Source organism: Streptomyces sp. SID13031, from assembly GCF_010548305.1.
Lineage (GTDB): Bacteria > Actinomycetota > Actinomycetes > Propionibacteriales > Kribbellaceae > Kribbella.
Genome location: NZ_JAAGLV010000003.1, coordinates 395,665 through 451,880 on the forward strand (window position 1 = coordinate 395,665; position 56,216 = coordinate 451,880).

Consider the following 56,216-nt stretch of genomic DNA (forward strand, 5'->3'; position numbering starts at 1 on the left):
CCTGGCCCAAGCGCCATACGGCGCGCCGACAGTGTCAGCAACCACGGGCGGGCAGGGGTCGCGCCACAACACCGCGCCAACATGTTCCAGGCGTGCAGACCGGCGGCCGTCCGACAGCACGCCTTGCCAGGATCCATCATGCCGGGCGACAAGCCGAATCCTTTGCGGGAACGCCGCGAGGTCGAAGCGCATCACCGCAACGTCCCGCTGAGCGAACTCCTCGACCAGCAGGTCGGCCGCCGGATCGAGATCCTGAGCGACGACCAGAACACGAGGCTCCTGAGCCATTCTCAGCCGACCAGCAGGTAGGGATCGGCGGTGTCGTCAGGCTTGCTGTCCCAGTTCGTCCCCGTGCAACTCTGCGGCAGCCGTTGCTCGCACAGCAGCGTCCCATCGGTCATCACGTTGACCTGCCGCTCCACGTCATACCGGAATGACCCACCCTCCAACGTGACCTGATAAGGCCTGAACTGCACTCGTGCACCGAACGGAACCTGCGTAGTAGTCATCTGCACTCTCCTTGCTTGTGAACGGACCTGCGACCAGACGTCGGACCGACCGCGTGCACAATCGCCCCACCGCACTCCCGAATAGTTGCCACACGGGCTTCAGGAGCAGGACCGAGATGCTCGAAGCTCGGTACTACGACGCCGACCGGGTCATGCCTGGTGATTGCCTCTAGCAATGACTCGAAGGCGCCGTTGCCCTGTAGTTCTCGGTAGGTCACGCCAAGGAGGTACCCCTCACACTGCGCCCAAGATGCCAACTGACCGGTGAGCGCGGTCTCGAGCCGCCCCGACACTCCATCGACCCGAACGAACCCGAGAACGAGCGGCCGCACGGGGAACACGCTCATCTGACAACTCCCATCGATCCATCGAGTGACTCATTTTGACTCACTCTCGTTCGAGAATGCTCTACGTGGCTAAACGAAGTCAAATCGTCACAGATGGTTGACTCCTGCCATCAGACTCTGCGACCGTTGAGGCCTTGACTCATTTTGACTAATTGGAGGCGAGATGCGACTCACCCACAAAGCCGGCACCTGCAGCAACGGCCCGTGCCCCAACGTTTTCGACACCGATGACGGCTCGCTGGTGGCGATCCAGGGGGCAGAGCTGATCGACACCGATGCATTGGCTCAGTTGAGTCAGATGCCCGCGCACGAGACCGTCGTACTGGTACCGCGTGAACTGCTGCTCGAGTATGCGCGAAAGGTGCAGGCCGAGGTCACAGCGTGAACTTCGAGGAATTCGATTCGCACTTCGACCGCTTCGAGACCGAGGTGTTCCGGCTCGAGACCCTGCAGAGCTATGCGGTGGAGGACGAGGACCCCGGGCTCAAGGCGTTTCGCGAAGGGACGGCCCGGCCCGAGCGTTCGGTACGTACGGAGCCGTGGCTGGCCCGGATCGCCACGACGACAGTCGCCGGCAAGGACTGGCAGCGGATCCACGTCGTAGACCACCCGCTGTCGGAGTACCTGCGGTACGAGCTGGAGAGTTATGTCGAGTCGCAGGCGGCCGGCGAGGGGATCGGCATCGCGGATCGGGCTGCCGATCCCGCGTTGTCCGGGCTCGGTGAGGACTTCTGGCTGTTCGACGCCGACTCGCCGACGGCGTACGCAGTACTTATGCACTATGACGACGACGGTCATTTCGTAGGCTTCGATCACACCGTCGACTCCGCCGTACTGGAGCGGTGCCGCCACGAACGGGACATCGTCAATCAGCACGCGGTTGGCCTGAACATCTACCTAGCTTCCGGAAGGGCGGTTGCCGGCCCAGCGTGAGTGCCTCAGCAGGATCACCCAGAACTCCACGACAGCATCTCGGCGCCGAGTTGCGTCGGCTGCGCGTCATGGCCGGCGTCAGCGGGCGGCAGCTCGCCGTACGGGCCGGAATGAGTCAGTCCAGGGTCAGCCGCATCGAGCGAGGCGATGCACTTGCCTCTCTCCCTGAATTGACTCGGTGGCTCGAGCAGTCCGCGGCGATCGACCGTCTGGAAGAGCTGACCGCTGGCACTGAAGCAGCACTGAACGAGACGGACGGCTGGCACGAGTTCATGCAGGCGGCCAGCTTCGCCGAGATGCAGCAACAGACCCACGAACGCGAGCTGACCGTCAGGACTCAACTGACCTTCCTGCCCACGATGGCGCCGGGGTTGCTACAGACAGCCGAGTACGCGCGACTCGTGTTCGCAGCGTCGGACTTGACCGGGGATCAGGACTACGCGGCCGCGGTGCAGCGCCGGCTCGACCGGCAGCAGATTCTGTACGACCAGGAGCACACCTTCGAGTTCATCGTCACCGAAGCGGCTCTGCGGTGGCGTCCCGGGCCCCACGACATGCTGGTCGCCCAACTCGACCGCATCGCCAGCCTCGCCACCTTGAGCAACGTGACCATCGGGGTCATCCCGATCGACACCGAAGTGTCCGCCATCCCTTGGCACGGCTTCACCCTCAACGAAGACGTCGACGAGGGTGCGCCGTTCGTTCAAGTCGAGACCATCCACGCCTACCTGACTGTCTCTCGCCCGCAGGATGTCGAGCTGTACCGCCGTCAGTACGCTGCACTGCGGGAGTCGGCCTTGCTCGGCCCGGAGTTCTCCGAGTTCCTCGCAGTACTGCGAACTGAGGCGGCGGCGAACTCGTAAGCAGTTCCGAACTAAGCGAAGGCGGCTGGGTGGGGTTGGACGGAGCCGACCCGGATGCCGCCGCCGTAGAGGGGGGAGTGTTGTTGCTGGTCGAGGATTTCGTGGGTCATGCCTAATCTTTGGAGAGTTGCGGCCATAACGACCGCGCGGGCGCGGGGGGTGCCGTCGTCGATTTTCACGGCTAGGCCCCGGCCGTCTGCCAGGCCTACTGCGTAGACGGATTCGGCGCCGGCCTTGCAGAAGAGGCCCGGGATGGCGCGCATGAGGGCTGACTCGTCTCGGCGGCTGCCGCTGGCGTAGTCGGGGTGTTCGCGGAAGGCGTTGGCTACCCGGCCTTCGAGGGTGTCGGAGGCGGCGGAGGCGAAGAGGCCGAAGGAGCGGGCGAGGCCGGCCAGGGTGATGGCGAGGATGGGAGCGCCGCAGCCGTCTACCGCGACGTACGAGACCTTCTCTGCAGCCGAGTCCTCTACGGCGGTACGAATCGCCTTCTGCAGCGGGTGTTCCGGGGAGCGGTAGTCGTCGTGACCCCAGACGCCGTCGGGGCTTTTCGCTCGCGCGTCGTCATGGAAGGGCCAGTTGCTGGCCACGCAGGTGGCGAGCATGGCGGCGTGTTTGCCGGAGCAGTTCATCGTGATCGGGTCGAGGCCGTGGCCGGCCCGGACCCACTCGTCGCGGGCCTGGTCGTCGATCGGGTACGCCGGGGGCGTGCGCAGCGCCGACTCGTCGAGACCGGCACCGGCCAGGATCCGGCGTACGCCATCCAGGTGGAACGCTTCGCCGGAGTGCGACGCACCGGCGAGTGCGAGCAACTCGCCGTCCAGGTCGAGGCCGTTGCGGAGCATGCCGAGCGCCTGCATCGGCTTGTTCGACGAGCGGGGGAACATCGGCTGGTCGATCACACCGGCCGACCACTCGACGGAACCATCGGGCGCGGTCACCACGACGGAGCCACGGTGGTGGCCCTCGACGAATCCGCTGCGGACGACATCGGCCAGGATCACAGGTTCGGTCACGGCTGAAACTGTACGGCTCTCAGGTCAGGAGCAAAAACCCTAGTAGCGGATGATTCGGCTCACAATGTTCACAGCCGGGCGCGGACGTGCAGGCCGACCTCGGGGTCGACGAGCAGCTCCTGGGTGGCCGTGACCGTCGGCTGGTCCTCGGCGACGACCTCGAGGACGGCCTCGGGGTCGACGTTGCGCTTGATCAGTGCCAGCGCGATCGGCCCGTACTCGTGGTGCCGCGCCGCCGACCCGATGAAGCCGACCTGCTTGTCCCCCACCCGTACGGCGTACCCGTGCTCGGGCAGGTGATCCACCGAGCCGTCCAGATGCAACCGGACGAGCCGGCGCGGCGGCCGGCCGAGGTTGTGCACCCGCGCGACCGTCTCCTGGCCGCGGTAGCAACCCTTGTCCAGGTGAACGCCGACGCCGAGCCAGCCGAGCTCGTTGGGGATCGCGCGCTCGTCCATGTCCAGCCCGAGCCGCGGTGCACCCGCCTCGATCCGCAGAGCCTCGTACGCCCAGACGCCCGCGGCAGGGCCTTCAAGCGCACTGAGTTCTTGTCTGGGGAGGAAGACTTCATGTCCGCCCATTGAGTCCGCACCGGTACGAGTCAGACCTTCCGCAGGTGCTGTGCCCGGGCGCCAGACGATGGCGTAGTCGGCGGTCACGTCGGTGATCTCCACCCGCGACATGAAGACCATCTTCTGGAGCCACTCGACCAGGGCGGCAGCGGCGCCTGGCTCGGTGTGCAGCCAGAACGTCTCGCCGTCGTCGATGCCGTACATGGCGTGCTCGACGTGGCCGGTCGGTGACAGCAGCAGCGCCGTGGTCGACGTGCCCGGCCGTAGCCCCTCGAAGTACTGGGAGGTGATGGCGTGCAGCCAGGTGAGCCGGTCCGGTCCGCTGATGGTGACCACGTCGCGGTGCGAGAGGTCGACGAAGCCCTTGCCGGCGACCAGGGCCCGCTGTTCGCGCAGGTCAGAGCCATAGTGAGCGGCGACCCCGGCATCCAGTCCACCGGCCTCGACCGCGCCCGGGAGGTCCAGCAGAGGACTACGCGTCAGTGACATGTCACCAGAGTACGTCCCCGGGCACGCTCTAGAGCGGTCCGCTGCCCGGAGACAGCGGACCGCTGCCTGACTCAGACCACGTACGGCCTCGGGTCGCGGACCTTCCGGACCCGCAGGTAGACGTCGTACGAGCCACTGCCACCGGACGAGATGGGGAACATGTGCGTGTACGACTCACCGCCCACCTTCCCGCGGTCCGGCGGTGAGTCGTAGCCGTCCTTCGGATCGAAGAGAGTCGCACCCCGCTCGCCGACATAGTCGTCGCCGAGGCCGAACGCGGCCACGATCCCCCCTGCCACGAGCGCACCGAGTGGTCCGCCGACCAGGCCGCCACCGATCGCCGCCCACGGGCTGAGCGCCCCGGCGTTGCCCGCGGCCGCGGTGGTCATGTCGTAAGCCCCTGCTGCCTGAGCGGCCGCCTCGGCGGCCTTCTGCATCGCCTTCTCCACCTTGCGTCGCGCCTCGCTCGGCGATCCTTCGTCGTTCTCGTAGATCGCCACGTGCAACGTGCTGGTGATGACCGGCGCATCGGCGATCAGCAGCTTCGGGCTGATCACCTCCTCGCCCTTGTCGACGTCCTGGAACTTGTACAGGCTCGAGACCGCCCGCCCCGGTGCGACATGGGACAGCACGAAATACGGCTCGTCGCTGCCGCTGAACTCGGTGGACTCCTTACGGCAGGTGAACCCGACGAAATGAATCTCCACCCGATCGTCGGCGGAGACCTCCGGAGCACCGGACGCCCGCGCGATGATGTGTCCACTGGTGGTGCTCCAGCGCGCCTGCCCGGCGGTCACCGCCACTGGACCGAGCGGTAGCCCGAGCGGTCCGGTCACGCCACCGGTCGAACGGTAGGCACTGAGTGCCTTCGCAGCCAGTCCGGTCAGCTCCGGATCACCGGCGTACGGCTGTAGGAGCTTGAGCCGCCAGCCCTGCTTCCACAGCTGGTCGTAGTTGCGCCGGTAGTCGTCGAACGACCAGCCGTACACCTGGATCTCGGCTGCCTGGCTCTGGATCCAGACGGCTGAGTAGCGCGTGCCCTGACCAGCGAGCCAGAACGGCTGGAGCAGCTTGAGGCGCCAGCCCTGCTTCCACAGCTCGTCGTACTTCTTGCGGTAGTCGTCGTAGGTCCAGCCGTAGACCTGGGTCTCGGCCTCGGTGCTCTGCTTCCAGACCGCGGTGTAGCGCACCTGATTGCCGGCCAGTACGAACGGCTGCAGGAGCTTGAGCCGCCAGCCCTGCTTCCACAGTTCGTCGTACTTCTTCTTGAAGTCCTCGTACGTCCAGCCGTAGACCTGGGTCTCGCCCTCGGTGCTCTGCTTCCAGACCGCGGTGTAGCGCACCTGATTGCCGGCCAGTACGAACGGCTGCAGGAGCTTGAGCCGCCAGCCCTGCTTCCACAGTTCGTCGTACTTCTTCTTGAAGTCCTCGTACGTCCAGCCGTAGACCTGGGTCTCGCCCTCGGTGCTCTGCTTCCACACCGCGGAGTAGCGCACCTGGTCACCGGGCAGAACGACAGGCTGCAACGACTTCAGCCGCCAGCCCTGCGGCCACAACTCGTCGTACTTCTTCTTGAAGTCCTCGTACGTCCAGCCATAGACCTGGGTCTCCCCCTCAGTGCTCTGCTTCCAGACTGCCGTGTAGCGGGTATCGGTCATTACGGTGCTCCCCCTCTGGTATCTGACACATCCAGGAGACAGCCGCCGGCCGATCCGCCACATCGGTAGTGATTGCCTATTCACACCGCGTGACCTACCGGTACTGCGAACCCCAGGCGGTCCGTAGTACCGGCAGAAAGCGCGCTGCCCGCTGGCTCTCTCGGCGGAGGAGAGAGCCAACGGGCAGCGCTGAGGGGTGGGACAGATGGCTTGGAGGCCGGACCGCCCGGCGGGCCGGGCGGTCCGGGGTACTGAGTGGTCTAGTGAACGGGCCCCTTGTCGACGGCCGGCGTGGTGCTCTCCGGTACGTCGCCCGCATGGGTGTCGCCGGCCGCGAAGGCCTCCTCGTCGAACGGGTCCTCGCCGGCGAAGACCTGGCGAGCCTGTTCCTTGTCGAACCCGCCGGTCCAGTGACCGACCAGGACCGTGGCGACCGCGTTGCCGGCGAAGTTCGTCAGCGCCCGGGCCTCGGACATGAACCGGTCGATGCCGACGATCAGGCCGACGCCGTCGACGAGGTCCGGCCGGTGCGACTGCAGACCGCCGGCCAGCGTCGCCAGTCCCGCACCGGTGACGCCGGCGGCGCCCTTCGAGGCGAGGATCATGAACGCCAGCAGGGAGATCTGCTGACCGATCGAGAACGGCTGGTCCATCGCCTCGGCGATGAACAGCGACGCCATCGTCAGGTAGATGGCGGTCCCGTCCAGGTTGAACGAGTAGCCCGTTGGAACGGTGATCCCGACGACCGACTTGTCGACGCCCAGATGCTCCATCTTGCCGATCAGTCGCGGCAGCGCGGTCTCCGACGACGAGGTCGACACGATCAGCAGGAACTCACGGCCCAGATACTTGAGCAGCTGGAAGATCGACATCCCGGCGACCGCTCGCAGAATGGTGCCCAGGACAACGATCACGAAGAGCAGACAGGTCAGGTAGAAGGCCAGCATGATCTTCAGCAGGCTGACCAGCGCGGTACTGCCGGCCGCGCCGACGACCGCGGCGATCGCACCGAAGGCGCCGATCGGGGCCGCCCACATGATCATCGACAGCACCTTGAAGACCAGCCGCTGGATGTGCGCGATGCCGTTCAGGACCGGCTGGCCCTTGCTGCCCATCGCCTGCAGCGCGAAGCCGACGAGCAGCGCCACCAGCACGGTCTGCAGCACCTCGCCCTCGGTCAGCGAGGAGACGATCGTCTTCGGGATGATCCCGAGCAGGAAGTCCGTCGTGGTCTCGTGCGCTCCGGAGGCCTGCTTCTGGCCGGCGTCGCGCAGCTTGTCGGTCAGGTTCAGCCCGGAACCCGGCTGGACCAGGTTGCCGACGATCAGGCCGATGGCGAGCGCGACCGTCGACATCACCAGGAAGTAGACGAGCGCGAGGCCACCGACCTTGCCGACACTTGCGGCTTGCCGGACCGACCCGATGCCGAGCACCAGGGTGCAGAAGATGATCGGGCTGATCATCATCTTGATCAGGTTCACGAACCCGGTACCGAGCGGTTTCAGCTCGATCGCGAAGCTCGGGAAGATGAATCCGACACCGATGCCGAGCAGTACGGCGACGATGACGGCGATGTAGAGGAAGTGGGTCCGGTCGTTGCGGACCGGCGTCGGTCGGGGTGCGGTGGGGCTCGCCATGGGGGACTCCTGATTTGCCGGGCGGGCGGGGTTCTGAGTAACTGTGACGTGACGCACAGGCCAACTGCGCATTTCGTTCATATCGTTCGCGAACGGTTCCCGCAGCGCGCCGCGCGGGTGACCAGTTGGCACACTGGTGTGCAGAATGGCGGCATGACCGGCCGTCCGTGGGAGTTGCGTCGCCAGGTGCTCTGGCTGCAGACGGCCATGGTCGCGGTGATGATCCTGCTGGTCTGGATGGTGCTGCTTGCGCACAGCCGGACCCAGGCTGACCGGGACGCCGCCGCAGCGGGGGTCGCGCCACCTGGCTGGAATGACCTGATCGAGCTCGAACTGCGGTCCATGCTGGGCGTCGCGAGCCTGATCCTGGGCGTCGCGGTGGCCGGTAACGCGCTGGTCGCCTGGCGGGTCCGGCACACGACCCGAGGGATGGGGACGCAAGCCCTCGCCTGGATGCTCGACTTCTACGAAGGAGTACTACGGGCTGCGCGCGAAGGCCTGATCCTGATCGACTCGCACGGCCGCGTCCAGCTGGTCAACGACGAGGCCCGCCGGCTGCTCGGTCTGCGCAACCTCCAGCCGGGCGCGACGGTCGAGGACCTCCATCTGCCGGCCACCCTGTCCGGCCTCCTGCGCGCCGGCCGGACGGCGTACGACGAACTGCATCTCGGTGCTCATGGGGTCGTCGTGGTCAACCAGCAGCCGGCCCGGTCCGGGCGGATCGTCACGCTGCGGGACCACACCCAGCTACAGGCGCTGCTCGGCGAGCTGGACGCGGTCCGCAGCCTGGCCGAGTCGCTGCAAGCCCAGAACCACGAGGCGTCGAACCGCCTGCACACCGTCGTCAGCCTGATCGAGATCGGCCGGCCGGAGCGCGCACGGGAGTTCGCGGTCTCCGAGCTGCAGCTCGCCCAGGCGATGACCGATCGCGTCGTCGGTACGGTCGGCGACCCGGTCCTCGCGTCGCTGCTGCTCGCCAAGCTGGCCCAGGCGCAGGAGCGTGGCGTGCTGCTCACGCTCGAGCTCGGCTCGGAGGCGCTGCACACCAGGCTGCCGGCGCAGGACATCGTCACCGTGGTCGGCAATCTGCTCGACAATGCGATCGAGGCCGCGCGCGGTGGTACTGCGCCGCGACGGGTCGAGTTGAAGGCGTCGACGAGTGCGGAGTTCATCGACCTCGCGGTGACCAACACCGGCGCCGAGTTGGGGGCGACCGAGCTGGCTCGCATGTTCGAGCGGGGCTGGACGACGAAGGCTGAGCCGGGTCATGGGTTGGGGCTGGTGCTGGTGCGCAGTACGGTCGAGCGCTGGCAGGGGACGTTGATGGTCGACCCCGACTCCGAGCTGGACGACGTACCGGCGTTGACTGTGCGAGTGCGGTTGCCCCGGGCGGTGAGCGCCAGTGCCTGATCTGCGCGTGCTGGTGGTCGAGGACGATCCGGTCGCGGCCGAGGCTCATCGCGTGTACGTCGATCGGCTGCCCGGCTTCGTCTGCGTCGGACTGGCCGGTACTGCGGCCCGCGCGCTGCACATTCTGAGTGGCGAGCAGGTCGATCTCGTCTTGCTCGACATGAATCTGCCCGATGGGCACGGGCTCGACGTAGTACGCCGGATGCGTGCTGCGGGCAACCAAACCGATGTGGTTGCCGTGACGGCTGCGCGCGAGGTGGCCGCGGTACAGGCTGCTGCCCGGATCGGGGTTGTGCAGTATGTGCTGAAGCCGTTCGCCTTTGAAACGTTGAGGGATCGGCTCACCGCCTATGCGCGACAGCGGCGTGCGGCGGAGTCGGGGCAGGTCGTCGCGGATCAGGACGAGGTCGACAGGTTGTTGCATCCGGCAACCAGCTCGTCGGTGCCCAAGGGCCTGGCGGGATCGGTACTGGATCGCGTGGTGACCCTGCTCGGCAACCGCGAGAGCTGGACGGCCGAGGAGGTCGCGACCTCGATCGGTACGTCGCGGATCACGGCCCGGCGCTACCTGGAACACCTGGCCGACCAGGGTCAGGCGTTGCGTACCCAGCGGTACGACGGGCGCAGCGGGCGCCCTAAAGTCGAGTACTCCTGGGTTTCCGAGAGTTAGACGCGGACGAGCGTTGCCCAGAGGTGGGGCTGGAGCGGGAGGCCCTCAGCGGCCATGTCGTAGGCCCACATCAGCTCGCCCTTGACCAGGCCGTAGAGCCGGTGGCCGGCGTTGACCTCTTTGGCCGTGACGGTCCGGGCCACCACGTCGGTGCGCATCTCGATCTTGGCGCCGTCGATCTCGCCGTACCAGATCTCCGCGAAGCCCGTCGGGTGCGCCATCACGACCTCGAGCTTGTTGTCCGGCTTCGGCCGCCAGAAACCCGTCTCGAGCGCCAGCGGACGCTCCCGCTTACCGTCCTCGCCGACCACGTAGGTCTGGCTGACGTAGTGCAGGAAGGGCTTGCCGTTGTGGCTGAAGTCGATCTGCTGCCCGAACTCGAACTTCTCGATCGACGGGTAGTCACCGTGTCCGCGACCCTCCCAGCGGCCGAGCAGCCAGGCGAGCGGCATCAGGTCGGGGTGCAGGTCCTGCGGGATCTCGAACGCCATCGGTCGCCTCAGCTCGCGCTACGGCCGCGGTACAGCCGGTAGACGACGAATGCGGAGAACCAGCCCATGAACACGGTGACGAGCACCAGCAGGGACGTGAAGATGACGTGTAGCACGTCGCCAGTCTAGGGGATGGTCGCGGCGGACTCGGCTACGGTGGCGTGATGTCCCGCACGCTGGTGATCAAGCTGACCGCAGGCGCCGATGAACCCGAGCGCGCCAACCAGGCTCTGACAGTCGCCGCGACGGCCGTCGCCTCTGGCGCACAGGTGTCGCTCTGGCTGACCGGGGAGGCGGTGTGGTTCGCCGTACCGGGCCGCGCCGAGGCCTTCGAGTTGCCCCACGCGGCACCCCTGGCAGACCTGCTGGCCGCAGTACTAGCCGGCGGCCAACTAACCGCGTGCACCCAATGCGTCAAACGCCGAGACCTCACCGAGGCCGACCTACTCCCCGGCACCCGCATAGCCGGCGCCCCCGCCTTCACCGAAGAGATCCTGACCGACGACGTACAGGCAATCGTCTACTAATCCCCCCGCCGCCGGTACGCACGCGAACTACTCGCCGATGCCGGGGCCGTCGCGCTTGCTGCTCTTCTCGGATCGGAGCTCGGCTGCCCTGGCGCCGGGGTTCTTACCGCCCGCTCCTGCTTCGACGGGTTCACCGGAACGCGGCCGGGTCGCCTCCGAGGCGCTGACCTGGCCTTCCTGGAAGCCTCGCAGCCGGTCGAGCTCCTCCTTGGGGATCTGGTTCTGCCCGTTCTGCTCCCCCGGACCGTCCTGTCCGTTCTGCGCCCGAGCATCTTCCAAAGCGCGATCAACAACATCCGGCTGCCGCTCCGTGCTCAGGTCCTCTGTCCGCGCCGCCGCAGCCTGATCACCACCGGTAGGCAACCCCGGCTGAGGCCCAGCCTCCCCCACCTCAATCTGCCCCTCCCGCCCCTCGCGCCCTTGCCCGTTCTGATCCGGCCCGTCCTGGTCCAGCCCGTCCTGGTCCAGCCCGGATTGCTGCGCGTCCTCACCGATCACCGCAGGCGCAGCACCGTCCTCATCGAGGATCCGGTCCTCCCGCCCGGGCTCGCCCTGGTCCCGGTCCTGGTCCAGCCCGAGGTCCTGGTCTAGCCCGGGCTGTTGTGCGTCTTCGCCGAGTACTGGTGGTGTGGTGCCGTCGTCGTTCAGTAGTTGGTTGTTCTGTTGTTGGTCGTCCAGCGCCTCGTGGTCCTGGCGCTCCTCCAACTCTTCGGCTGCCTCTTCGGCGGCGACGACCGCACCGGCTCCGGCGGCGGCGACCGCTGGGAGCGCGTCGCCTCCGCGTGCCTCTTCGGTCTCGCGTGCTTCCGCGTTCCGCTCGCGCTCGCGCTCCCGCGCCTGCTCGGCGTCGCGCTCCGCCTGGGCCGCCTGGCGCTGCTCGACGGCGTCGATCTCGCCGTTGCCGTTGGGGTCGACGACGTTCCGCTCGAGGTCGTCCTCGGTCTGACGCTGCTGATCCTCGCGGTCGTCGAGCCCGTTGTGGTCGACGTCGCGCTGCTCCGCCACCTCGCGCTGGATGTCCTCCGGCGTCAGGTTCGGGTCGGCGTCCATCCGGTCCCGCTGGTCCTGCTGCCAGCGCGCCTCCGCCTCGACCCGCTGCGTGCGCTGGTCGTCGGGCAGCCGATCGATCGACTCGGCGAACTCCGGATTGTGGTTGCGCTCGTTCTGCAGGTCCTCGACCAGGGAGCGACGCTCCTGTTCCCGGTGAACATCTAGCTGCCAGTGGTTGTCCTGCGACCGCGCTTCCCGCATCAGCCGCGACAGGTCGGGCGTGCGCTTGCGGAGCAGCCGGGCGGAGAACTCCCGGACCTGCTGGAAGACCCGGTAGAGATCCTGCAGGACCTCTTCCTCGATCGACGCCATCAGGCCACCTCGCTCGCATAGACGGAGTACCCGAAGCCGGCACTGGTCGTGGCCGGCGTCGCCTCGGGCTGGGTCGCGTACAGGTGCATCTCAGCGCCGGGTCGTAGCCAGACTGCCAGATGCCGTCGTCGCCCGCGCCATTCCAGCGGGATCCGCGGATCGCTCCCCGGTCCGACGAACACGGGCTGTCCCCAGTACCGCCGGGCGAGCTCCAACTGCTCCGGCCAGTGGTCGTCGAGACCGTCCTCGGCGTCCCCGACCTCTTCCGGAGCGATCTCGTACGCCGACCACCCACTGCGCGGGCTGTCCGGCAGTACTGCGTCTGGCAGCACCAGCATCACGGTCTGACGCGGGGTGACGAGACCCCAGGTGTAGCGGCTCGGGTCGATGTTGCCGGGAGCCCAGGGACGCCAGCCGGTGGCCGCGGTGACGCGCGACACCAGGGCGCGAATCGCGTCCAGCCCCGTCTCGGGCGGACCCCAGACGCGCTTCCAGTCGGACACCTCCGCGAGATCGGCCAGAGCGCGCTCGTCATCGTCCGACGTCCGCTGCTGCGTCCTCACCTGTCCCGCTCCTCTCCCTCGAACCTGCCCAGCCTAAGGCGACGAGGTGGCATCCTGCTCGGACGCAACCCCCAGCCTGTGGATAGCGGGTCTCGTTCGGGAGCTGTAAGCGCCGGCGGGTAGTACCGGCTGAGCGTTCGCGAGCAGTAACCGGAGGCGACCGTCGGGTGCGCGGTTTCTGCGTTGTGATGAGAACCATGAAGTTGCCGCAGTTACCGAAGTTGCCGCTGCCGCAGCCGCCCACGGAGGAATCCTTCCCGTCGCCGTTGCACCACCCGCGGACCGCCACGGTGCTCGGCCGCTGGCTCGGGGTGGCGATCACGATCTGCTTCCTGACCGGGCTGTTCAGCCACTTCCAGCAGGCGACACCCGGCTGGCTCGCGATCCCTACCCGCCCCGCTTCCCTGTACCGGGTCACGCAGGGCCTGCACGTGCTGAGCGGAATCGTCTCCGTCCCGCTCCTGCTGGCGAAACTGTGGACCGTCTACCCGAAGCTCTTCGCGAAGCTGCCCTGGCCGCCGAGCCGCAAGGCACTCGGCACCGTCCTCGAGCGCGGCTCGATCCTTGTCCTGGTCTCGGCACTGGCGCTGGAACTCTTCATCGGCTTCCTCAACACCCTGCAGTGGTATCCCTGGCCGTTCCCCTTCAAGGAAACGCACTACGCCCTCGCCTGGATCATCATCGGCGCCCTGCTCGTCCACCTAGCGGTCAAGCTCCCGCTCATCATCGCCAACTGGCGCCGAACACCAGCCGACCGTACGCCGGTGCCGCAGTTCGCCGAGCTACCAAACCCCCAACCCGATGCCGGTACGCCGGTACCGCGCCCCGCGGACTCGTTGCCACCAGCAATCACCGGGCTGAGCCGCCGTGGCCTGTTCCGTACCGTCGCCGGCGCCGCCTCACTCGTCGGCATCGCCTCGGTCGGCCAATCCGTCCCCGCCCTCGGGCCGATCGCCGTGCTCTCCCCGCGCAAACCCGACATCGGCCCCCAAGGCCTGCCGGTCAACAGAACCGCCGAGGCTGCCGGAGTCGTCGCCGTCGACACCACCTGGCGCTTCACGGTCGCCGGCCCGGCCCAACTCTCCTACAGCCTCGACCAGCTACGAGCCTTGCCCCAGAGCCGATCAGCCCTGCCGATCGCCTGCGTAGAAGGCTGGAGCCAAGGCGCCCGCTGGGAAGGCATCCGGATCCGCGATCTCTTGAAGCTCTGCGAAGCCCCGGAAGGCTCGCACCTCCGGGTCGTCTCGATGGAGAAGGGCGGCTTCTACGCCACCAGCGAGCTGCCGCCGCAGTTCGCCGAGGACCCGCTCACCCTGCTCGCCCTCCGCCTGAACGGCACCGACCTGGATCTCGACCACGGCTTCCCCGCCCGCATCATCGCCCCCAACCGCCCCGGCATCTTCCAAACCAAATGGGTCCACCGCCTGGAGGTACTCAAATGACCGCGGAGAAGCCACCGGCAGACCAGCCCGAGGCTCCAGCAGAACAGGCCCCCACCACCATCCCCGCAGAGGCCGTGGCTGCCACCCCCGCCGGGGCACGGGTCGCGCGAGTTGCGCTCGGTGTCTTCGGTGTCGGCTTCGGGCTCTGTGGTTTGCGGTTGTTGCTGCAGGCGGTGAGCGTGGACGCCCTGGTGCGCTTACCTTTGTGGCTTGGTGGCGCGGTCGTTGTCGACGACTTCTTCCTGGTGCCGTTGACGGTGAGCGCCGGCTGGCTGGTGACCCACTGGGCGATGGGCCCCGACCGCCACCGCTTGGTCGGTACCGTCCGTACGACCCTCCTGTACGTCGGGGTGACGACGCTGATCGCGATCCCCTTGCTGATCAGACAAGGCAAGGGCGTCAACCCGACCGTGCTGCCGCGCGACTATCTCCGCGACTGGTTGTTGCTGGAGGCCACCATCGTGGCGGTGGGCGTGCTCGTACTGGTGGTTCAGCGACGGCGCTTGACGTTCAGCAGGTCGCGGGCCTCGTCGGGCGACATCGGCGGACGCTGAGCCAGCGTCGCAAGAGCCGCCGCGCGCTCGACCAGCTCCGCATTGTGGGCAACCGGCTGCCCCTTGGCCAGCGTGAGCGTGTCCTCCATCCCCACCCGGAGGTGGCCGCCCTTCGACAACGCGGCCAGCGCGATCGGCAGCGTCGTACGGCCGACACCGGTGGCCGACCAAGACGTCACCGCCGCGGGAAGACCGTTGACCGCAGCAACCAATGCGTCCGCAGTACCGGGCATGCCACCCGGGACGCCCATCACCAGGTCGCAGTGCACCTTGCCGCCGTACGGCAGGCCGAACTTGTCCAGCAGCCGGCCGAGCGCCGCGACGTGACCGAGGTCGAACAGCTCGAACTCCGGTACCACCTCGCGCTCCTGGCTGAGCTGGTAGAGCTCGGTGACGAACGGCCACGGGTTCATGAAGACGTCGTCACCGAAGTTGACCGTGCCCATCGTCAGCGAGCAGGAGTCCGGGGCGGCGTCCAGCACCCGCAGGCGGTGGTCGAACGGGTCCGTCACGGCACCGCCGGTTGACAGTTGCACGATCAGCGCGGTGTTCTCCCGGACCGCGGTCACCGTCTCGGTCAGCCGGCCGAGGTCCAGCGTCGGCCGGTGCTCGGCGTCGCGGATGTGGATATGGATCATCGCGGCCCCGGCTGCCTCGCAGCGCTTCGCCGTCTCGACCAGCTCGTCGAGCGTGGTGGGCAGCGCCGGGTAGTCCGCCTTCGCGGTCTCGGCACCGGTGGGGGCAACGGTGATCAACGTCGACATCATGGATGAATCGTGCCAGATCGCGGTCCGAAACGGGATATTCACCGGCGAAGGACCTCGATGACCGGACGATGTCCGGCTTGGCAGGATGGACCCATGAGAGCAGTAGCGCAGCGCGTGAGCCAGGCATCGGTGACGGTCGACGGCGAGGTGGTCGGCGCGATCGGCGGGCCCGGCCTGATGGTCCTGCTGGGCGTCACCCATGACGACACCACCGAGAAGGCGGCCGCCCTGGCCGCGAAGATCTGGACGCTCCGAATCCTGCGCGACGAGCGCTCCTGCGCCGACGAACAGGCCCCGATCCTCGCCATCAGCCAGTTCACCCTGTACGCCGACACCCGCAAGGGCCGCCGCCCATCCTGGAGCGCCGCCGCCCCCGGTCCCGTCTCAGAACCCTTGTACGACGCGTTCTGCGCCGCGCTGGAGGCCCTCGGCGCCAAGGTCGAGCGCGGCCGCTTCGGCGCCGACATGCAGGTCGCCCTCACCAACGACGGCCCCGTCACCCTCATCCTCGACGCCTGACCCCTTACGTCCGAAGAAGTGCGCAGACGTCTCACCAGTTCTTCGGACGTAAGCGGCAAGGGCCGGCAACGAACGGACCCCCGGGCCGGATCTCGAGGATCCGGACCGGGGGTCCGAGGTACCTGGCTGAATCGGTGAGGTTCGGCTCAGCGAGGTGATGGTGCGGGTGGCTGGATCAGCCGATCACACCGGCGGCCGAGTGGCCGAGGACAACCTTGGTGTTCAGGCTGTACACGTCGATCACCAGCGCGTTCACGGACACGTACCGGCTCTGACGCACGACCTGGTTGAAGGTCAGCTTGGCGACGCCGGGGATGTCCAGAGTTGCGTTCGGGCCGGTCGCGACCTGGTAGGTCTTCTTGCCGACCTTGATCGAGGCAACACTCGAGGAGTGGTCCAGACCGACCTTGCCGTCCTTGGTCTTCCACGCGGACGCGGAGGACTCGATGGCACCGATCTGGATGCTGCCGACCCGCACACCCGCGACGTGCGAGGTGAACTTGACGGCCGACTTCTCGGCGCCCATGTAGCCCCACTTCGTGGTGTAAGCAGCACCCACGGAAGCGACCTTCGGGACCTCGACACCGGCGATCGAGTTCTTGACCGTCTTTCCTTCCGTGCCCTGGCAGGTGGCCTGGTAGGAGGTCTTGCCCGACTTGACCAGCTTGTCGACCTGAACGGTCGAGACGTAGGCGTCACCCATCACCATGGCCGTGGCCGGCTTGGTGATCTCCGCGCGCGTCTTCAGGACCGCGACGTCGACGCCCTCGGGGATGTACTTGTTCTTCACGTTCGCGTGCAGCACGACGGCCTGCGCGTACGAGTAGATGCCTGCGCTGGTCTTCACGCCACCGACGCGGTTCAGCACGATGTAGCCCAGGCCCGGGATGGCGACCTTGAAGTTCGGGCTCGGCTTCAGCAGCGACGGAACGTTGACGCCACCGATCTTCACCGCGGCGAAGGTGGTGTTGCCCGTGTAGGACAGCTGGCCGTTCTTGTAGACCGACGTGGTCGTCGTCTTGGCGCCGACCAGGTGCAGCAGGTTGCCGACCTTGATGTCGGCGGCGGTCGCGTTGCTGGTCACACCGTTGCCGTGCGCGTCGTTGAACGCGTGGGTGTCGGTGGTGACGGTCTGCGCGATCGCCTGGTTGTTCACGTTCGCGGTGGCGAGATCGTTGCGGTCTTTCGCGCTCGAGTTCGTGGTGCAGCTGAACTGTGCGACGACGTTCGGGCCGTGCTGGACGATGCCGGCCTCGATCCCGGTGCCGAACGAGTAACCGCTGTAGCCAAACACCGGCGCGGCGGACGCCGAACCCGAGGTCAGCGCGATCGTCGAAGCTACGCCGACAACCGCCGCAACTCCGACGGCAGCGAGCTTCTTGTATCCGATGCGGGGTCTCATGACCCCTCCTCCCTGAGTGATGACGTGACCCTAGTGAGCGGGCCAGGACACAGACACAACTCACCCGGTTGCAGTAGGTAACGACCAGACCCCGCTCCGAGATCAAACCGTTATCCAATCAGCCGCCCCGTGAGAAACGAGATCTTGCGCGTAACTCCGTCCCATGAGATCAACGCCACCCCGGACTCACTGACAGAACAACGAAAACCCTGTGCCGTAAGGAAGATCGGCACAGGGCTGGAACAAGGCCGAAGGGCCCGTCGCGCAAGCAAACGGGCCCTTCGGGGTCAGCAAACTACAGGATCAGACGGCGACGGCCACCTCGGCCACCTCGCCGTACTGCGCCACCACCTGGTGGTCGACCGGGTCGGCCTTCGGCGCCAGCGTGCGCAGGGTCCACGTGCCGGGCGCCGCGAAGAAGCGGAAATGCCCGGTCGCGGACGTCGGGACCTCTGCCGTGAACTCACCAGTGGAGTCGAGCAGCCGCACGTAGGCGCCGTTGACCGGCTCCTCGCCGCGCAGTACCTGGCCCTGGATCACGGCTTCCTTGTCGACGTCGACCCCCTTGAGGTCGAGGCCGCCCTTCTTCGCGCCGCACATGTCAGGCCTTCCCGGGCTCGTCGCCGAGCGCCACCGGTACGCCGACCAGCGAACCCCACTCGGTCCACGAACCGTCGTAGTTCTTGACGTTCTCCTGGCCGAGGATCTCGTGCAGCACGAACCAGCTGTGCGCCGAGCGCTCGCCGATCCGGCAGTACGCGATGGTGTCCTTGCCGAAGTCCAGGCCGGCGTCGGCGTACAGGGTCTTCAGCTCGTCGTCGACGCGGAAGGTGCCGTCGTCGTTGGCCGTCTTGCTCCACGGGATGCTGACCGCGGTCGGGATGTGACCCGCGCGCTGGGCCTGCTCCTGCGGCAGGTGGGCCGGGGCGAGCAGCCGGCCGGCGTACTCGTCGGGGCTGCGCACGTCGACCAGGTTCTTCACGCCGATCGCCTCGTTAACCTCGTCGCGGAAGGCGCGGATCTCGAGGTTCGGCTCCTTGGCCTGGTACTCGGTGGCCTCGCGCTTGACGGCATCGTCGGTCAGCTCGCGGCTGTCCAGCTCCCAGCGCTTGCGGCCGCCGTCGAGCAGGCGGACGTCACCGTGGCCGTAGAGCTTGAAGTACCAGTACGCGTAGGCCGCGAACCAGTTGTTGTTGCCGCCGTAGAGCACGACGGTGTCGTCGTTCTTCACGCCACGCTCGGACAGCAGCGCGGAGAACTGCTCCTGGTTGACGAAGTCGCGCCGGACCTGGTCCTGGAGGTCGTCCTTCCAGTCCAGCTTGATCGCACCGGCGATGTGGCCGGCGTCGTACGCCGATACGTCCTCGTCGACCTCGATGAGGACGATGTTTGCGTCACTCTTGTGCTCCTCGACCCAGTCGGCCGAGACGAGAGCGGATTCCCTGCTCATGAATGCTGCTCCTAAGAAGTAGTAGCGGTGGATGGCGTACGGATGCGTTGGATCAGCAGATAGGCCTCGCAGCCGAGGCAGAGTCCGACGGCGGCGTTCACGAACGCCGCGACCAGGGCGAACCCGGTGGCGACCACGCCGAGCAGCTCGACGCCGGCGAAGTACCCGATCAGGCCGAGGACGGCGAAGACGAGCCCGACCAGCTGCGCGAACCGCGGCGGGGCCGCGTCCTCCAGCTCCTTCGGCGGGCCGAGCCGGGGCCGGATCAGCCGCTTGAACAGCTGCCCGTACGGCGAGGCCTGGACGCCGAAGACGACCGAGATCGCGAACACGACGGCCTGGACGGCGAGGAACCACGGATTGTTGAGCACCAGGGTGAGTGCGAGGACCACCGTGGTCAGCGCCGCGGCGAAGCGGAGCCCGCGCGGGTCGACCTGGGGTTGCTGTGTCGCCGGACTGGACATGACGACTCCCGGAGAAGGAGGTGGTTCGAGCCGAACCCGCCCGGGGCTGCGGGAGGCGACGTACTGGGAACCGTGCTCAGCTACCGGTTCCGGAGCGCTCGGGACGCCGCCTGGTCAGTGGGTACGACACAGGGACGAGCGCATGCGGCAGTTGTCCACTGCCCTGCGCTTGGTCAGCCATGTCGTGTACTCCACGTTCACGAGAGTACGGAAACCAGACGGGACCACCAGCAATGGTCCCATCTGGCGAGACAACTGATCACATTCCGGACGAGCCCTCGCGGGCCGGGGTCAGCGGCGCTGCTGCGGGCCGCGGACCACGTTGGTCTTGGCGACCTTGTCGTGCAGCGCCTGCTTGTTGGTGTCCCAGAGCGGCCACAGGTAGTTGATCAGTCCCAGGAAGCTGAACAAGGTGCCGACCGTGGGGATCCAGCCGAGCAACTGGAGGCCGTAGTCGACGCCGAACCGCTTGAGGACGGCCGAGGCGGGCGGCGGGCCGGGGACGTCACGCAGCCGCACGCTGATACCGGCCGCCATCTTGCCGGGGGTCGCGCCCTTGCGGGTGAGGAAGAGGAACTCGTACAGGAACCCGATGACCAGCGAGATCGCCGCCGCCGGGATGATCCACTGGTACGCCTCCGACGGGATCTCGCCGCTGAACGTCGGCGTGCCGCCTGCCACTCCCCGGTCGTACTCGTCCTCCAGGGTGTCGAAGACGATCTGCGCAAAGCGCCAGTAGAAGTAGCCGACGAATGGCAGGGTGATGAAGAACAGCAGGATGCCGTCGAGGAGACGCGCACCCACCCGGCGCCACCAGCCCGACAGCGGCTGGCCATCAGGGGTCGACGGGACCATCGGGGCGTAGCCGAAGCCCTGCTGCGGGTACGGCGCCTGCGGGTAGGGCGCCTGCTGCCCGTAGCCCTCCCGACCCATGCCCGGCTGGCCTTGCACGCCGGGCTGACCGGGCTGACCGGGCTGATCTTGTATGCCGGGCTGGACAGGGGCCTGCTGGCCGAACTGGCCCTGGTACGGCGGCGGGCCCTCGCGGGGCCGGCGGTAGTCGGTCCAGGAGTCGCCGGCCCAATACCTCTGCTGGGTAGGGTCCTGCGGATCGTCGTACCAACCGGCTGGGAAGCTCATCGCCAAAGCATCACGTACCAGCGGTCCACTCCGCTATCCGGGGCCGCTACCGGTCAGCGGGTCTGGTTGTTTCCACGGCCGCGCCGAGGGCGGCGATCACGTCTGCCTTGCGGGGCTGGCCGCTCGCGCGAGTCACGATCGCGCCGGTCGCGTCGAGCACCAGCACTGTCGGCGTACGCATGATGTCGAGCCGGCGGACCAGCTCCAGGTGGGACTCCGCATCCAGCTCGACGTGCCGGACCCCGTCGACCAGGGCCTCGACCTCGACCAGCGTCCGCCGGGTCGCGCGGCAGGGCGCGCAGAACGCCGACGAGAACTGCAGCATCGTCGCCCGCTCGCCGAGCTCGGACCCGATGTCGGCGGCCGTGATCCGGCCTGCCGGGGTCGACTTGTCCTCCACTGCGTCCTTCTCGGCGCTACGCACGGCGCGGGTGCCCCGGAAGCGCCCGTCGAAGCGGGATTTGAGCACGCTCAGCGTGACGCCGAGGGCGACGGCGCTGACCAGCACGATGATCCCTGGGCTCATGACAATCCAGAGTACGTCGGTGCCCATTAAGCTCAACCGGCCGTTCACCCTGTGGACCTGGTGACGAAAAGTGAGAACTCGGCAACGACCGCCGGGAAAAGCTCAGCGCCGGTTCAAACGGGCGTTTAGAACCACCCTCGGTATTTGACGGGGAAGGATCAGCGGGACGCAACGGTGATGACCACCCGGCGGTTTTTCTGCCGATTCGCATCCGAGGTGTTCGGAACGGCCGGTGCGGTCTCGCCGAAGCCTTTGGTGGTGATCCGCGCGGCGGCGAAGTGCTCGGTCCCGATCAGGTACTGCGCGACCGCCTGGGCCCGCCGTTCGGACAACCGCAGCCCGTACGTCGCGTCGCCGCGGTCGTCCGTATGACCCTCGACCACCAGCTTCGCCGTCGGGGAGCCGGCCTTGATCTTCAGCGCGATCGCGTGCAGCGCCTTGGCCGCATCCGGCCGGATCGTCGCCTGCTCGGTGTCGAAGAGCACATCACCTGGGGCGACGTAGGAGACCTTGCCCTCGCCGGTGAACACGTCGACCTTGTCCTGGCCGGGCAACTTGCGCGACTCCAGCCGGCCAGGATCGACGTCCACATCGGGCAGCCTGACCTCGGGCACCTTCACTGTCTGTATCCGGAGATCCGGGACGGTCCCGTTACCTTTCACGAACCCACCCGGCCTGGCAGCGCCGTTCCGCGAGATCCCACGCCGCACTACGCCCTTGCGGGTCACTGTGGGTAACACGCCCTTGGTCTCCACCTGGCAGATCTGGGGCGAGGTCACCGCCGGAGCCGCCGACCCGCGCACGGTCACGCCGGCGAACTCCTGCTGGCTCCCGGCCAGCACGCTGCCCGGGATCGTCACCGGCGGAATCGTCGCGCCGGTGATCCTGACCGCGCCCAGGCAGCCACCGGGAGCGTCGTACTGGATCACGCAGCCGGCGCTGACGAGCTGGGCCGGGATGGTGAAACCCTCGAGCGCGGTCTTCTGGACACCGTTGTCGTCATAGGTCAGCGGCGCGACGACCACCTCGGGCACGCTCAGCGGGGCCAGTTGCCTGACCGTCCGGCCGGGGCCAGGGGCGCACTCAGGATCCGGCGTGGCCGTCGGTGTCGTACTGGTGGACGACGGCGTGCCCGGAGTCGCGGGGGCCGTCACCGAGGTCGGCCCGGACGGCGGAACCGAGCCGGTGGCCGCCGGATTTTCGGTGTCGCTGCAAGCCGCCAGCGCCGCGGTCACCGCAATCGCGAGTAAACAACTCCTCACCGGCCGTGACGTATTCCGCATTGGCCAAGTCTCGCATGGCGTGCGAACCAGCGGAAATACCACGGCAACATATGTTGCTCGCCGATTAATGTTTCGTGAACGATCCCGAAGTCAGCGGCGCAGCACTGGTCCGAGCGGCTAGTTTCAAAGCTGGCCGCGGTGCGTTGACGGCAGCGGCGGCGACGACTACTTTCGACGGAAGCCGCGGACAGGTTGGTTACTGTGCGCAGCCGTCCGCAGGACGGCCGACGTGAGGTCCGGCCGAAGCGCCACCCGGTCCTGGGGTGAGGACCCGGGTGAAATTCGACCGCTTCGCGCGGTGGGGGGATTAAGGGAATGATTGTGTCGACTACGCCCATGAGCCGATTTAGTCTGGCTGAAATATGGGATCGGATTACCCATTTCTCGCTGTCCATGGACGATCTTTCGCAATGGCGGAATCTCGTTCCTCTGGCGGTCGCCGGAATCGTCGTCTGGGCGCTCTGGCTTTACCGTTTCATTCTGTCCCGGCTGGCCAAGCCGATCGAGAACGACTTCACCACCACCACCTCGGTGGTGGTTCCTTCTTTCCACGAGGATCCGGACATTCTGATGCGCTGCCTGGAATCCTGGCGCCATCAGAACCCGAACGAGATCATCATCGTGCTGGACGTCGCCGACACCGAGGCCTACGAGCGGCTGATCGCGCTGGACGACCCGCGGATCAACCCGATCCTGTTCAAGCACGCCGGTAAGCGCTCGGCGCTCGGCGTCGGGATCCGCGCCGCCTCCTTCGAGGTCCTACTGCTGGTCGACTCCGACACGAGCTGGGAGCCCGGCCTGCTGAAGGCCGTGCAGCGCCCGTTCATCGACCCCGAGGTCGGCGCGGTCAGCACCCAGCAGAACGTGCACGAGCGCACCACCAGCGTCTGGCGCCGGGTCGCCAACTGGCTGGTCAACCTCCGGTACTACGACTACGTGCCCGCGATGGGCGCAGCCGGCGCCGTGGCCTGCGTCTCGGGCCGCACCGGCGCGTACCGGCGCAGCGTTGTCGTGCCGGTGCTGGACAACCTGGAGAACGAGTTCTTCCTCGGCCGGCGCTGTGTCGCCGGCGACGACGGCCGGCTGACCTGGCTAGTACTTGCCTCCGGCTACAAGACCGTGCACCAGTCGTCGGCCAAGGCGCTGTCGATGTTCCCATCCACCTTCCGCGCCTTCGCCAAGCAGCGGATCCGCTGGAGCCGCAACTCCTACCGCTGCTACCTGACCGCGGTCTGGAAGGGCTGGCTGTGGCGGGTGCCACTGGTGACCAAGGTGACCGTGCTGCAGATCCTGCTGACGCCGGTGACGATGGGTATCACCATCGGCTACATGGTGTTCAGCCGGCTGGACTGGACCTGGCAGAGCTTCACTCTCGCCGCCACCTGGATGGTCATCGCCCGCGGTATCCGCGGCATCTCGCACCTGCGCAGACATCCGGGCGAGATCCTGCTGCTGCCACTGGTCGCCGTCACCGTCATCCTGATCGCGCTGCCGATCAAGCTGTACGCGTTCGTGACGATGAACCACCAGGGCTGGCTGACCCGCTCCGAGGACGTGGTCGGCGGCGAGGGCCAGGACGCGGCCTCGCTGGTACGGCCGAACCAGACCATCACCACGCCCCACCTGCAGCCGGCGATGCACCACGAGGCCAGCCAGCCCCGGCACGCCGCTGAGCTGCAGCACTCGAACGAGCTGCAGACGGAGCCCGCCTCATGACCGAGCCCAAGAAGGGCCGCAAGCTCTGGCGTGCCATCGTCGTGATCGGTGTGCTCGGCGTCGCCGGGCTGGTCTGGATGCAGTCCACCGCCTCGGGCTCGCCCGCCGCGTCACCGACCCCGAAGCCGACGCCCAGCGCGGTCAAGCCCGGGAGTACCACGCCCAAGCCGCAGCCACCGGACGCGACCCAGCCGACCACGCCTGGCGAGGCCAAGGACGACAAGGTGATCGACCGGCTCCCGTACCCGGGTGACCCGGAGGCCGAGGCGGCGTACGTGGCCGACGAGGACCGCCGCCTGGTAGAGGTGCGTACGGTCGACTCGCTCGCCCGCTGGAGCAAGACGTCACTCAATTCGCCGTACCGGATCGCCACCGGTTCGGCGTACACGCTGGTGCTGACGCCCCGGCGCGAGGTCTACACGATCAAGGATCTGCTCGGGCTCGCCCCGCAGACCTTCATCCGGCAGCCCGACGGCGGTTACCTGCTGTCCGAGCACGTCGTGATCCAGAACGGCGCGACGCTGAACCTGGCGTCGTCCGGCGGCCTCACGCTGCGACTGGCCAGCGACGACAAGGGCTTCGTCTCGATCGTCAACTACGGCGGCGTTCTGAACGTCCAGGGCGCGAACGGCCGGCCGGTCCGGATCACCAGCTGGAACCGCGACACCGACGGCCCGGACACGCTGACCAACGACGGGCGGTCCTACATCCGCTCGCTCGGCGGCCAGGTCCGCTTCCGGTACGCCGAACTGTCCGACCTCGGCTTCTGGAGCGGTCGTACCGGCGGGCTCTCGCTGACCGGTACCGACCGGCCGAACAGCGGCTCGCTGGACACGCTCGGCGAGACCATGCGGGTCGGCAAGCGCGCCACCAAGGAACGCGAGGCGACCAAGGGCGCGACGAAGCCGGAGACCACCGGCACCACCTTGAACGGCGCGGGCAAGAACAGCCTCAGCCAGGTGCTCCCGGCCGGCAAACTGCCGCTGCCCGAGGTGGACATCGCGGACCCGGAGTACAGCTACGTTTCCGCGCTGATCCAGAACACGACCGTCAAGCGGAACGCCTTCGGGCTGTTCGCGGCCAGCGCCAACGGCCTCGACATCCGCGACAGCAAGTTCGACGACAGCCTGGTCGACGGCATCGTGATGCACCGCTACGTCACCAACGCGGTGATCGACTCCAGTACCGCGGACGGCAACGCCGGCGACGGTTTCGTGCTGTCCCGGGCGACGACGGGCATCGTCTTGTCCGAGATCGAGGCCAGCCGCAACCACCGCAACGGGCTGACCATGTCCGGCCTGCCGCTGGCCGACGGCCCGAGCGCGACCGGCTCCAGCCTGGGCAGCTACGGCAACAACACCGTGTCCAACAGCAAGCTGGTCGACAACGCCCGGTACGGCGTCGAGGTGATCGGCGGGACCAACATCGGCGTCAACGCGAACGACCTGCAGGGCAACGACATGGGCGTCGTCGTCCGGGGTGGCGCCGAGGACGTCTCGGTGGTCGGCAACCGGGTCACCGAACCGATCCGGCAGGGCATCGCGATCCGCGACGGGGTCACCAAGTCGGTGATCACCGGCAACATCGTCAGTGGCGGCAACACCAGCGTGTACCTCCGTGACTCGGCCGCCACGGTCCAGCGCAACACCTTGTCGGACGCCGACTCGCACGCCATCTCGCTGGTCGGCTCGGTGAGCGAGACCAAGGTCACCGAGAACACCATCAGTGGCCGCGGGCCGAGCGCGATCGACACCAAGCGCGCCGCGGACGTCAACATGCACCGCTGGAAGAACGACGAGGGCAACTGGCACGACACCACGCCGTTCGTAGTCACCCTGAAGCGGTTCCTGCAGCCGCTGACGGCGATGTGGCTGTTCCTGGCCGCCCTGCTGATCTTCACCGCCGCCCGCGGCGCACGCCGGATCCGGCGCGTCGTCCACCCGTACGCCGACAAGTCACCGGTGACCGACGGCCGGACACTGTCCGCCGGCTCGGTACCGGTGTCCAACGAGAACCACTTGGGAGCCAGATGACCCGGCTGAGCCGGCTGCTCGAACTGACCAGGCTGAACAAGCTTTCCCGGCGCGAGCTGATCGTCGCCGGAAGTGCAGCCGGGGCGGTCCTGCTGATCGGCGGTGGCATCGTGGCCGTCGCCTGGCCTTCGGACTCCTCTTCCTCCAAACCGCCGGCGTCGGCCGGCCCGTCGATCCCGGTCGTACCGCCGGAGCCCAGCATCCCGGACATCACCGACGACCCGACCGATCCGCCGAGCACGCCGGCGACGACCGGGCCGACGGACACGAAGTCACCGGATGAGCCCGACGACGAAGGCAACGACGACGGCAAGCGCAAGCCGGCCGACGCGCCCTTGATCGCCAACGCGGCACCCGCCGGGCAAGGACCGTTGCCGAACTCGGCGCCGGTCAGCTGCCCGGAGGCGACCGTCACCGTGACGGACACCAAGAGCCTGGAAGAAGCACTAGCCAAAGCCACCCCCGGGGCCAGCATCGCCCTCGAGGACGGCAAGTACACCGGGAAGTTCGTCACCCAGGCGTCCGGTACCGCCGAGCAGCCGATCTGGCTGTGCGGCGGCGCGGGCGCGGTCCTGGACGGCGACAGCGTCAAGGGTGGATACGTCCTCCACCTGAACAAGGCCAAGTACTGGCGGCTGGTGGGTTTCACCGTCACGAACGGTCAGAAGGGTGTGATGGCCGACACCACCGTCGGGTCGGTCGTGCAGGGTCTGACCGTGCACGACATCGGTGACGAGGCGATCCACCTGCGCGCCAACAGTACGGACAACGTCGTCCTCAACAACACGATCTCCAAGACGGGCCTGCGCCGGGACAAGTTCGGCGAGGGCGTCTACATCGGCTCCGCGGTCAGCAACTGGTGCACCACGAACGACTGCCAGCCCGACCGCTCCGACCGCAACGTCGTCAAGGGCAACAAGATGTCGGAGGTCACCTCGGAGGCCATCGACATCAAGGAAGGCACCACCGGAGGGTTGCTGGAGGGCAACACCTTCGACGGATCGGGGCTGAAGGGCGCCGACTCCTGGGTGGATGTCAAGGGCAACAACTACCTGATCAAGGGGAACATGGGCACGAAGTCGACCCAGGACGGCTTCCAGACGCACCAGATCCTGAAGGGCTGGGGCGACCACAACGTCTTCACCGGCAACATCGCGACCGTCGACGGACCCGGCCTGGCCATCGCGCTGCGCCAGCCCGCGTCGAACGTCGTTGCCTGTGACAACAAATTCACGGCGGCCGGCGAAGGGCTGAGCAACATTCCCTGCCGCTGACCGACCTGCAAACCTGCGCAGTACCCGTACTACCCACATCACCTGTCCGCCGGCCAGAGACCGGACGGGCTGCTTCCACCTGCGAACCTATGGGGGGTTCTGATGGCTGCCAAGCCACGCATCACCGTTCTGGGCACCGGATACCTGGGCGCGACGCACGCGATCTGCATGGCCGTTCTCGGCTTCGAGGTACTCGGGATCGATACCGACGAGGCCAAGATCGCGGCGCTCGCCGACGGCCGCGTCCCGTTCTACGAGCCCGGCCTGCCCGAGATGCTTCGTAAGGCGCTCGACTCCGGCCGGCTCCGGTTCAGCACTGACATCGCCGAGGCCGCCGCCTTCGGCGACGTGCACTTCGTCTGCGTCGGTACGCCGCAGATGAAGGACTCGCCCGCCGCCGACATGACGTACGTCGACGCCGTCGTCACCGACCTCGCCCGGCACCTCACACGGCGCAGCCTGGTGGTCGGCAAGTCCACCGTGCCGGTCGGTACCGCGGCCCGGCTGACGAGTCTGCTGCAGTCGACCGCGCCGGCCGGCGACCAGGTCGAGCTGGCCTGGAACCCGGAGTTCCTGCGCGAAGGCTTCGCCGTCGAGGACACGATGCGGCCGGACCGGCTCGTCTTCGGGGTCGCGTCGGACTGGGCGCTGGAGCAGTTGCAGGCGGCGTTCGCTCCGCTGCTCGAGGCCGAAGTACCGGTCGTGGTGACCGATCTGCCGACCGCCGAGCTGGTCAAGGTGTCCGCGAACTCCTTCCTGGCCACGAAGATCTCGTTCATCAACGCGATGGCCGAGGTATGCGAGACCACCGGCGCCGACGTCCAGCAGCTGGCGGCGGCGCTGTCGTACGACCCGCGGATCGGCGGGCGGTTCCTGCGGCCCGGGCTCGGGTTCGGCGGCGGGTGCCTGCCGAAGGACATCCGGGCCTTCATCCACCGCAGCGAGGAGCTCGGCGTCGGGCAGGCGGTCTCGTTCCTGCGCGAGGTCGACGCGATCAACCAGCGGCGGCGGCAGCGGACGGTCGACCTGATCCGTTCGCAGGCGGGCGGCTCGCTGGCCGGAGTGACGGTCTGTGCACTGGGGGCGGCGTTCAAGCCCGACTCCGACGACATCCGGGACGCGCCGGCGCTGGACGTGGCCCGGCTGCTGCAGGCCGAAGGGGCGATCGTACGGGTGTACGACCCGCAGGCGATGGATAACGCACGCAAGGCGTACCCGGATCTGCACTACGCCTCGGGTGTAGCCGAGGCAGCAGAGGGTGCGCATGTCGTTGCGCTGCTGACCGAGTGGGATCAGTTCCGTGACATCGACCCCGAGTGGCTCGGCGAGATCGTCGCCGTCCGGGCGATCGTGGACGGACGGCACGCGCTCGACCCGGTGGCCTGGCGCGCAGCCTCTTGGGACTACCGCGCTCTCGGCCGCGCCATGGACCCCGCGGCCTGACCTTGGGCGCCGGCTTCCCCCTCCGGAGGCCGGCGCACCGGGGACTCAGGACACTAGACGCCCTGACCCACAGGCAGGTTCGCGAACGGCGGCGGGCCGAGGATCTCGGTGCCGCCGTTGGTGCGGGCCGACTGCTGGACCTTGGCGAAGTCGACCTCGTGCGGGGCGCCTTCGACGTACGGTTCGCTCGCGCCGAGGAAGAACTCCTGGCCGATGCCAGGAGTGATCAGAACGAGCATTCTTGCCGTCTCGGACGTCACCAGGAACGCGTGTGGCGTCCCCCTGGGCACCATCGCCAGGCCGCCCGGACCGACGCGATGCTCGACCCCGTCCAGGTGGATCAGGATCTCCCCTTCCAGCAGGTACATCGACTCGTCCGCCTCGGGGTGCAGGTGGAGCGGCGTGACCTTGCCGCGCTCCATCCGGTCCTCGAACAGCAGATAACTCGAGCCGGTCTGCTCAGCAGTGGCCAGCCAGCAATGCACTCCACCTCCGGAGAACCATCGCAACTCGCCGTCCGTCGCTGCCCTGACGAATCCACTCATTGTCCCCACCCCTCTCTCCGATTATGAGACTTAGGTCTCACCACGAGACTGGGGTATCATCAGCGTTGTGTCAATGCCCTACGAGTCCGGTGGCCGCAGCCGGCAGAAGCAGCGCACCAGAGACGCCCTGGTAGCCGCGGCCCGCGAGCTGGTCGCCGCCGGGGTGACGCCGACCGTCGAGCAGGCGGCGGCAGCCGCGGAGGTGTCCCGCCCGACCGCCTACCGGTACTTCCCGAACCAACGCGCCTTGCTCTCGGCCGCCCATCCCGAAACCACGACCACGTCCTTGCTGCCGGCAGATCCACCCAGCGACGTGACCCAACGTCTGGCGGCGGTGATCGACACCTTCATCGCGCTGGTCGTCGAGACCGAGGCCCAGCAACGCACGATGCTCCGGCTCGCCCTCGATGCCGATCCCGCCGAGCGAGCGGCGCTGCCGCTGCGTCAGGGCAGGGCGATCGGCTGGATCGAGGAGGCACTGCTGCCTCTCCATGACCAACTGCCGGCAGAGGTCGTTCATCGGCTCGCGATCGCGATCCGGAGCGCGGTCGGGATCGAGGCGCTCAGCTGGCTGCTCGATGTGGCGAAACTGCCCCACGACGAGGCGGTCCGATTGCTGAAGTGGTCGGCTCAGTCCTTGCTGGCCGCGGCCTTGGCCGGATCGCCGCCGCCACTCGACCCGGACAATCGGGAGGCGGTCAGGGACCGGGATCGGATTGAATAGCCCTATGGAGACCGGGCTGATCGTGCGCCACGGCGTCGTCATCCCCGAAACCGAGCTGTCCTGGCGGTTCTCCCGGTCGAGCGGCCCCGGCGGCCAGTCGGTGAACACCACCGACAGCCGGGTGGAGCTCAGCTTCGACGTCGCGGGTACCACCGCGCTGAGCGAAGTGCTGAAAGCGCGTGCGCTGGAGCGACTCGGGTCGCGGCTCGTGGACGGAGTACTGACTGTGGCTGCGTCCGAGCAGCGGTCGCAGTGGCGGAACAGGGAGGCTGCGCGGACCCGGCTGGCGGGACTGATCCGGGAGGCCATCGCGGCGCCGCCCCGGAAGCGGCGGCCAACCCGGCCCAGCAAGAACGCGGTCCGGCGGCGGCTGGACGACAAGAAGCGCCGCGGCGAGACCAAGCGCCTGCGTGGACGCCCAGCCGACTGAGGTTTGCGGCCCTCTGGGTAGTTAGGCTTCGGGCGTGCAGGAACCAACGGGGAGCGGTGCCGGCGAGGAATTGCCGGAGTTGCAGGACATGAAGGTGCGCGGCCGGTCGCTGAAGACTTGGGGTTTCAGCGCGGCAGCCGTGCTGCTGGCGGTCTCGGCGGTGTTCGGGGGCCTGAAGAAGGCCGCCGACGAGACCCCGCAGGTGGCGGCCGGTACGGCGATCGATGCCGGCCGGTTCGAGGTGACGATCCAGCGGGTGGTCGCGGTCAAGGACCTGAAGCCGCTGTTCCAGCCCGACGACGGCGGCGCGCTGATCGCCGTGGTGACCAAGCTGAAGGTCACCGACAAGGCCGGCGCGACCCCGCCCAGTGATCTGCTCCGGCTGATCGGCGTACCGGGGGTCAAGGACACGGATCCGCCGATGGGCACCACCAATATCAGCGACCAGACGCGCAACCCGGTGCTGACACCCGAGTACGGCGAGGACGTCGCCTACGTGTGGAAGATCCCCAAGCTCAGTGCTCTGCCGACCGAGGTGAAGCTCAGCGTGCAGCACTACGAGTTCGGGGAGTCACTGCTCGACAAGCACGACAAGTGGACGACGGACGAGATCGCGGCCGAGAGCAGCGTCAAGGTGAAGGACAACAGCAAGTGAGCACGCCGCCGCCGCTGCCGGTGGAAGGGGCCTCGCGCAACAATCTGCTGCGCAAGGGACTGAACGCCGGTCTGGTGCTCGTCGTGCTGGCCACGATCATCGCCGTCTACCGGCTGACGCCGACGCAGCAGGACATCCAGGATCCGACCCCGGTGAACGGCATCGTCGGCAAGGCGGTCAAGACGCCCCGGTTCGAGCTGACCGTGCGGAGCGTCCAGGTCAGCAAGAAGCTGCGGATCCCCAAGTCCGCGCCGGATCGCGAGTCGCTGTCCGACTTCGTCGTCGTCGACGCGGTCGTGAAAGCGACCCGGGAGCCGATGCACCTCAACAACGTGTCGATCAAGGCCGCCGACGGGACCACCTATCTCGGCGCCAACCGGGCCGGGCTCGAGGAGGTTGACCTGACCTCCTTCGAGTTCGCGCCGGACATCCCTGCTCAGGGGTCGTTCGTGGTGGAGATGCCTGCCGATCAGCTGCCTGGGGCGGTACTGCAGGTGATGGAGAAGGCGATCTTCAACGATTTGGAGCCCCAGGCAAGGATTCCGCTCGGCGTGCAGAAGGACCAGCTGGCCGGGCTGCGGAAGGATGTGGCGATCTTCAACGCCGCGGATGCGTCATGAGCAGCGCACGACGAGCGCGACCTGGCTGGCTCCGCAAGAACACGGCGGCCCTGCTCTCTCTGGTCATCACCGTGCCGTTGGCCGGCTGGTGGACGACCCGCTCCGACTACAAGTCCTGGTACGACGCCGAGCCCCGCGACGCCGTCACGGTCGCGGCCGGCGGTACGTCGTACAAGGACGCCACCTGGTTCGCCGCGAGCGTGGAGACGGATCCAACGCCGGTTCGGGCTTCCGCCGTACCGAGCCCGCTGCCTGACGGGACGACCCGCGTACGGGCGTATTTCCGGCTGCAGGTGGACGACCTGAAGAAGCTGGAGTCGCTGAGCGGCTGTCAGGTGCACCTGCGGGCGCCGGACGGGCGGATCTGGGACGACTCGATCCTGGAGGACGAGTTCCAGGACCGGCCGACGGGCTGCACCGGCGGGTACGACGAGAAGCCGGCCAGCTACCGGGACCCTCGTATCGCGCCCTATTTCCTGAAGCCGTCGGCCGGGAAGCCGTTCGAGGCGGTCGCGGTCTTCATCGTGCCGGCCTCGGTGGCGTCGTCGGTCGAGCTGACGATCACCTGGGCTACGACACTTCCTGAGTTTCTGGCATTCCCGAGGTAGCGGCGGTCAGGTCGGCGACACCCTTGTCGGCCTGCGGCCCCTCGGCCGAGTGCGCCGCGTGGGTCTTGGGCTTCAGGTAGCCCGCCAGGCCGCCGATCATCCGGTCGTACGCCGCGGCCAGCAGGCTGACCTGCAGCATGATCTTCAGGCCGTCGGTGACGAGGGAGAGCGGCTCGTCGATGACCAGCCAGAACGGCAGTGAGTGCGGGCCGAGCACGTAGAGCTTCAGGAAGATCCAGACCTCGCTGGCCAGGAAGGTCACCACCGCCCAGGCGAGGAAGTAGCCCAGCATCGGCCGCAGCCCCGACCGGACCACCAGCCGGAATGCCTCGGCCACCGGCGTCCAGCGGTCCTTCCAGTCCGACACCATCGAGTTGCCGGCCACCCGGACGATCCGCGGCGTCTGCTGCCAGCGGTGGGTGATCCGGTCGAACCGCCAGCGCCGCTCGCCCTTCTGCGCCTTGTGCACGGCCCGGCCGTAGATCACCGCGGTCATCGTGATCCACATCAGCGGCAGCACCGCGGCGCTCCACAGATCACCGATGCCCGCGGCAACGAATCCGGTGACGGCGTCCCAGATCTCGCGGACCTTCGCGACGCCGAGCAGGTGGTCGAGTCCCCAGGCGTATCCGTCGTGCACCCAGGCGGCGACCTCGCGTTCCTTCAGCCAGGCCTTGGGCGACGGGATGAACGAGAAGGCCTGGTAGATGACGACGAAGATCCAGAGCGCCTCGAGGTAGACGACGAACAACCGCCGCACCGGGCCGCCGGCCTTCTTGCCCTTCCGCTTGAAGAAGAAGCGCAGTATGTACGCCGAGGCGCCGAGCGCGATGAACAACCAGGTCGAGAGCGATTGGAGCCCACTCGACCCTTGATCGACGCTGCCTCCGTTGAGCACCGTCGCGAGGGTGTCGTTGACCTTGTGGGCGGCCAGTTGGTACTCGTAGTCGAGCGCCTCGGCCTGCAAGAACTTGTACGCCGCGTAGAACGCCAGGAACGGCAACAGAGCCGCCGCCAGCGCATCAACCGGCCGATGCTCCTTGCCCGGCTCCACGCCATCGGGCGCCAGCACCCCCTCAGCCACGGCCCGCCCGTGGAAGGGGAGCTCGCTGCGAAGTACCAGGAACATCGCCACATACATCGCCAGCGAGACGACCACCAGCAACGCCAGCACGGCGATCCCAGCCGCCTCAGCCTTCGCCCCGGCCTGCACAGCCACCCACTGCAGCCCCCGATGCGCCAACTGCGCAATCAGAAACACAGCCAGCAACCGCGGCCAAGCCTTCCAGAACAAAGCCCCCGCGCGCCCCACCGTAGTGAGCAACGTCCCCGATTCCATCGCCACAAACCCGCAATCTACCGCCCAACAGGTCCCCCACCCGCGGCACGCCCCTGTGGAAAACCCTCTACCGAAAGCAACGCCCCGGATACACTCAGTTAGGAAGGACAGGTGGCGGCAGGGGCTCAGGCCGAGGACGGGCTTCAGCCGCCTGCAAAGGGAGGTAGGGCGTCGACGAGGGAGCCATCGGAGAGGTTGGTGTCCAGGTCAACGCGCTCGCCGTCGAGCAGGAACGTGCAGATGCCGAGGACCCGGGCGAGCTCGGGGCGATCGGCCGAGACCGCGCCGACGAGCTCCTTCACCGAGGCAGCCTGTGCGGTCGCCGAGGACTCGCCCGCCGCGGCGCGCGCAGCGGCGAAGTACCTGATGGTCACTTCCGGCATTCGGTAGGGCCTCACTAATCGGTTAAGTCTTCGGCTATTATGTCAGCTTGCTGTTGCATCCAGTGTGTCTCGGGCCCCCGGCAATGACGCCGTCGGGGCCTGACGTGCATAAGGACCGGGTCACTCACCAGGGATCCGACGACCAGCACAAGGAGACAGCGTGAGCACGTTGCTTCTGCTGACGAACGCATTGCAGGCCTCCACCGAGGTGCTGCCGTCGCTCGCCCTGCTGCCACACCAGATCCGCATCCTGCCCGCCGAGGTCGCTGCCCTGGTGGACGCGCCCGACGCCGACGCGGTCCTCCTCGACGCCCGCCGCGACCTGGTCACGGTGCGCGGGGTTTCCCGCCTGATCCGTACGACGGGCATCGACGTACCGCTGATCCTGGTAGTCACCGAGGGTGGCCTGACCGCGGTGAACGCCGACTGGGGCGCCGACGACGTCCTGCTCGACACGGCCGGTCCGGCCGAGATCGAGGCACGCCTGCGGCTGGTGATCGGCCGCCTGGCCGCCGCCCGCAACGAGGACCCCGACACCACGCTGATCCGCAGCGGTGATGTGGTGATCGACGAAGCCTCGTACACGGCGAAGCTCAACGGACGCGCGCTCGACCTCACGTACAAGGAGTTCGAGCTGTTCAAGTTCCTCGCGCAGCACCCCGGCCGGGTGTTCACGCGCGAGCAGCTGCTCCAGGAGGTCTGGGGCTACGACTACTTCGGCGGCACCCGGACGGTCGACGTCCACGTACGCCGCCTGCGAGCCAAGCTCGGTCCCGAACACGAATCCCTGATCGGCACCGTCCGCAACGTCGGCTACCGCTTCGTCATCCCGCCCTCCAAGGACCGCGAAACAGCCGACGCCACCGTCTGACTCCGCTCGGAACACCCCCGGCCCACCGCGAGCCGAGCCCGATCTCAGCCCTGGAACACCGTCCGCCGGCAACCCGGATCGCATTCCGGACTGGACCGGGAGCCCGGTTCCGGGCTTGACCCGGCGCACATTCGTGCTGCTACCGTGCGTATTCGGTCTTTTCACGGAAGGTGACCGATGGCGCACGTTGCTCCGACTTCGCATCGCCGAGGTGCTCGCGTTTCACATCGTCATAGCCGCACCGACGGCCCGATCCAGCCGACCACGTGGCTCGGTCTGACCTTCGCCCTGATCTTCGGCCTGGTACTGACCGGCCGGTCCCACGTTGGCGTCCACGCAGCCGGCATCACCCTGCTGCTCATGCTCGTGCCACTGACCCTCGCCGTCTTCGCCAGCGCCCTCCGCCACGGCGTCGGCTCCACCAAGGCAGCCCTCTCGACCGGCATAGCCTTCGCGCTGGTACTCCTGAATCTCCTCGTCTGACCCCAACGGGCAGACTCGGCCGACCCCAACGGGCAGTCGAGTCCCGCGCCGTAACTTTCGGCCTCCCAGGCGCATCGAGCTGATGACCTTGAGGGAGGAAACGTGAAACTTCAATCCAGCGTCCACAGACTGGCCCGTACTGCGCTCGTCGGGCTCGCCGTCGCCGCGATACCGGCCAGTGCGGTCGCGGTTTCCGCGGGCGAGCCGAACCCCGGGACGATCAAACTCGTATCGGTCGGGCCGGCGGGCGGCGGCGGGAACAGTGATTCGGCGTCGGGAACCGAGAAGGGCCTGGGAGTGTCTGCCAACGGGCGCTACACAGTCTTTTCCTCCGGCGCCTCCGACCTGGTGCCGAACGACACGAACGAGCGGCGGGACGTGTTCGTCCGGGACAGGCTGACCGGCCGGACCACGCTCGTCTCCGTCGGCGTGACCGGCGGGCAGGGCAACGGCGAGAGCCGGCAGGGGTCGATCTCGGCCGATGGCAGGTTCGTAGCCTTCAACTCGAACGCGACGAACCTGTTCCCCGGTGACACCAACAACAGCCCCGACGTCTTCGTCCGCGATCTACACACCGGGCGGACGACGCTCGCCTCGGTCGGCACAGGCGGCGGCCTGGCCGACAACGGCGCTCACCAGCCGGAGATCTCCGCCGACGGCCGGCACGTGGTATTCACGTCGGGTTCGACGAACCTGGTCGCCGGTGACACCAACGACACCGAGGACGTCTTCGTCCGGGATCTCCGCAGCCGGCGGACCGAGCGGGTTTCGCTGACCGCCGACGGCCAGCAGCGCGACATCTACTCCAGGGAGCCCGCGATCTCCGGCGACGGCCGCTTCGTGGCCTTCGTGACCGAAGGCCCGAGCCTGGCCGTCCACGACCGCAAGAAGAACACGACTCGGGTGGTCTCCGAGGGCGTGACGGTCGATCCCCAGTCCTTCATGACCGAGATCGGCTATCCGTCCTTCTCCGACGACGGGCGGTTCCTGCTCTTCACCGTCATCGGGTGGCTAGGACCCGACCCGGTCCCCAACGTCTGGCTGCGGGATCTGCAAACCAACGGGCTGGAGCTGGTCTCGACCGACCACCTCGGCCGGCCCTCGTCGGCCATCGGCCCGGTCTTCCGAGGCGATGTCTCGGCCGACGGGCGGTATGTCACCTTCGGAACGCCAGGGCGGATGACCCCCGCGGATCAAGGAGACCTCAGCGACGTGTTCCGGCTCGACCGCAAGACTGGCACTCGCGTCTGGATCAGCCGCGGCCAGGACCAGACAGCCGGCGGCAACGGAAGTGTCGGCCCGGCGATCTCCAGCGACGGCAAACACGTGGCGTTCGAGTCGGACAATCCCACTCTGATTCCTAACGGCGCCGGCCTCCAAACGTACGAGTGGAGTTCCACCCGCCCGAGGTGAGGGCGGTTCGCAGTACGAGCGATCAGCGCCTCGTCCCATGGGCCGACAGGCCTGTGGGACGAGGCGCCGGTGGAGTCGCCTCCACCGGCTGCCCGCGCTCAGAGTTGGTTCGTGCCGCCGTCGACGAAGATCTCGCCGCCGGTCATGAAGCTGCTCTCGCTGGAGGCGAGGAACAGGACGGCGTTCGCGATCTCCTCGGGCTCGCCGAGCCGCCCGAGCGGTACTCCGGACGCGATCGACCCCAGCAGCGCCGAGGCTTGCTCGGCATCTGGCGCGAGTCCGGCCAGGCCGGGTGTGTTGGTCGGGCCTGGGATGACGGTGTTCACCCGAATCCCCCGCTGCGCCAACTCTGCGGCCCACGTCCGGCCGAAGGACCGGATGGCAGCCTTCGTCGCGGCGTAGATACTGAAGGCTGGCGTACCGTCGGTGGCGGCGGTCGAGCCGGTCAGTACGATCGCGGCGCCCTCGTTCAGCAGCGGAAGCGCCTTCTGCACGGTGAAAAGCGTGCCGCGAACATTGATCCCGAACGTCTTGTCGAAGTCTTCAGGCGTGATCACTCCCAGCGGCGAGAACCCACCGCCACCCGCATTCGCATGTACTACGTCCAGCCCGCGCCCGAACTGGGCAATGGTCTCGAAAAGCGCGTCGAGGTCATCCAGGTTCGCGACGTCACCCGCGACGCCGGTCACCCGACCACCTGCTGCGGCAGTGATGTCGGCGACGGCGGCGTCGAGTTCGGTCTTGCGGCGACCGGTGATGAAGACGTGCGCGCCTTCGGTCGCCAGACGCCGGGCAGAGGCCAGGCCGATACCGCTGGTGGCACCGGTGACGAGTGCGACCTTGTTGTCCAGCTGTCCCATGAGGGGATCCTTTCGGTGGTACCGGCCTTTGTTGGCCGGATTGGTGAGGTCTTTGGAGAGATCAGGTGAGGTCGGCGGCGAGGTCCGCCAGCCGTCGCCAGTCGGCCAGGGGGAGGCTGTTGCCGGCCGGCGCGGCGGGAAGAACCTGTACTGCGACGTGGTCCGCGCCGGCGTCCAGGTGCTCGCGGAGTCGCCGGCCGATGGCCTCTTCGTCTCCCCAGGCGACCAGCGCGTCGATCACCCGATCGCTGCCGCCGGGAACGAGGTCGCTGTCGGTGAAGCCGATCCGACGCAGATTGTTGCGGTAGGCATCGAATCCGATGAACATGCCGAGTTGGTCGCGAGCGACCGCACGCGCCTGCTCGGCGTCGGTACTGAACACGACCGCCTGATGGGGCGCGATCAACGCGTTGCTTCCGAGCTGGTCGCGCATCCTCGCGGTGTAGTCCGGGTTCACCAGGAAGGGATGGATCCCCGCGGTGCGTTCTGCTGCGAGCTGCGCCATCCGGGGACCGAGAGCCCCGAGCAGCAGGCGCTCCCGAGCGATCGGGCTCGGCTCCTGCGCCAGCTCATCGAGGTACTCGCTGACGGCGCCGACCGGACTGGTGTACGTCCGACCCACCGCCGCGGCCGCGTTGCGGTCACTCACCCCGAGGCCCACGATCGTCCGCGGGCCGTGACGAAGATCCAGCTCGCGCACCCGAGCCGACAAGACCGAGGCTTCCTGTCGCCAGATGCCGAGGACACCGAGTACGACGTACGTCTCGGGCGACGCCAACAGCAACTCGTCTGTGTCGGCGAAGACTCCGCGGCCGTCGAGCCCCGGGATCCAGAGTGCGGTGAGGCCGCGATCCGCCAGTTCAGCCGCCGCGTCAACGCCCGGCTGGCCCGCATTGCGCAGCTCCATACTCCAGACGCCGACCCGCCCTAGGGCCTGCTCAGCACTGCCGTCCATGATCCGCTCCCTGGGTTTCATACCGTTCGGTTAGAAACTCAAGTTAGCAGTGGTTGAAGGTTCACGCAAATTTTTGAACCGATCGGTTAAGAACTGTAGGCTCGGTACGAACCAGGAGGTGGAAGATGCCAGGAGGACGACCCCGCACGTTCGACGAGGGCGAGGCGCTCGAGCGAGCCGTCGAGGTCTTTTGGCGGCAGGGTTACGAAGGCACGTCGATCACCGACCTGACCACCGCCATGGGCGTCAACAAGCCCAGCCTGTACTCCGTTTTCGGCGGCAAGGCAGACCTGTTCCGCCGGGCCATCGGGCACTACGCCGAGCACGACATGGCGTACGCGCGGGTTGCTCTCGAAGAGCCCACCGCGCTGCTCGTCGCTCAGCGATTCCTGCGCGACAACGTGATCGCGCTGACGCTCGACGGCAAGCCGAGCGGTTGTCTCTCGATCCAGGGCGGCGTGTCCTGCAGCACGGAGAACCAGGAGGTGGCGCAATTCCTGGCAGCCAGTCGGCTCGCCGGGGAGAAGGCCTTCGCCGACCGGTTCCGGCTTGCAGTCGAGCAGAAGGATCTACCGGCTGACGCCGACCCGGATGCCCTGGCTCGCTTCCTGATGGTTGTGTCCGAAGGTCATGCCGTCCACGCAGCCGCCGGCATTCCGCGAGAGGCCCTTCAGCAGTCCGCAGCCATCGCCGAACAAGCCTTTGAAGCCATGACCCGCTAGCCCCCGCTCGATTGGCATGAACCGGACACGCGACGACCACGCGCTGCCAACTGCGGGACGATTGTTGGCCGGCAGTCGGCGGATCGGCAGTCGGCGATCGGGGGCGGCATCGTGCTCGGTGGTCGATGGATGACGGGCCTTGTAGGCCTCTTGCTGATCTGCGCCGGCTGTTCGCCGGACGAGAACGCCGGATCGCCGGCGCCACAACAGGATTCAGCCGGCTCGGCGAGTGTGAGCACTCCGACGCCGACTCCGACCATTACCACCCCAGGTCCGCTTAGCGTCGCGGAGTACCAGCGGGTGCTCGGCCGGATCGAAGCCACCATGCGGCGCAACCTGACCAAGGCAATGGCGGCAAAGTCCGTCGCCTCGGCGAATGCCTACCGGGACTGCTCACTCAACTCCTCGAGCAGCAGGCCGCGATTCTCCAGGCAGCCAAGCCTCCGCCTCAACTCGCCGCAGTACACGCCGACGCAAGGCGACCTTGACAGGCCTCCGCGGCGCCCTGGACATCTCAATCCTGACCGGCACCGACTGGGACGCAACCAGCCGCGGCTTCACGAACGACTGCGAGGAACAACACTTCAACGAACCCCTGGACCGCGGCTACAACTGGCAATTCGACGTCTGACCCACGCCCCGAACCGCCCACCAAACCCCACCGCCACCACCCCAAGCCCGTGCACACCACCCCAAGCCCCGCCCACACCGGCCGACGGCGCAGGCGACCCGGTCGTACCGACCGCTCAGGTGACCCGGTCGTACCGACCGCTCAGGTGACCCGGTCGTACCGACCGCTCAGGCGGCCCGGTCGCGCCGACGGTACAGGCGGCCCGGTCACGGCGCTGTCTCAGGTGAGGCGTTCCTGGCACCGACTCAGCTGATGCAGGGCCTTGTCGGTGGCACAAGTGCTGGCCGATCGGTGGAGACGTGAAGCGACGACTGCTGGCCAGCCGGCCGGGCGGCGCCGTCAGCGACGGCCGCTCGGGAATGCTGGTGGTAGGGCAACGCCCGGGCGGCTCTTGGGGAGCGCCCGGGCGTCGAGTTATGTGAATCAGGAACCGAGGGAGATTCGGTCCGTCGGGCCCGGGGTGTACGGGTCGTGCGCGGCCAGGTACTTGGCGAAGGCGTCGATGTCCAGACCGCCGAAGAACTTGTCGGTCGCCGTGGTGAAGGCCGGGAAGCCGTCACCGCCGTCGGACAGGAAGTTGTTCGTGACGATCCGGTACGTCGTACCGTCGACCAGTGGCTGGCCCGCGATCTGGATCGAGCCCGCCACCACCTTGGCGCCCGGCGCGGCGGCCGGGTTGTAGGTGTAGGTGATGCCCGCGATCTGGAGCACCTTGTTCGAGGCCTGGTTGACGCCGGAGAACTGCTGCTCCAGCAGGGCCTTGATCTGCGTTCCGGTCATGTCCATCGAGACCAGGAAGTTGTTGAACGGCTGCACCGTGAACGCCTGACCGAACGTCACCGCGCCCGCGTTGGAGGCGAGGTCGGCCCGGATGCCGCCCGGGTTCATGAACGCGACCACCGGCGTCTTGCCGTTGGTGACGGTCGAGGCGTCAGCCAGCTGGGCGTCCGCGATCAGGTTGCCCAGCGGGGACTCCTGCGAGTCGTCCGGCGTCTTCAGCACCGACGGGGTGGTGATATGGCCGATCACCTTGGTCTCGATCGGCGCGACCAGCGTCTGGTACTTGGTGATCAGCTCGGTCAGGTGACGGTCCTTCGGCACGTCCCGGGTGACGATGTGGTTGTTCGCCAGCGTGTTCAGCCGGTCCACGTCGTTGGTGGCCAGGTCGATGCTCAGCCGGACCTCGGTGATGAGCTTACCGAACGACGACGCGCTCGTGACGAGACGGGGCTTGCCCGCCGGGTCGTTGATCGAGCAGTTGTACGCCGCGTGGGTGTGACCGGAGATGATCGCGTCGATCGCCGGGTCGAGCGTCTTGGCGATGTCGGTGATCGGGCCGGAGATCCCCGGGCAACTGTTGAACGCCCTCGGGTCGGACGGCAGCCCGCCCTCGTGCAGCAGCACGACGATCGCCTCGACACCCTGCTGCTTCAGCTTCGGCACCAGCGCGTTGGCGGTCTCGACCTCATCCTTGAAGGCGAGGCCCTCGACGCCGGCCTTGGTGACGATGTTCGGAGTGTTCTCCAGCGTCATCCCGACGAACGCGACCTTCTGCCCACCGCGGAACTTCTTGATCGTGTACGGCGCGAACAGGGTCTTGTCGGTGTTCTCGTAGTACACGTTCGCCGAGAGGTAGTCGAAGTCGGCACCCTTGAACTTCGCCTTCGGGTCCGGGCAGGAGTTCTGGTTGTTCTGCCCGTCGCCGTCGTTCAGGCAGCCGCCCTTCTGCATCCGCAGGAGTTCCTTGTACCCCTCGTCGAACTCGTGGTTGCCGACCGAGGTGGCGTCCAGCCCCATCTCGTTCAATGCCTCGATGGTGGGCTCGTCGTGGAACGCGGCGGACAGCAGCGGCGAGGCACCGATCAGGTCACCGGCGGCCACGGTCGCGGTGTCCCGCCCCTGCGCCTTGGCCGAGTCGCGCAGCAACTCCAGCTGGGTCGCCAGGTACTCCGCGCCACCGGCCGGCGTGCCGTTGATGTTGCCGCCGGAACTGGTCGCCGGGTTAGCCGCCAGGTTTCCGTGGAAGTCGTTGATCGCGAGCAGCTGGATCTGCGTGTGCGTCGGCTTGGGTTTCGCCGGCGCAGCCTGGGTCACGGTTCCCCCCGTGGCCAAGCCGAGTACTACAGCGGCACCGGCGGCCACCAGGGCGACAGCCCGGGGTCCCCTCAGCCACTTCTTGTCTCGTCCTGTGAAGGCCATGTCTTCTCCGTCGTCATTTTCGATCACCGCTGATGCGCGGTGCCCGAAAATTACCTTGCTACGGCGTGGCTGACCAAGGTCTCGACGATGAACTCACCAGGACCTTTTACGGTATCGAGGTGACCCTTGAAGTCGTTCCCTCACCGTTGCCCTCGGCCACCGCCGCCATCATCACCGAACTCGCTCGCTCGGCTGCTGAGAGCGACGGGGTTAACCCACTCTCCGAGCACACCCTGCTGCATCTGGACGGAGAGCACTCCGGGGACGCCCACTTCCTCGCGTACGCCGGCGAACCCGGCTCGGGCGAGCTCGCTGGCTACGGGTCATTGGGCCCGGACGGATCGGCGGAGTTGGTGGTCGGCCCGGAGTACAGACGAAAAGGATTCGGTACTGCGCTGCTGCGGATGCTGCTCGATCACGGAGGCCAGGGGCTGCGGGTGTGGGCTCATGGGCGGCTGGCGGGGTCGGACGAGCTGGCCGCGCGACTTGGGCTGGAGGTGGCTCGGGAGCTGTACTTCCTGCGGCGGCCGAGCGCGCCAGTGCCCGCGGCGGCCTGGCCGGAGGGGATTTCGGTGCGCACCTTCGTACCGGGGCAGGACGACAGTGCCTGGCTGGCGGTGAACGCTGCCGCCTTCGCGCACCATCCGGAGCAGGGCAGTTGGACCCAGGCGGACTTGGCGGATCGGCTGCAGCAGCCTTGGTTCGACCCGGCGGGGTTCTTCCTGGCGGTAACGGCTGACGACGCGGTGGCGGGCTTCCACTGGACGAAGGTGCACGACGACGAGGGCGACGAACCCTTCGGCGAGGTCTACGTGGTCGGCGTCTCCCCCGACCACCAGGGCGCGGGCCTCGGCAAGGCACTGACCCTCGAGGGCATCCGCCACCTCCAGGAGGATCGGGGGCTCTCCTCGGTGGTCCTCTACGTGGACGGCACCAATACGGCGGCCCACACCTTGTACACAAACCTCGGCTTCGCTACGGCAGCCCTGGACGTCCAGTTCGCCCCTGTGGACGATGTCACACCGAATTCGCCCGGTGACTCCGCGTCATAATCCCCACCCACCCCCGTCCCACCTACAACCAGGAGCCGTCCGAGCCTTTTACCCCCAGCCGGGCGGCTCCTGGCCCCCAACCACTTATCCACAGCCCGCACTTCTGGCCTCCCACCCCGCTCCCCGCTCCGGTTACGATCAAGATCGACTACGGAGAGGTGACAACCGTGACTACCCGCAACAGGCAAGCCACCGCCCTAACCCTGGCCTGCCTCTGCGCCGCACTTCTGGCCAGCTGCAGCAACAAAAGCCCCGAGGCCGGCCGCCCAAATACAGCGCCACCGAGCACGGGCTCGACCTCGACGACCGCCGGAAGCTCCACCCAACCGTCCGCTAGCACGCCTACAGAGCCGCCTGCGCGCCCGAAGGCGGCTGAGGGTCTGACGCTCGCAGCGGCCGAGTCCTTTGTTTACTACTACAGCGAGCTACTGAACTATGCGTCTGACACCGGCGACACCGGCATCCTAATCACCAACAGTGACTCCGGCTGCGAGCGCTGCCAGCTGTATGCCGACTTCGTGAAGAAATCCAACGCCCGCAACGGCCTCTTGACCGGGGATTACCACGAGCACACAAAAGAGGTCTCTGAGCTGGTTCGTGGTTCAAGTGGCCGCCTCGGCGGCTCCTCCGATGTCATCGTGGGTGCTTACGTCAGCAAGGAGACGACGTCGGCTACGCCAATTACGAGCAAACCGACGTCCTACAAACGTGAAATCGCCCTTTCACCACAAGGCGGTAATTGGGTGATGTACGAGATGAAATTCGTAGAAAAATGAAGCTGTTGCGGCGCAGTATCGGTCTGGCGACACTGCTCAGTGTCGGCCTCTTTCATGCAGTCATGCCCAGCGCCTCCTTCGCGGTCTCGAATAGTGGCAATGGTCAAGCATCGCGCGAGCGTGGCGGCGTCAGGCCGATGTCGCAGACAACGACGCCTCCTCCGCCCACTACGGGAAAGGGCACGAAGGATGGCGTCCAGGTGGGAGCCAGGGCCCACGACGGCAATCGACTCGATGGCAGGTCCGACCCTCCGAAGGGTGCGAAGCCCAGGGCCAAACAGACTGGGACAGGCTCAGAACGGGCAAGAGATAGACGCGACCCGACCGGTCAGGTCGGGAACGACGATTTCCGACTGACCACCGGTATCTGTGGGCATGAGGGAGACTCTCCCGGGCTGAGCAAGTGTTTGCCTGCATTGGAAGAGGACCTACCCGAACAGCCTGGGCGGCCGCAGGCGACGCCGAGTATGGCTTTAGTGCAGCAGATTCCGCGGCCTGAGGACGTTACGTGGGATCAGGTGCTCAGCGAGGTCAAGGACGTGGTGTTTCCTCAACTGTGGGTGAAGGTCCAGCCGGCGGGGCGGACCTTGGTCAATCTGGACACGATCGTCTACACGAACAAGTACAAGGTCTACTCGCAGACGGTGACTGTGCTCGGGTTTCCTGTAGAGGTCCAGGCAGCACCGACGAGCTACACCTGGAACTTCGGAGACGGAACAACACTGACGACCACTACGCCAGGGAGTCCCTACCCGTCCAAGGAGATCACGCACAAGTACATGAAGAAGGGCGCGGTGAACCTGACTCTAACCGTCGGGTACGAGGCTAGGTACAACGTTGCGGGGACCGGGTTTCGCTACATCGGAATGGTGCCGATTACGGGACCTGCGACTGCGCTTCAGGTGCGGGAGGCTGTGCCGGTTTTGGTTGGGGGTGGGGGGTAGTCAGGGGTTGGGGTTGAGGGATTGGCGGATGGTGGTGGCTATGCGGAGTTGGGCGGAGCGGGTTTCGCCGGGGAGGGCGAGGATGCTGGCGAAGCCGTGGATCATGGCGGGTTCGCAGGTGTGGGTGGTGGGGACGCCGGCCTCAGTGAGGCGGGTGGCGTAGTCGTTGCCTTCGTCGCGGAGGGGGTCGAAGCCTGCAGTGACCACGTAGGCGGGGGCCAGGCCGGTGAGGTCCTCGGTGTAGATCGGGGAGACCAGGGGGTTTTTTCGGATCGACGGGTCCGGGGTGTAGTGGTCCAGGTACCAGGTGATGTCGTCGTCCGTGAGGAAGAAGCCTTCGGCGAAGAGGTCTCGGCTGGGGCGGCGGTAGGCCAGGTCTACGGCTGGGTAGAGGAGTACCTGGAGTGCCGGAGCCGGTAGGCCGCGGAGTACGCATTGCTGCGCTACTACGGCTGACAGGTTGCCGCCGGCGCTGTCGCCGCCGACTCCGACCAATGAGGGGTCCGCGCCCAGGTCTTCAGCGTGTTCGATCGCCCAACTGAAGGCGGCGAGCGCGTCCTCCGCAGCGACAGGGGCTTCGGCCTCCGGGGCCAGGCGGTAGTCGACTGACAGCACGCGGATACCGGCCTCTTCGGCCAGGTCGCGGCAGTAGGCGTCGTGGGTGTCGAGGTTGCCTACCACCCAGCCGCCGCCGTGGAAGAAGACCAGGAGGCCGCCGCCCGACGAGGGGGCGCTTCGGGGGACGTACAGGCGGGCTCCGAGCTGGCCGTCCGCGCCGCGGACGGTGAGTTCGGTCACGCGGAGTAGCTCGCGGGGGTGCCCGGCGACGAGCTTGGACATCGTCAGCAGGTTGGCCCGGGCGGTGGCGACGGACTGCTTCGTTGCGTTCGGCAAGAGTCCTTCGATCCGCATCAGCAGCTGCAGCTCTGGGTCCAGAACGTTGCCGTCGATCTGGATCGGGGTGCCTGCCAGCCGCCTGCGGAGCGCGGTGGGCAGTGCTGTCACAGGCTTCAGGGCACTGCCTTGCACCGTCTCCAGCGCGGTTCGCAGCAAGGTGTCCACTCGTCGGTTCACAAGGTGTGACGCTAGCAACAACGTCCGCCTCGCCGCCCAGGCAACCTCCTGTTCACCCAGGGGTGGGATGCTGGTCAACGTGGCTGGAGACTTGTTGGCGTCGCACAACCGGGAGTACGACGTCGAGCCCCCGTACGACATCACGGCGGCCGGCGACCTCCCGCAGGACCGATTCTCGGATCGCGAGCTGAGCTGGCTGGCGTTCAACCAGCGGGTGCTCGAGCTGGCCGAGAGTGACCGGGTCCCGTTGCTCGAGCGCGCCAAATTCCTGGCCATCTTCGCCAGCAACCTGGACGAGTTCTACATGGTCCGGATCGCGGGGCTGAAGCGACGGATCGCCGCCGGTGTCGCAGTACGGGCTGCCAGTGGGCTGTTGCCGCGGGAGGTGCTCGACCGGAGCCTGACCCGCAGTCGTGAGCTGATGGACCGCCAAGCCGAGACCTGGCGCAAGGTGGTGCTGCCCGCGCTGGTCGAGGAGGGCATCGACATCCTCCGCTGGGACGAGCTGAGCACCGACGAGCGCGAGACGATGACCCGGTTCTTCCGGGACCGCGTCTTCCCGGTACTGACCCCGCTCGCCGTCGACCCGTCACACCCGTTCCCGTACATCTCCGGCCTGTCGCTCAACCTGGCCGTGGTGGTCCGCAACCCCGATACCGGTGGCGAGCACTTCGCCCGGGTGAAGGTGCCGCCGCTGCTGCAGCGGTTCGTGACGGTGGCCGACGGCAAGTTCGTCCCGCTCGAGGACGTCATCGCCGCCCACCTGGGCCAGCTCTTCCCGGGGATGGAGGTGACCCAGCACCACACCTTCCGGGTCACCCGTAACGAGGACCTCGAGGTCGAAGAGGACGACGCGGAGAACCTGCTGGCCGCGCTCGAGAAGGAGCTGCTGCGGCGCAAGTTCGGCCCGCCGGTCCGGCTCGAGGTGGAGGAGTCGATCGACCCGAAGGTGCTCGCCCTGCTCATCAACGAGCTGGGTGTCACCAAGGCGGAGGTGTTCGAGCTGCCAGGCCCGCTGGACCTGCGTGGCCTCTTCACGATCGCTGCGCTGGACCGGGCCGAGCTGAAGTTCCCCGCCTTCGTCCCGTCGACGCACCCGCACCTGGCCGAGGTGGAGACCTCCAACCCGGCCGACATGTTCCACGCGCTCAAGCAGCGCGACGTGCTCGTGCACCACCCGTACGACTCCTTCTCGACCAGCGTGCAGCGGTTCATCGAGCAGGCTGCCGCCGATCCGCACGTGCTCGCGATCAAGCAGACGCTGTACCGGACCAGCGGTGACTCGCCGATCGTGGACGCGCTGATCGACGCCGCCGAGGCGGGCAAGCAGGTGCTGGTACTGGTCGAGATCCAGGCGCGGTTCGATGAGCAGGCCAACATCAAGTGGGCCCGGCAGCTGGAGCACGCGGGCTGCCACGTCGTGTACGGCGTGATCGGGCTCAAGACGCACTGCAAGCTCTCGATGGTGGTCCGCGAGGAGCCGGACGGGCTGCGGCGCTACGCCCACATCGGTACCGGCAACTACCACCCCAAGACGGCCCGGCTGTACGAGGACCTCGGCCTGCTGACCAGCGACAAGGTAGTCACCGAGGACATCGCGCACCTGTTCAACCACCTGTCCGGCTTCGGCCGCTCCAGTGGCTACCGGCGGCTCCTGGTCGCCCCTCAGTCGGTACGCCGGGGTTTGCTCGAGCGGATCGAGCGCGAGGTGCAGCACCATCTCGCGGGCCGCCCGGCCCGCGTACGGCTCAAGGTGAACAGCCTGGTCGACGAGGCCCTCTCGGATGCGCTGTACCGCGCCTCCCAGGCCGGCGTACCGGTTGATCTGTGGATCCGGGGTATCTGCACGATCCGGCCGGGTGTGCCCGGGATGTCGGACAACATCCGGGTCCGGAGCATTCTGGGCCGGTTCCTGGAGCACAGCCGGGTGTTCTGGTTCGAGAACGGCGGCGAGCCCGAGGTGTGGATCGGCTCGGCCGACCTGATGCACCGGAACCTGGACCGCCGCGTCGAAGTACTGGTCCAGCTGAAGGAGCAGGACCACGTGACCGAGCTCGGCGACCTCTTCGATCTCGGTTTCGACGAGCGCACCGGGTCGTGGTGGCTGCAGTCCGACGACACCTGGCAGGCGCGGCTGAGTGATGCGAACGGCGAACCACTCCGTGACCTGCAAGAGCGCCTGATCCTGACGCGTGGCCGCCGCCGGCAAGCGGATCCCATTACTTAAGGTTGAAATCGTGAGCAACCCGGCGACCGTGATCGCCGCGGGTGGCGTCGTCTGGCGGGATGGCCGTGACGGCCGGGAGATCCTGTTGGTACACCGCCCGCGGTACGACGACTGGTCCCTCCCCAAGGGCAAGCTGACCCCGCAGGAGCATGTACTGACCGCGGCCCGGCGGGAGATCGAGGAGGAGACCGGTCAGGTCGTCCTCCTCGGGCCACCGCTCGGCATCCAGCGGTACGAGGTCCGCAAGAACGGCGGCACGGTGCCCAAGATGGTGCACTACTGGTCGGCCGAGCTGATCGGCCCTGAGCGGGAGTTCGTGCCGAGCGACGAGGTCGACAAACTGGAGTGGCTGCCGCTCGACAAGGCGCGGCGCAGGCTCAGCTACCCGCGGGACGTCGAGATCCTGGACGTACTCGACACGGTCACGCCGGTCGTCTCCACGCTGGTCCTGGTCCGTCACGCCCAGGCGGTCAAGCGCAAGGACTGGGACGGCAAGGACACCAACCGGCCGCTGACGGTCGTCGGCCAGGCCACGGCCGAGCGCCTGGTCGAAGTACTGGCTGCTGTGGGCGTCAACCGGGTTCGCAGCAGCGACGCGGAGCGATGCGTGGCGACGATAGCGCCGTACACGGCCTCGATCGGCCGGCAGATCCACCTGCATCCGGAGATCTCCGAGCGCGGGTACGAGACCGACCCGTCGGGGCTCGAGGGCATGGCCGAGCATTCCTGGAAGCCCGACAGGATCACCGTCGTCTGCTCGCACCGGCCGGTCCTGCCCGCGCTGTCGAAGGCGCTCGGGGTGAAGGTCGGCAAGTTCGCCCCCGGCGCCTTCCTGATCGCGCATCAGCTCGAAGGCGGCCGGCTGGTCTACGAGCGCTTCAGAGCCCCCTGATCCGGCCCTTCGAGAGGGCTGGCTGAGACGGCCGCGCGTCCGGTCACCGTTCGTCAGAGGGTTGGGACACGCTGCGACACTTGCAGTCAGAGCACGATCTGTCTGAGGTTCGTGGGCGCTGCGGGATGACCTCGGCCAGGGCGGGTATGTTCCTACCGAGGCGTCCCACCGGGCGCCGGCTCACGGAGAGGTCGGGGCGCCATGACGACGATGCGAGAGCTCACTCTGATCGGGATCCGGATGGAGTCGCCCAACCGGGCGCCCGTGATGATGTTGCGCGAGACCGAGGGCTACCGCTACCTGCCGATCTCGATCGGCTCGGTCGAGGCCACCGCGATCGCCTACGAGGAACAGGGCCTGCGTCCGTCGCGCCCGCTCACCCACGACCTGATGCGCGACGTGATCGAGGCCTTCGGCGTCACCATCGAAGCCGTCGAGATCGTCGAGCTGCGGGACGCTGTCTTCTACGCAGAGCTTGTACTGGGCAACGGCGCCCGCGTCTCGGCCAGACCGAGCGACTCGGTCGCCCTCGCGGTACGACTCGGTACGCCGATCCGCTGCACCGAGCAGGTGCTCCAGGAGGCCGGCGTGGCCACCCCGGAGGAGGAGCAGGCCGAGCTCGAACGCTTCCGCCAGTTCCTCGACGGAGTCCACCCCGAAGACTTCTCCAGCTGACCCAATTGCAACAAGCTGCAACCAGGCTTTTGCACGCAGTACTCGGTGCGCTAGGTTGCCCCCGACGTACTGGTGACGCCGGGGGGCTGACTCACCAGGCATAACTTCTCCTGGGGGATCTCTCCATGCGCAAGACAATCGCTGCGGCGACCGCTGCCCTGATGATGCTCGCGGGTGCCCAAGTCCCCGCCTGGGCTGCTGGCCCCGAGGCGCCGACGGACGTACAGGTCGCCTGGACCAACACCACCACCGGCAGGTTCAAGATCACCTGGACGGACGGCGGCGAGGAGAACCGGGTCCGGATCGAGTACGAGAACACCGACCCGCCGATCTTTTTGACGACGCAGAAAGCCGGTGCGCCGAACGAGGTCAGCCAGGCGGCGAGCTCCCTGCGCTACAACCAGGCCGCGCGAATCGTCGTGGTCAGCCACGACGAGGCCGGGGCCGAGAGCGCCGCGGCTTACTCGCCCTGGTTCGACCTCAACCGGCCGGCCGAGCCGAGCGTCCTGTCGTCGGCCGCGCTGGCTGACGGCTCGGTTCGAGTGTCCTGGTACCGCGACCAGGCGATCCAGGACACGACGCCGAACGACCCGCTCGACCGGCCGTCGACGGACGAGCACGTGGTCACGGAGATCTCCTCCAAGACCGGCCTGTTCGAGGAGTTCCTGACGCCGACCGAAGCCAAGTCGATGACAATTCCGCCTCGTCCACGGCCCTACCTGGTGTCGCTTTCGGCCCGGAACGAATGGGGCGAGAGCGTCGACATCTACCGCTCGAACGTCCATGTCACGACGTTGACCGCCGCCCTCAGCGTTCCCGCCGTCGGCCAGTACTCGGGCACCATCGGCTACTCCGCCGCCGTCGGATCGCCGGAGTGCGCCTCGACGACCTGCGGATACGGCCCGGTCTACCTGCAGGCCCGAGCAGACGCCACCAAGCCCTGGGCCACTGTCGGCAAGTACGACGGCACGGCGCTAAAGTTCACGGGTGCCGTCGGTGTGCCCGGCGGCCGGCAGTACCGCCTGTACGTGCCCGCGTGGAGCTACCAGTGGGACCAGTCCATCGTCGCTCCGCCGATCTCCACCTCCGCCCGGTACTCCGCTGCGCAGGCCAAGTTCACCGTCGTGGGTTTCAACACGACCAGCGCGCGAGTGGGTCAGTTGGTCAAGGCAACGGTCAACGTGCTGCCGGCCGGGACGGTGAAGGCCAGCCTCGAGTGGTACGACGGCAAGGCCTGGCACCACGGGGCGTACATCCCGTTGACCAAGGGCAAGGGCACGCTGACCTTCAAGGCGTCGGGCCGTGGCACGACCAGGTACTGGCGGGTGACCGTGCCGAAGATGACGATGAACGGCCTTCCGATCCTCGCGACCCCGAGTCGCTCGTTCAAGCTGGGGGTGCGTTGAGATGCGCAGAGTAGTAGCGATCGGCGCGGTGGCAGGGATCGTCGGGGTCTGCGTTCAGGTGCCGGCCTGGGCTGCGGCGCCGATCGCGCCCAGCGAAGTACAGGTCAGTTGGAGCGATTCCACCGCAAGTTTGGTGAAGACCACCTGGACCGATGGTGGCGAGTCGAACAAGCTGCGGATCGAGTACAAGGACGGCACTACGGCGGACTGGGCCACCCGGAAGGCCAGTCTGCCGAACGAGGTGATCGGTGGGCGGGCAACGGCCGACAAGGTCGCCCGGATCAGCGTCGTCTCGGTCGACGCCGCCGGGGTGGAGAGTGCCGCGGCCGTATCTCCGTGGTTCGACACCAATTTGCTGGGCCGGCCGACCGTCACCGCGGCCACTCCGCTGGCTGACGGTTCGCTGCGCCTGGCCTGGAAGCGCACTGCGGTCGCCGACACCACCCCGAACGACCCGCTCGACCTCGCTGGAAGCCCCGAGAAGAAGGTCTCGCTGAAGGTCGGCGTGCCGTGGTACGAGGCCCCCGAGGAGCTTTTCCCCTTGCCGGCCGGCGCCACCACGGGGGTTGTTCCGCCGCGACCGCACCCGTATCCCGCGTTCGTCTACCTCCAGAACGAGTGGGGCACGATGGCGTCGCAGCAGATCACGGCCGCCGCTATGAAGGTGATCCTCCGGAAGGTCCCCGCATTCACGCAGTACGGCCGGCCGCTGGTGATCGTCGGCCAGGCCGGTTCGGACAGCTGCCTCAGCGGTGAGTACTGCAGGCTGTGGCAGGGCAACGGGGTCCTGGTGACGATGCAGACCCGGGCGGGCAAGACCAAGCCCTGGCAGTACGCGGGCCGCTTCACCGCGTACGCCGACACCGAGAACGACGACTTCGGGTTCGAAGCAACCGGCGCGGCGGTCGGCGGCCGGGAGTACCGCTTCTACGTTCCCGCATGGTCATACCGCTTCAACGACGATTGGGAGGTCACCGGACAGATGTCGACCTCTCCCCGGTACATCCCGACGCAGGCCTACTACCGCGTGGCCGGGTTCAACACCCTCACCGCGCGCGTCGGGCAACTGGTCAAGACAACCGTCGACGTCCAGCCCGCAGGGACGGTGAAGGCCGACCTGCAGTGGTACGACGGCAAGGCCTGGCACCACGGGGCCTACGTCCCACTCACCAAGGGCAAAGGCGCCTTCTCCTTCAAGGCATCGGGCCGCGGCACCACCCGGTACTGGCGCGTGGTCGTCCCCAAGATGACCATGAACGGCCTACCGATCGTCGCCACCCCCAGCAAGGCCTTCAAACTCACCGTCCGCTGACATCAGAGGATCCACATCATGCGTAAGACACTCATCGCCGGTACCGCCGTCGCTCTTCTGGTCGGCAGCCAACTCCCGGCCCAGGCCGCGGGGCCGGGCGCTCCGGCCGACGTACAGGTCAGTTGGGCGGACGTCGCCAAGAGGACGGTCAAGCTCACCTGGACGGACAACGGTGAGAAGAACTACATCGGCTACGAGATCGACGGCGTGAGGGCCGGAACTCTTCCGGATTTCGAGGCCGCCGGTGGTGACAACTCCGTGATCCTGACGGTCGGCTCGGGCCTGACCGGCCAGATGAAGGTGCGTTTCCTCGTCTGGAGCGAGGATGCCGCCGGCGCCGTCAGCGCCAAGACGCCGACGGCGTGGTTCGACACGTTGCTCTCCGGCGCGCCGGTACTGACGAATGCCGAGATCCTGGCTGACCTGTCCCTGCGGCTCACCCAGCGGATGCCAAGTCCCGCTGCGGATACCACGCCTGATGACCCGCTGGACCTTCCGTCGGGCGTGACGTTCAGCGTCGGACGCTGGACGACCAACGCGGACCAACCGACCGAGACGTTCCCGGTCGCCGCGGGCAGCACCACGACGACGATCCCGCCGCGACCACGGCCGTACAAGGTGGACTTCCAGTCACGCAACGAGTGGGGAAGCCACACCAACTACCTGCCGCTGACGTTCGCGCCGATGGGCGCCGCCCTGAAGGTCGATGCGCTGACCACCTTCGGACAGACGACCGGCTTCCAGATCAACTCGGGTCCGCTGCTGTGCATCGCAGCAGGGCCGTCGTGCCCGTACACCTACTCCGACACAGTGATCACTCAGATCCAGAGCCGCGCGAACGCCAGCCAGCCCTGGAAGACCATCGGGACCTGGTCGAAGACCGGGACGAAGATCTCCGGCGGAGTTCCCGCGGTCGGCAGTACGCAGTACCGGGTCTGGGTCCCGGCCTGGAAGCAGCTCAACCCGAGCACCACTACGGGCATCACCGCGGCGGCCTCGACGACCGCACGGAGCTCTGCGACGCAGGCCAATGTCAGCTTCGGACTCACCAAATCGACCGCCCAGGTCGGTCAGGTGGTCCAGGCAGTCGTCTCGGTCAAGCCGGCCGGCGGGGGTACGGCGAGCCTGCAGTGGCTGGACGGGAAGGTCTGGCGGACGTCGGCGTACATCCCGCTGTCCAAGGGCAAGGGCACGCTGAGCTTCAAGGCATCAGGCCGCGGCGCTACGCGGTACTGGCGGATCGCCGTTCCCCAACTGACCTGGTACGGCAAGACCATCGTGCCGACCGTCAGCGCCCCTGTCTCCCTGACCGTTCGTTGATCCCGAGGACCTGACCATCATGCGTAAGACACTCGTCGCTGCCACCACGGCAGCGGTTCTGCTCGGCGCTTCACAGGTTCCTGCTGTCGCGGCCGAGCCGGAGATTCCGACGGATGTGCAGGTCAGCTGGGCCGATCTGGCCAAGCAGGACATCCGGGTCACCTGGAAGGACAACGGCGAGCAGAACTTCGTCATGGAAGAGATCGACGGGTTGGTGCTCAACCCGGGCTCTTGGCTCGTACGGCAAGATGCCGGTGGCAACAACGAGGTGATTCTCAAGTCCGGCTTCTTCCACAACAGGGACAAAGTCCGGATCACCGTCCGCAACAAGGTCAGCGGCGACAGCCCCCGGGCAGCGTCCGTATGGTTCGACACGAAACTGCCGGTCGCTCCCAAGCTCGTCGGGGCGAAGGTGCTGGCCGATCTCTCCCTGAAGCTGTCGTGGACGCAGCCCAAGGTCGTGGACAGCACGCCGAACGACCCGCTGGATCGCCCGGCCTCGGACGAAACGCTCGCCGTGACGGTCGGCACTGAGAAAGTCGCACTGCCGCTCGGCTCCACGGCTACGACGATCCCGGCGCGTTCCCTGCCGTACGTGGTGCAGTTGGTCGCCGCCAACGAATGGGGACAGGCGACCCCGGATCCGTATCTCACCTTCGGCACGATGACCGCCGGGCTGCGGATCGATCCGCTCGTGAACTTCCTCGACTCTGCGAACTTCGACCTCGATGCCAACGCGAGAACCTGTTCCGGCTGCGCCCCGATCTACGCCGGTGGCGGCCAGGTCTCTTACCTGCAGAGCCGGGTTGACGCGTCGAAGCCCTGGAAGACCATCGGGCGCTACAACGGTGGATCGGGACCTAGGCTCAGTTACTACGTCGGCTCGTACGGCGGTCAGCAGTACCGCGTCTACATTCCGGCCTGGGCCGAGATCAGCAAAGAGCACCGGATCGTCACGCCGCCCTCGTCCACCAGTGCCCGGTACTCCGCGACGCAGACCAAATTCCTCGTGGCCGGGTTCAACACGCTGAACGCCAGGGTCGGCCAAGTGCTCACGACGACGGTGCGGATCCAGCCCGAGCCCACGATCAAGGCGAGTCTGCAGTGGTACGACGGCAAGGTGTGGCACCACGCGGCGTACATCCCGCTGACCAAGGGCCGGGGTACGTTGAGCATCAAGGCGGCCGGGCGGGGCACCACGCGGTACTGGCGGGTCGCGGTGCCTAAGATGTCGTTCAACGGCAAGCCGATCGTGGCTACCGGGAGCCGGGCGTTCAAGTTGACGGTGCGCTGAGGGACGGAAACGCTCTACAACGGGCTGCCTGTGCTGGCAACAGCCAGGCCGACCTTTCCACTTTCCGTCCGTTGACTCGGTATCGGAACGTGACCCAACGGGCGTTTTAGTCACGGTGAGTGACGAGCCTTAACTCAGTTCATCTGTTGTCCTCCTGGCGGCACGCCAGGCGTCGTGATCGCTACCGGAACCGTTCACCGCTCGTTCATCCGGGGCGAGCCACCCGGTCATCTGATCTCCCTAACGTCTGTGGAAGTTCAAGAAGTCTGAATCCCGCAGAAGGGCAACAACTCTCGTGTCCGTCAATCGCCTGCTCCGCGTCGGCACCGTCGCCGTGGCATCCCTCGGCGTCCTCGCTCTGAGCGCCTGTGGCTCCGACCCGGAGCCGTCCGGCACCTCGAGCCCGGGCAGCACCACCTCGTCCACCGGCGGCGACTGCCCGAAGGGCACCCTGAACGCCGAGGGTTCCTCGGCGCAGAAGAACGCCATCGAAGAGGTCATCTCCAAGTACAACGAGAAGTGCGCCGACGTCACGGTGAACTACAACCCGACCGGTTCCGGTGCGGGGATCAAGCAGTTCAACGCGAGCCAGGTCGACTTCGCCGGTTCGGACTCCGCGCTGAAGCCCGACGAGGCCACCGCCGCCGCGACGCGGTGCGCGAACAACCCGGCCGTCAACCTGCCGATGGTCATCGGCCCGGTCGCGATCGCCTACAACGTCGACGGCCTCGACAAGCTGATCGTGGACG

At 67.3% G+C, this 56,216-nt stretch carries 58 protein-coding genes (2 of these 58 only partly in view); 34 read left to right on the top strand and 24 right to left on the bottom strand.

The features are described 5' to 3' along the window. Positions 1-288, bottom strand: the 5' portion of a protein-coding gene (gene tgmB / locus G3I17_RS09235; RefSeq protein WP_164595509.1) for an ATP-grasp ribosomal peptide maturase. 675 nt of this gene lie to the left of the window's left edge; 288 of the gene's 963 nt are visible here — the first part of the coding sequence; its start codon is at positions 286-288; its stop codon lies off the left edge, out of view. A 2-nt stretch (positions 289-290) separates the two neighbouring features. Further along, positions 291-509: a putative ATP-grasp-modified RiPP gene (gene tgmA, locus G3I17_RS09240; protein WP_164595510.1), complete on the bottom strand. Its 219-nt coding sequence runs from the start codon at positions 507-509 to the stop codon at positions 291-293. A gap of 510 nt (positions 510-1,019) precedes the next feature. On the opposite strand from tgmA, the gene G3I17_RS09245 reads away from it, so the two are divergent. The 3 genes from G3I17_RS09245 to G3I17_RS09255 are packed head-to-tail and all read left to right on the top strand — an operon-like array spanning position 1,020 to position 2,652. After that, on the top strand, positions 1,020-1,241 hold the full coding sequence (locus tag G3I17_RS09245) for a hypothetical protein (RefSeq protein WP_164595511.1): 222 nt from the start codon (positions 1,020-1,022) through the stop codon (positions 1,239-1,241). Beyond that, a complete protein-coding gene (locus tag G3I17_RS09250; protein WP_164595512.1) occupies positions 1,238-1,789 on the top strand; it encodes a DUF6879 family protein in 552 nt (183 codons plus the stop codon). Before G3I17_RS09245 ends, G3I17_RS09250 begins: the two co-directional genes overlap by 4 nt. Beyond that, positions 1,786-2,652 carry a Scr1 family TA system antitoxin-like transcriptional regulator gene (locus tag G3I17_RS09255; protein ID WP_343238245.1) on the top strand — a complete coding sequence of 289 codons (867 nt, stop codon included), beginning with the start codon at positions 1,786-1,788 and terminating at the stop codon, positions 2,650-2,652. Before G3I17_RS09250 ends, G3I17_RS09255 begins: the two co-directional genes overlap by 4 nt. 11 nt (positions 2,653-2,663) lie before the next feature. Here the strand turns inward: G3I17_RS09255 and G3I17_RS09260 are convergent, their stop codons facing one another. From G3I17_RS09260 to G3I17_RS09275, 4 genes are all read right to left on the bottom strand, one after another. Beyond that, the gene (locus G3I17_RS09260) at positions 2,664-3,665 is read right to left on the bottom strand and encodes an asparaginase (RefSeq protein ID WP_164595514.1); all 1,002 of its coding nucleotides are present in this window, start codon (positions 3,663-3,665) and stop codon (positions 2,664-2,666) included. A 68-nt stretch (positions 3,666-3,733) separates the two neighbouring features. Next, positions 3,734-4,726, bottom strand: coding sequence for a folate-binding protein YgfZ (locus G3I17_RS09265; protein WP_164595515.1), 993 nt, complete (start codon positions 4,724-4,726; stop codon positions 3,734-3,736). Between the two features lie 71 nt (positions 4,727-4,797). Continuing rightward, entirely contained in the window at positions 4,798-6,384 is a 1,587-nt protein-coding gene (locus G3I17_RS09270; protein WP_164595516.1) for a hypothetical protein, read from the bottom strand. A gap of 260 nt (positions 6,385-6,644) precedes the next feature. Then, complete coding sequence (locus G3I17_RS09275) at positions 6,645-8,021, bottom strand: cation:dicarboxylase symporter family transporter (RefSeq protein WP_164595517.1); 1,377 nt, start codon at positions 8,019-8,021, stop codon at positions 6,645-6,647. 153 nt (positions 8,022-8,174) lie between these two features. Between G3I17_RS09275 and G3I17_RS09280 the strand changes: the two genes are divergently transcribed. Both G3I17_RS09280 and G3I17_RS09285 read left to right on the top strand, forming a co-directional pair. Then, complete coding sequence (locus tag G3I17_RS09280; protein ID WP_164595518.1) at positions 8,175-9,431, top strand: ATP-binding protein; 1,257 nt, start codon at positions 8,175-8,177, stop codon at positions 9,429-9,431. Next, a complete protein-coding gene (locus G3I17_RS09285; protein WP_164595519.1) occupies positions 9,424-10,101 on the top strand; it encodes a response regulator in 678 nt (225 codons plus the stop codon). The genes G3I17_RS09280 and G3I17_RS09285 overlap by 8 nt, the downstream gene beginning before the upstream one ends. Here G3I17_RS09285 and G3I17_RS09290 read toward each other — a convergent pair. Further along, a complete protein-coding gene (locus G3I17_RS09290) occupies positions 10,098-10,592 on the bottom strand; it encodes an FABP family protein (protein WP_164595520.1) in 495 nt (164 codons plus the stop codon). The two genes, G3I17_RS09285 and G3I17_RS09290, sit on opposite strands and share 4 nt — an antisense overlap. 164 nt (positions 10,593-10,756) lie before the next feature. Here G3I17_RS09290 and G3I17_RS09295 point away from each other — a divergent pair, with 164 nt between their 5' ends. Further along, positions 10,757-11,119 carry a DsrE family protein gene (locus tag G3I17_RS09295; RefSeq protein WP_164595521.1) on the top strand — a complete coding sequence of 121 codons (363 nt, stop codon included), beginning with the start codon at positions 10,757-10,759 and terminating at the stop codon, positions 11,117-11,119. A gap of 27 nt (positions 11,120-11,146) precedes the next feature. Here the strand turns inward: G3I17_RS09295 and G3I17_RS09300 are convergent, their stop codons facing one another. Both G3I17_RS09300 and G3I17_RS09305 read right to left on the bottom strand, forming a co-directional pair. Further along, complete coding sequence (locus tag G3I17_RS09300) at positions 11,147-12,481, bottom strand: hypothetical protein (protein ID WP_164595522.1); 1,335 nt, start codon at positions 12,479-12,481, stop codon at positions 11,147-11,149. Next, positions 12,481-13,044: a hypothetical protein gene (locus G3I17_RS09305; RefSeq protein ID WP_203589920.1), complete on the bottom strand. Its 564-nt coding sequence runs from the start codon at positions 13,042-13,044 to the stop codon at positions 12,481-12,483. The genes G3I17_RS09300 and G3I17_RS09305 overlap by 1 nt, the downstream gene beginning before the upstream one ends. A 197-nt stretch (positions 13,045-13,241) precedes the next feature. Between G3I17_RS09305 and G3I17_RS09310 the strand changes: the two genes are divergently transcribed. Both G3I17_RS09310 and G3I17_RS09315 read left to right on the top strand, forming a co-directional pair. Continuing rightward, on the top strand, positions 13,242-14,486 hold the full coding sequence (locus G3I17_RS09310; RefSeq protein WP_164595523.1) for a molybdopterin-dependent oxidoreductase: 1,245 nt from the start codon (positions 13,242-13,244) through the stop codon (positions 14,484-14,486). After that, positions 14,483-15,040 carry a hypothetical protein gene (locus G3I17_RS09315; RefSeq protein ID WP_164595524.1) on the top strand — a complete coding sequence of 186 codons (558 nt, stop codon included), beginning with the start codon at positions 14,483-14,485 and terminating at the stop codon, positions 15,038-15,040. Before G3I17_RS09310 ends, G3I17_RS09315 begins: the two co-directional genes overlap by 4 nt. On the opposite strand, the gene G3I17_RS09320 is transcribed toward G3I17_RS09315, so the two are convergent. Then, positions 14,977-15,807, bottom strand: a complete 831-nt coding sequence (locus G3I17_RS09320) for a 3-keto-5-aminohexanoate cleavage protein (protein ID WP_164595525.1) — start codon at positions 15,805-15,807, stop codon at positions 14,977-14,979. The two genes, G3I17_RS09315 and G3I17_RS09320, sit on opposite strands and share 64 nt — an antisense overlap. 93 nt (positions 15,808-15,900) lie before the next feature. Between G3I17_RS09320 and dtd the strand changes: the two genes are divergently transcribed. Beyond that, positions 15,901-16,326, top strand: coding sequence for a D-aminoacyl-tRNA deacylase (gene dtd, locus G3I17_RS09325; RefSeq protein WP_164595526.1), 426 nt, complete (start codon positions 15,901-15,903; stop codon positions 16,324-16,326). Positions 16,327-16,501: 175 nt separating this feature from the next. Here the strand turns inward: dtd and G3I17_RS09330 are convergent, their stop codons facing one another. The 7 genes from G3I17_RS09330 to G3I17_RS09360 all read right to left on the bottom strand — a co-directional run bounded on the left by G3I17_RS09330 (position 16,502) and on the right by G3I17_RS09360 (position 22,543). Further along, positions 16,502-17,728: a choice-of-anchor P family protein gene (locus tag G3I17_RS09330; protein WP_164595527.1), complete on the bottom strand. Its 1,227-nt coding sequence runs from the start codon at positions 17,726-17,728 to the stop codon at positions 16,502-16,504. Between the two features lie 303 nt (positions 17,729-18,031). Further along, on the bottom strand, positions 18,032-18,328 hold the full coding sequence (locus G3I17_RS09335; protein ID WP_164595528.1) for a DUF1416 domain-containing protein: 297 nt from the start codon (positions 18,326-18,328) through the stop codon (positions 18,032-18,034). A 1-nt stretch (position 18,329) separates the two neighbouring features. Beyond that, positions 18,330-19,178 (bottom strand): sulfurtransferase, encoded by an 849-nt coding sequence (locus tag G3I17_RS09340; RefSeq protein WP_164595529.1) that lies wholly within the window; start codon positions 19,176-19,178, stop codon positions 18,330-18,332. An 11-nt stretch (positions 19,179-19,189) separates the two neighbouring features. Next, on the bottom strand, positions 19,190-19,642 hold the full coding sequence (locus tag G3I17_RS09345) for a DUF4395 domain-containing protein (protein ID WP_164595530.1): 453 nt from the start codon (positions 19,640-19,642) through the stop codon (positions 19,190-19,192). Between the two features lie 291 nt (positions 19,643-19,933). Beyond that, a complete protein-coding gene (locus tag G3I17_RS09350; protein WP_164595623.1) occupies positions 19,934-20,782 on the bottom strand; it encodes an RDD family protein in 849 nt (282 codons plus the stop codon). Positions 20,783-20,828: 46 nt separating this feature from the next. Further along, a complete protein-coding gene (locus tag G3I17_RS09355) occupies positions 20,829-21,182 on the bottom strand; it encodes a thioredoxin family protein (protein WP_343238252.1) in 354 nt (117 codons plus the stop codon). A 284-nt stretch (positions 21,183-21,466) separates the two neighbouring features. Continuing rightward, a complete protein-coding gene (locus G3I17_RS09360; protein WP_164595532.1) occupies positions 21,467-22,543 on the bottom strand; it encodes an OmpA family protein in 1,077 nt (358 codons plus the stop codon). 441 nt (positions 22,544-22,984) lie between these two features. Here G3I17_RS09360 and G3I17_RS09365 point away from each other — a divergent pair, with 441 nt between their 5' ends. The 4 genes from G3I17_RS09365 to G3I17_RS09380 all read left to right on the top strand — a co-directional run bounded on the left by G3I17_RS09365 (position 22,985) and on the right by G3I17_RS09380 (position 29,057). Then, positions 22,985-24,307 carry a glycosyltransferase gene (locus tag G3I17_RS09365; RefSeq protein ID WP_239062326.1) on the top strand — a complete coding sequence of 441 codons (1,323 nt, stop codon included), beginning with the start codon at positions 22,985-22,987 and terminating at the stop codon, positions 24,305-24,307. Next, positions 24,304-26,340 (top strand): right-handed parallel beta-helix repeat-containing protein, encoded by a 2,037-nt coding sequence (locus G3I17_RS09370; protein ID WP_164595534.1) that lies wholly within the window; start codon positions 24,304-24,306, stop codon positions 26,338-26,340. The genes G3I17_RS09365 and G3I17_RS09370 overlap by 4 nt, the downstream gene beginning before the upstream one ends. After that, positions 26,337-27,614 (top strand): right-handed parallel beta-helix repeat-containing protein, encoded by a 1,278-nt coding sequence (locus G3I17_RS09375; RefSeq protein WP_164595535.1) that lies wholly within the window; start codon positions 26,337-26,339, stop codon positions 27,612-27,614. The genes G3I17_RS09370 and G3I17_RS09375 overlap by 4 nt, the downstream gene beginning before the upstream one ends. Before the next feature lie 102 nt (positions 27,615-27,716). Further along, positions 27,717-29,057, top strand: coding sequence for a UDP-glucose/GDP-mannose dehydrogenase family protein (locus G3I17_RS09380; protein ID WP_164595536.1), 1,341 nt, complete (start codon positions 27,717-27,719; stop codon positions 29,055-29,057). A 53-nt stretch (positions 29,058-29,110) separates the two neighbouring features. Here G3I17_RS09380 and G3I17_RS09385 read toward each other — a convergent pair whose 3' ends face one another. Then, positions 29,111-29,602: a cupin domain-containing protein gene (locus tag G3I17_RS09385; protein ID WP_164595537.1), complete on the bottom strand. Its 492-nt coding sequence runs from the start codon at positions 29,600-29,602 to the stop codon at positions 29,111-29,113. Between the two features lie 73 nt (positions 29,603-29,675). Between G3I17_RS09385 and G3I17_RS09390 the strand changes: the two genes are divergently transcribed. The 5 genes from G3I17_RS09390 to G3I17_RS09410 are packed head-to-tail and all read left to right on the top strand — an operon-like array spanning position 29,676 to position 32,639. Next, positions 29,676-30,326: a TetR family transcriptional regulator gene (locus tag G3I17_RS09390; RefSeq protein ID WP_239062378.1), complete on the top strand. Its 651-nt coding sequence runs from the start codon at positions 29,676-29,678 to the stop codon at positions 30,324-30,326. Between the two features lie 4 nt (positions 30,327-30,330). After that, on the top strand, positions 30,331-30,756 hold the full coding sequence (arfB, locus tag G3I17_RS09395; RefSeq protein ID WP_164595539.1) for an alternative ribosome rescue aminoacyl-tRNA hydrolase ArfB: 426 nt from the start codon (positions 30,331-30,333) through the stop codon (positions 30,754-30,756). Between the two features lie 34 nt (positions 30,757-30,790). After that, positions 30,791-31,411: a hypothetical protein gene (locus G3I17_RS09400; RefSeq protein ID WP_203589921.1), complete on the top strand. Its 621-nt coding sequence runs from the start codon at positions 30,791-30,793 to the stop codon at positions 31,409-31,411. Then, positions 31,408-32,031 (top strand): hypothetical protein, encoded by a 624-nt coding sequence (locus G3I17_RS09405; protein WP_164595540.1) that lies wholly within the window; start codon positions 31,408-31,410, stop codon positions 32,029-32,031. Before G3I17_RS09400 ends, G3I17_RS09405 begins: the two co-directional genes overlap by 4 nt. Further along, a complete protein-coding gene (locus G3I17_RS09410; protein WP_164595541.1) occupies positions 32,028-32,639 on the top strand; it encodes a hypothetical protein in 612 nt (203 codons plus the stop codon). The genes G3I17_RS09405 and G3I17_RS09410 overlap by 4 nt, the downstream gene beginning before the upstream one ends. Here G3I17_RS09410 and G3I17_RS09415 read toward each other — a convergent pair. Next, the gene (locus G3I17_RS09415) at positions 32,602-33,900 is read right to left on the bottom strand and encodes a hypothetical protein (protein ID WP_164595542.1); all 1,299 of its coding nucleotides are present in this window, start codon (positions 33,898-33,900) and stop codon (positions 32,602-32,604) included. The two genes, G3I17_RS09410 and G3I17_RS09415, sit on opposite strands and share 38 nt — an antisense overlap. Positions 33,901-34,121: 221 nt before the next feature. Then, positions 34,122-34,361, bottom strand: a complete 240-nt coding sequence (locus G3I17_RS09420; RefSeq protein WP_164595543.1) for a MoaD/ThiS family protein — start codon at positions 34,359-34,361, stop codon at positions 34,122-34,124. Between the two features lie 160 nt (positions 34,362-34,521). On the opposite strand from G3I17_RS09420, the gene G3I17_RS09425 reads away from it, so the two are divergent. From G3I17_RS09425 to G3I17_RS09435, 3 genes are all read left to right on the top strand, one after another. Next, the gene (locus tag G3I17_RS09425; protein ID WP_164595544.1) at positions 34,522-35,232 is read left to right on the top strand and encodes a response regulator transcription factor; all 711 of its coding nucleotides are present in this window, start codon (positions 34,522-34,524) and stop codon (positions 35,230-35,232) included. Between the two features lie 177 nt (positions 35,233-35,409). Continuing rightward, the gene (locus G3I17_RS09430; RefSeq protein ID WP_164595545.1) at positions 35,410-35,715 is read left to right on the top strand and encodes a hypothetical protein; all 306 of its coding nucleotides are present in this window, start codon (positions 35,410-35,412) and stop codon (positions 35,713-35,715) included. A gap of 102 nt (positions 35,716-35,817) precedes the next feature. Then, on the top strand, positions 35,818-37,128 hold the full coding sequence (locus G3I17_RS09435; protein ID WP_164595546.1) for a PD40 domain-containing protein: 1,311 nt from the start codon (positions 35,818-35,820) through the stop codon (positions 37,126-37,128). Positions 37,129-37,226: 98 nt separating this feature from the next. Here G3I17_RS09435 and G3I17_RS09440 read toward each other — a convergent pair whose 3' ends face one another. Further along, a complete protein-coding gene (locus G3I17_RS09440; protein WP_164595547.1) occupies positions 37,227-37,988 on the bottom strand; it encodes an SDR family oxidoreductase in 762 nt (253 codons plus the stop codon). Positions 37,989-38,049: 61 nt separating this feature from the next. Further along, positions 38,050-38,943, bottom strand: coding sequence for a TIGR03620 family F420-dependent LLM class oxidoreductase (locus G3I17_RS09445; RefSeq protein ID WP_164595548.1), 894 nt, complete (start codon positions 38,941-38,943; stop codon positions 38,050-38,052). Between the two features lie 125 nt (positions 38,944-39,068). Between G3I17_RS09445 and G3I17_RS09450 the strand changes: the two genes are divergently transcribed. Beyond that, positions 39,069-39,665, top strand: coding sequence for a TetR/AcrR family transcriptional regulator (locus tag G3I17_RS09450; protein ID WP_164595549.1), 597 nt, complete (start codon positions 39,069-39,071; stop codon positions 39,663-39,665). A 484-nt stretch (positions 39,666-40,149) separates the two neighbouring features. After that, a complete protein-coding gene (locus G3I17_RS09455; RefSeq protein WP_164595550.1) occupies positions 40,150-40,296 on the top strand; it encodes a hypothetical protein in 147 nt (48 codons plus the stop codon). Positions 40,297-40,719: 423 nt separating this feature from the next. On the opposite strand, the gene G3I17_RS09460 is transcribed toward G3I17_RS09455, so the two are convergent. Next, positions 40,720-42,495, bottom strand: coding sequence for a bifunctional metallophosphatase/5'-nucleotidase (locus tag G3I17_RS09460; RefSeq protein WP_164595551.1), 1,776 nt, complete (start codon positions 42,493-42,495; stop codon positions 40,720-40,722). A gap of 119 nt (positions 42,496-42,614) precedes the next feature. Here G3I17_RS09460 and mshD point away from each other — a divergent pair, with 119 nt between their 5' ends. From mshD to G3I17_RS09475, 3 genes are all read left to right on the top strand, one after another. Continuing rightward, entirely contained in the window at positions 42,615-43,547 is a 933-nt protein-coding gene (mshD, locus tag G3I17_RS09465; protein ID WP_343238246.1) for a mycothiol synthase, read from the top strand. A gap of 167 nt (positions 43,548-43,714) precedes the next feature. Next, positions 43,715-44,323, top strand: coding sequence for a DUF6318 family protein (locus G3I17_RS09470; RefSeq protein WP_164595553.1), 609 nt, complete (start codon positions 43,715-43,717; stop codon positions 44,321-44,323). Between the two features lie 476 nt (positions 44,324-44,799). Beyond that, positions 44,800-45,267 (top strand): PKD domain-containing protein, encoded by a 468-nt coding sequence (locus G3I17_RS09475; RefSeq protein WP_164595554.1) that lies wholly within the window; start codon positions 44,800-44,802, stop codon positions 45,265-45,267. Here G3I17_RS09475 and G3I17_RS09480 read toward each other — a convergent pair whose 3' ends face one another. After that, positions 45,268-46,341, bottom strand: a complete 1,074-nt coding sequence (locus tag G3I17_RS09480; protein ID WP_203589923.1) for an alpha/beta hydrolase — start codon at positions 46,339-46,341, stop codon at positions 45,268-45,270. It abuts the gene before it with no gap. Positions 46,342-46,480: 139 nt separating this feature from the next. On the opposite strand from G3I17_RS09480, the gene G3I17_RS09485 reads away from it, so the two are divergent. From G3I17_RS09485 to pstS, 8 genes are all read left to right on the top strand, one after another. Continuing rightward, a complete protein-coding gene (locus tag G3I17_RS09485) occupies positions 46,481-48,568 on the top strand; it encodes an RNA degradosome polyphosphate kinase (RefSeq protein WP_343238253.1) in 2,088 nt (695 codons plus the stop codon). 10 nt (positions 48,569-48,578) lie between these two features. Next, positions 48,579-49,460 (top strand): NUDIX domain-containing protein, encoded by an 882-nt coding sequence (locus tag G3I17_RS42045; protein WP_343238247.1) that lies wholly within the window; start codon positions 48,579-48,581, stop codon positions 49,458-49,460. A 210-nt stretch (positions 49,461-49,670) separates the two neighbouring features. Then, entirely contained in the window at positions 49,671-50,135 is a 465-nt protein-coding gene (locus G3I17_RS09495) for a bifunctional nuclease family protein (RefSeq protein ID WP_203589974.1), read from the top strand. A gap of 125 nt (positions 50,136-50,260) precedes the next feature. Then, the gene (locus G3I17_RS09500; RefSeq protein WP_164595557.1) at positions 50,261-51,541 is read left to right on the top strand and encodes a hypothetical protein; all 1,281 of its coding nucleotides are present in this window, start codon (positions 50,261-50,263) and stop codon (positions 51,539-51,541) included. A gap of 1 nt (position 51,542) precedes the next feature. Then, complete coding sequence (locus tag G3I17_RS09505) at positions 51,543-52,853, top strand: hypothetical protein (RefSeq protein WP_164595558.1); 1,311 nt, start codon at positions 51,543-51,545, stop codon at positions 52,851-52,853. Positions 52,854-52,871: 18 nt separating this feature from the next. Further along, positions 52,872-54,173, top strand: coding sequence for a hypothetical protein (locus G3I17_RS09510; protein ID WP_164595559.1), 1,302 nt, complete (start codon positions 52,872-52,874; stop codon positions 54,171-54,173). Positions 54,174-54,192: 19 nt separating this feature from the next. Further along, on the top strand, positions 54,193-55,467 hold the full coding sequence (locus tag G3I17_RS09515) for a hypothetical protein (protein ID WP_164595560.1): 1,275 nt from the start codon (positions 54,193-54,195) through the stop codon (positions 55,465-55,467). Positions 55,468-55,762: 295 nt separating this feature from the next. After that, positions 55,763-56,216, top strand: the 5' end (the start) of a protein-coding gene (gene pstS, locus G3I17_RS09520; protein WP_164595561.1) for a phosphate ABC transporter substrate-binding protein PstS. The gene runs 656 nt beyond the window's last position; the window shows 454 of its 1,110 coding nt (coding positions 1-454); it begins with the start codon at positions 55,763-55,765; the stop codon falls past the right edge of the window.

Bases quoted from the DNA above. Each gene is read 5' to 3' on its own strand.
- tgmA (WP_164595510.1), bottom strand. From the start codon at position 509: ATGACTACTACGCAGGTTCCGTTCGGTGCACGAGTGCAGTTCAGGCCT.
- G3I17_RS09245 (WP_164595511.1), top strand. From the start codon at position 1,020: ATGCGACTCACCCACAAAGCCGGCACCTGCAGCAACGGCCCGTGCCCC.
- G3I17_RS09265 (WP_164595515.1), bottom strand. From the start codon at position 4,726: ATGTCACTGACGCGTAGTCCTCTGCTGGACCTCCCGGGCGCGGTCGAG.
- G3I17_RS09270 (WP_164595516.1), bottom strand. From the start codon at position 6,384: ATGACCGATACCCGCTACACGGCAGTCTGGAAGCAGAGCACTGAGGGG.
- G3I17_RS09275 (WP_164595517.1), bottom strand. From the start codon at position 8,021: ATGGCGAGCCCCACCGCACCCCGACCGACGCCGGTCCGCAACGACCGG.
- G3I17_RS09280 (WP_164595518.1), top strand. From the start codon at position 8,175: ATGACCGGCCGTCCGTGGGAGTTGCGTCGCCAGGTGCTCTGGCTGCAG.
- G3I17_RS09290 (WP_164595520.1), bottom strand. From the start codon at position 10,592: ATGGCGTTCGAGATCCCGCAGGACCTGCACCCCGACCTGATGCCGCTC.
- G3I17_RS09295 (WP_164595521.1), top strand. From the start codon at position 10,757: ATGTCCCGCACGCTGGTGATCAAGCTGACCGCAGGCGCCGATGAACCC.
- G3I17_RS09300 (WP_164595522.1), bottom strand. From the start codon at position 12,481: ATGGCGTCGATCGAGGAAGAGGTCCTGCAGGATCTCTACCGGGTCTTC.
- G3I17_RS09310 (WP_164595523.1), top strand. From the start codon at position 13,242: ATGAAGTTGCCGCAGTTACCGAAGTTGCCGCTGCCGCAGCCGCCCACG.
- G3I17_RS09315 (WP_164595524.1), top strand. From the start codon at position 14,483: ATGACCGCGGAGAAGCCACCGGCAGACCAGCCCGAGGCTCCAGCAGAA.
- G3I17_RS09320 (WP_164595525.1), bottom strand. From the start codon at position 15,807: ATGATGTCGACGTTGATCACCGTTGCCCCCACCGGTGCCGAGACCGCG.
- dtd (WP_164595526.1), top strand. From the start codon at position 15,901: ATGAGAGCAGTAGCGCAGCGCGTGAGCCAGGCATCGGTGACGGTCGAC.
- G3I17_RS09330 (WP_164595527.1), bottom strand. From the start codon at position 17,728: ATGAGACCCCGCATCGGATACAAGAAGCTCGCTGCCGTCGGAGTTGCG.
- G3I17_RS09335 (WP_164595528.1), bottom strand. From the start codon at position 18,328: ATGTGCGGCGCGAAGAAGGGCGGCCTCGACCTCAAGGGGGTCGACGTC.
- G3I17_RS09340 (WP_164595529.1), bottom strand. From the start codon at position 19,178: ATGAGCAGGGAATCCGCTCTCGTCTCGGCCGACTGGGTCGAGGAGCAC.
- G3I17_RS09345 (WP_164595530.1), bottom strand. From the start codon at position 19,642: ATGTCCAGTCCGGCGACACAGCAACCCCAGGTCGACCCGCGCGGGCTC.
- G3I17_RS09350 (WP_164595623.1), bottom strand. From the start codon at position 20,782: ATGAGCTTCCCAGCCGGTTGGTACGACGATCCGCAGGACCCTACCCAG.
- G3I17_RS09365 (WP_239062326.1), top strand. From the start codon at position 22,985: ATGGACGATCTTTCGCAATGGCGGAATCTCGTTCCTCTGGCGGTCGCC.
- G3I17_RS09370 (WP_164595534.1), top strand. From the start codon at position 24,304: ATGACCGAGCCCAAGAAGGGCCGCAAGCTCTGGCGTGCCATCGTCGTG.
- G3I17_RS09375 (WP_164595535.1), top strand. From the start codon at position 26,337: ATGACCCGGCTGAGCCGGCTGCTCGAACTGACCAGGCTGAACAAGCTT.
- G3I17_RS09380 (WP_164595536.1), top strand. From the start codon at position 27,717: ATGGCTGCCAAGCCACGCATCACCGTTCTGGGCACCGGATACCTGGGC.
- G3I17_RS09385 (WP_164595537.1), bottom strand. From the start codon at position 29,602: ATGAGTGGATTCGTCAGGGCAGCGACGGACGGCGAGTTGCGATGGTTC.
- G3I17_RS09390 (WP_239062378.1), top strand. From the start codon at position 29,676: ATGCCCTACGAGTCCGGTGGCCGCAGCCGGCAGAAGCAGCGCACCAGA.
- arfB (WP_164595539.1), top strand. From the start codon at position 30,331: ATGGAGACCGGGCTGATCGTGCGCCACGGCGTCGTCATCCCCGAAACC.
- G3I17_RS09410 (WP_164595541.1), top strand. From the start codon at position 32,028: ATGAGCAGCGCACGACGAGCGCGACCTGGCTGGCTCCGCAAGAACACG.
- G3I17_RS09420 (WP_164595543.1), bottom strand. From the start codon at position 34,361: ATGCCGGAAGTGACCATCAGGTACTTCGCCGCTGCGCGCGCCGCGGCG.
- G3I17_RS09430 (WP_164595545.1), top strand. From the start codon at position 35,410: ATGGCGCACGTTGCTCCGACTTCGCATCGCCGAGGTGCTCGCGTTTCA.
- G3I17_RS09440 (WP_164595547.1), bottom strand. From the start codon at position 37,988: ATGGGACAGCTGGACAACAAGGTCGCACTCGTCACCGGTGCCACCAGC.
- G3I17_RS09445 (WP_164595548.1), bottom strand. From the start codon at position 38,943: ATGGACGGCAGTGCTGAGCAGGCCCTAGGGCGGGTCGGCGTCTGGAGT.
- G3I17_RS09450 (WP_164595549.1), top strand. From the start codon at position 39,069: ATGCCAGGAGGACGACCCCGCACGTTCGACGAGGGCGAGGCGCTCGAG.
- G3I17_RS09460 (WP_164595551.1), bottom strand. From the start codon at position 42,495: ATGGCCTTCACAGGACGAGACAAGAAGTGGCTGAGGGGACCCCGGGCT.
- G3I17_RS09495 (WP_203589974.1), top strand. From the start codon at position 49,671: ATGCGAGAGCTCACTCTGATCGGGATCCGGATGGAGTCGCCCAACCGG.
- G3I17_RS09500 (WP_164595557.1), top strand. From the start codon at position 50,261: ATGCGCAAGACAATCGCTGCGGCGACCGCTGCCCTGATGATGCTCGCG.
- G3I17_RS09505 (WP_164595558.1), top strand. From the start codon at position 51,543: ATGCGCAGAGTAGTAGCGATCGGCGCGGTGGCAGGGATCGTCGGGGTC.
- G3I17_RS09510 (WP_164595559.1), top strand. From the start codon at position 52,872: ATGCGTAAGACACTCATCGCCGGTACCGCCGTCGCTCTTCTGGTCGGC.
- G3I17_RS09515 (WP_164595560.1), top strand. From the start codon at position 54,193: ATGCGTAAGACACTCGTCGCTGCCACCACGGCAGCGGTTCTGCTCGGC.